Annotated in this window: 49 protein-coding genes (1 of these 49 only partly in view); 24 read left to right on the top strand and 25 right to left on the bottom strand. The window is 73.2% G+C overall.

Annotation, left to right across the window (positions count from 1 at the left end; all coding sequences use genetic code 11):
- Together rph and OG472_RS34365 are read right to left on the bottom strand one after the other, a co-directional pair.
- Positions 1-1,180: the 5' end (the start) of a rifamycin-inactivating phosphotransferase gene (gene rph, locus OG472_RS34360; protein ID WP_405832774.1), read on the bottom strand. 1,427 nt of this gene lie to the left of the window's left edge; 1,180 of the gene's 2,607 nt are visible here — the first part of the coding sequence; it begins with the start codon at positions 1,178-1,180; the stop codon falls past the left edge of the window.
- Between the two features lie 150 nt (positions 1,181-1,330).
- Positions 1,331-1,813: an Lrp/AsnC family transcriptional regulator gene (locus OG472_RS34365; RefSeq protein WP_401604722.1), complete on the bottom strand. Its 483-nt coding sequence runs from the start codon at positions 1,811-1,813 to the stop codon at positions 1,331-1,333.
- 136 nt (positions 1,814-1,949) lie between these two features.
- Here OG472_RS34365 and OG472_RS34370 point away from each other — a divergent pair, with 136 nt between their 5' ends.
- Together OG472_RS34370 and OG472_RS34375 are read left to right on the top strand one after the other, a co-directional pair.
- The gene (locus tag OG472_RS34370) at positions 1,950-2,939 is read left to right on the top strand and encodes a DMT family transporter (RefSeq protein ID WP_401604724.1); all 990 of its coding nucleotides are present in this window, start codon (positions 1,950-1,952) and stop codon (positions 2,937-2,939) included.
- Positions 2,932-4,146: an aromatic amino acid transaminase gene (locus tag OG472_RS34375; RefSeq protein WP_405832777.1), complete on the top strand. Its 1,215-nt coding sequence runs from the start codon at positions 2,932-2,934 to the stop codon at positions 4,144-4,146. The genes OG472_RS34370 and OG472_RS34375 overlap by 8 nt, the downstream gene beginning before the upstream one ends.
- Positions 4,147-4,222: 76 nt before the next feature.
- Here OG472_RS34375 and OG472_RS34380 read toward each other — a convergent pair whose 3' ends face one another.
- Positions 4,223-6,772: a discoidin domain-containing protein gene (locus tag OG472_RS34380; RefSeq protein ID WP_405832778.1), complete on the bottom strand. Its 2,550-nt coding sequence runs from the start codon at positions 6,770-6,772 to the stop codon at positions 4,223-4,225.
- A gap of 488 nt (positions 6,773-7,260) precedes the next feature.
- Between OG472_RS34380 and OG472_RS34385 the strand changes: the two genes are divergently transcribed.
- Together OG472_RS34385 and OG472_RS34390 are read left to right on the top strand one after the other, a co-directional pair.
- Positions 7,261-8,382 (top strand): molybdopterin-dependent oxidoreductase, encoded by a 1,122-nt coding sequence (locus OG472_RS34385; RefSeq protein ID WP_405832780.1) that lies wholly within the window; start codon positions 7,261-7,263, stop codon positions 8,380-8,382.
- Positions 8,383-8,539: 157 nt separating this feature from the next.
- Positions 8,540-10,606 (top strand): SpoIIE family protein phosphatase, encoded by a 2,067-nt coding sequence (locus tag OG472_RS34390; protein ID WP_405832781.1) that lies wholly within the window; start codon positions 8,540-8,542, stop codon positions 10,604-10,606.
- Between the two features lie 30 nt (positions 10,607-10,636).
- Here the strand turns inward: OG472_RS34390 and OG472_RS34395 are convergent, their stop codons facing one another.
- Both OG472_RS34395 and OG472_RS34400 read right to left on the bottom strand, forming a co-directional pair.
- Positions 10,637-13,426, bottom strand: coding sequence for a SpoIIE family protein phosphatase (locus OG472_RS34395; protein ID WP_401604734.1), 2,790 nt, complete (start codon positions 13,424-13,426; stop codon positions 10,637-10,639).
- The gene (locus tag OG472_RS34400) at positions 13,423-14,418 is read right to left on the bottom strand and encodes a GlxA family transcriptional regulator (protein ID WP_405832783.1); all 996 of its coding nucleotides are present in this window, start codon (positions 14,416-14,418) and stop codon (positions 13,423-13,425) included. The genes OG472_RS34395 and OG472_RS34400 overlap by 4 nt, the downstream gene beginning before the upstream one ends.
- A gap of 105 nt (positions 14,419-14,523) precedes the next feature.
- Between OG472_RS34400 and OG472_RS34405 the strand changes: the two genes are divergently transcribed.
- Positions 14,524-15,102, top strand: a complete 579-nt coding sequence (locus OG472_RS34405; protein WP_405832785.1) for a cysteine hydrolase family protein — start codon at positions 14,524-14,526, stop codon at positions 15,100-15,102.
- Between the two features lie 251 nt (positions 15,103-15,353).
- Here OG472_RS34405 and OG472_RS34410 read toward each other — a convergent pair whose 3' ends face one another.
- The gene (locus OG472_RS34410; protein WP_405832787.1) at positions 15,354-16,502 is read right to left on the bottom strand and encodes a glycerate kinase; all 1,149 of its coding nucleotides are present in this window, start codon (positions 16,500-16,502) and stop codon (positions 15,354-15,356) included.
- A gap of 143 nt (positions 16,503-16,645) precedes the next feature.
- On the opposite strand from OG472_RS34410, the gene OG472_RS34415 reads away from it, so the two are divergent.
- The 3 genes from OG472_RS34415 to OG472_RS34425 are packed head-to-tail and all read left to right on the top strand — an operon-like array spanning position 16,646 to position 17,868.
- Entirely contained in the window at positions 16,646-16,885 is a 240-nt protein-coding gene (locus tag OG472_RS34415) for a hypothetical protein (RefSeq protein WP_405832789.1), read from the top strand.
- A gap of 18 nt (positions 16,886-16,903) precedes the next feature.
- On the top strand, positions 16,904-17,404 hold the full coding sequence (locus OG472_RS34420) for an NUDIX domain-containing protein (protein ID WP_401604744.1): 501 nt from the start codon (positions 16,904-16,906) through the stop codon (positions 17,402-17,404).
- Positions 17,405-17,439: 35 nt separating this feature from the next.
- Positions 17,440-17,868, top strand: coding sequence for a hypothetical protein (locus OG472_RS34425; RefSeq protein WP_383571598.1), 429 nt, complete (start codon positions 17,440-17,442; stop codon positions 17,866-17,868).
- A 15-nt stretch (positions 17,869-17,883) separates the two neighbouring features.
- Here OG472_RS34425 and OG472_RS34430 read toward each other — a convergent pair whose 3' ends face one another.
- The 12 genes from OG472_RS34430 to OG472_RS34485 all read right to left on the bottom strand — a co-directional run bounded on the left by OG472_RS34430 (position 17,884) and on the right by OG472_RS34485 (position 31,656).
- Positions 17,884-18,279, bottom strand: coding sequence for an SHOCT domain-containing protein (locus OG472_RS34430; protein WP_401604747.1), 396 nt, complete (start codon positions 18,277-18,279; stop codon positions 17,884-17,886).
- Between the two features lie 118 nt (positions 18,280-18,397).
- Positions 18,398-18,922, bottom strand: a complete 525-nt coding sequence (locus OG472_RS34435; protein ID WP_401604748.1) for a methylated-DNA--[protein]-cysteine S-methyltransferase — start codon at positions 18,920-18,922, stop codon at positions 18,398-18,400.
- 12 nt (positions 18,923-18,934) lie between these two features.
- Positions 18,935-20,419: an AlkA N-terminal domain-containing protein gene (locus OG472_RS34440; RefSeq protein WP_401604750.1), complete on the bottom strand. Its 1,485-nt coding sequence runs from the start codon at positions 20,417-20,419 to the stop codon at positions 18,935-18,937.
- Between the two features lie 228 nt (positions 20,420-20,647).
- The gene (gene pssA, locus OG472_RS34445; RefSeq protein ID WP_351302610.1) at positions 20,648-21,508 is read right to left on the bottom strand and encodes a CDP-diacylglycerol--serine O-phosphatidyltransferase; all 861 of its coding nucleotides are present in this window, start codon (positions 21,506-21,508) and stop codon (positions 20,648-20,650) included.
- Complete coding sequence (locus OG472_RS34450) at positions 21,495-22,151, bottom strand: phosphatidylserine decarboxylase (RefSeq protein ID WP_030010161.1); 657 nt, start codon at positions 22,149-22,151, stop codon at positions 21,495-21,497. The genes pssA and OG472_RS34450 overlap by 14 nt, the downstream gene beginning before the upstream one ends.
- Before the next feature lie 186 nt (positions 22,152-22,337).
- Positions 22,338-23,543 carry an acyl-CoA dehydrogenase family protein gene (locus tag OG472_RS34455; protein ID WP_327412601.1) on the bottom strand — a complete coding sequence of 402 codons (1,206 nt, stop codon included), beginning with the start codon at positions 23,541-23,543 and terminating at the stop codon, positions 22,338-22,340.
- 2 nt (positions 23,544-23,545) lie between these two features.
- Positions 23,546-24,058 carry a MaoC family dehydratase gene (locus OG472_RS34460; protein WP_030715386.1) on the bottom strand — a complete coding sequence of 171 codons (513 nt, stop codon included), beginning with the start codon at positions 24,056-24,058 and terminating at the stop codon, positions 23,546-23,548.
- A gap of 5 nt (positions 24,059-24,063) precedes the next feature.
- On the bottom strand, positions 24,064-25,038 hold the full coding sequence (locus tag OG472_RS34465) for a CoA ester lyase (protein ID WP_361762038.1): 975 nt from the start codon (positions 25,036-25,038) through the stop codon (positions 24,064-24,066).
- On the bottom strand, positions 25,035-27,113 hold the full coding sequence (locus OG472_RS34470) for a protein meaA (protein WP_401604756.1): 2,079 nt from the start codon (positions 27,111-27,113) through the stop codon (positions 25,035-25,037). The genes OG472_RS34465 and OG472_RS34470 overlap by 4 nt, the downstream gene beginning before the upstream one ends.
- A gap of 31 nt (positions 27,114-27,144) precedes the next feature.
- Positions 27,145-28,482 carry a crotonyl-CoA carboxylase/reductase gene (ccrA, locus tag OG472_RS34475; RefSeq protein WP_401604759.1) on the bottom strand — a complete coding sequence of 446 codons (1,338 nt, stop codon included), beginning with the start codon at positions 28,480-28,482 and terminating at the stop codon, positions 27,145-27,147.
- A 401-nt stretch (positions 28,483-28,883) separates the two neighbouring features.
- Positions 28,884-29,696, bottom strand: coding sequence for a TetR family transcriptional regulator (locus OG472_RS34480; protein ID WP_401604761.1), 813 nt, complete (start codon positions 29,694-29,696; stop codon positions 28,884-28,886).
- A gap of 163 nt (positions 29,697-29,859) precedes the next feature.
- Positions 29,860-31,656: a 3-hydroxyacyl-CoA dehydrogenase family protein gene (locus OG472_RS34485; protein WP_405832794.1), complete on the bottom strand. Its 1,797-nt coding sequence runs from the start codon at positions 31,654-31,656 to the stop codon at positions 29,860-29,862.
- Between the two features lie 429 nt (positions 31,657-32,085).
- Between OG472_RS34485 and OG472_RS34490 the strand changes: the two genes are divergently transcribed.
- The gene (locus OG472_RS34490) at positions 32,086-32,637 is read left to right on the top strand and encodes an adenylosuccinate lyase (protein WP_383571572.1); all 552 of its coding nucleotides are present in this window, start codon (positions 32,086-32,088) and stop codon (positions 32,635-32,637) included.
- A 43-nt stretch (positions 32,638-32,680) separates the two neighbouring features.
- Here OG472_RS34490 and OG472_RS34495 read toward each other — a convergent pair whose 3' ends face one another.
- Complete coding sequence (locus tag OG472_RS34495) at positions 32,681-34,246, bottom strand: alpha/beta hydrolase (protein WP_401604765.1); 1,566 nt, start codon at positions 34,244-34,246, stop codon at positions 32,681-32,683.
- Between the two features lie 112 nt (positions 34,247-34,358).
- On the bottom strand, positions 34,359-35,390 hold the full coding sequence (locus OG472_RS34500) for an Rv2578c family radical SAM protein (RefSeq protein WP_405942371.1): 1,032 nt from the start codon (positions 35,388-35,390) through the stop codon (positions 34,359-34,361).
- A 112-nt stretch (positions 35,391-35,502) separates the two neighbouring features.
- Here OG472_RS34500 and OG472_RS34505 point away from each other — a divergent pair, with 112 nt between their 5' ends.
- The 6 genes from OG472_RS34505 to OG472_RS34530 all read left to right on the top strand — a co-directional run bounded on the left by OG472_RS34505 (position 35,503) and on the right by OG472_RS34530 (position 42,523).
- On the top strand, positions 35,503-36,330 hold the full coding sequence (locus tag OG472_RS34505; RefSeq protein WP_405832797.1) for a hypothetical protein: 828 nt from the start codon (positions 35,503-35,505) through the stop codon (positions 36,328-36,330).
- A gap of 75 nt (positions 36,331-36,405) precedes the next feature.
- Entirely contained in the window at positions 36,406-36,849 is a 444-nt protein-coding gene (locus OG472_RS34510) for an SRPBCC family protein (RefSeq protein ID WP_405832798.1), read from the top strand.
- A gap of 74 nt (positions 36,850-36,923) precedes the next feature.
- Positions 36,924-38,165 (top strand): DUF6236 family protein, encoded by a 1,242-nt coding sequence (locus tag OG472_RS34515; RefSeq protein WP_405832799.1) that lies wholly within the window; start codon positions 36,924-36,926, stop codon positions 38,163-38,165.
- 114 nt (positions 38,166-38,279) lie between these two features.
- Entirely contained in the window at positions 38,280-39,113 is an 834-nt protein-coding gene (locus tag OG472_RS34520) for a M55 family metallopeptidase (RefSeq protein ID WP_405832801.1), read from the top strand.
- A gap of 1 nt (position 39,114) precedes the next feature.
- A complete protein-coding gene (locus tag OG472_RS34525; protein WP_405832802.1) occupies positions 39,115-40,476 on the top strand; it encodes a M20/M25/M40 family metallo-hydrolase in 1,362 nt (453 codons plus the stop codon).
- 13 nt (positions 40,477-40,489) lie between these two features.
- The gene (locus OG472_RS34530; protein ID WP_405832803.1) at positions 40,490-42,523 is read left to right on the top strand and encodes a prolyl oligopeptidase family serine peptidase; all 2,034 of its coding nucleotides are present in this window, start codon (positions 40,490-40,492) and stop codon (positions 42,521-42,523) included.
- A 204-nt stretch (positions 42,524-42,727) separates the two neighbouring features.
- On the opposite strand, the gene OG472_RS34535 is transcribed toward OG472_RS34530, so the two are convergent.
- Positions 42,728-43,489, bottom strand: a complete 762-nt coding sequence (locus tag OG472_RS34535) for a hypothetical protein (protein WP_405832805.1) — start codon at positions 43,487-43,489, stop codon at positions 42,728-42,730.
- A 34-nt stretch (positions 43,490-43,523) separates the two neighbouring features.
- On the opposite strand from OG472_RS34535, the gene OG472_RS34540 reads away from it, so the two are divergent.
- The 3 genes from OG472_RS34540 to OG472_RS34550 all read left to right on the top strand — a co-directional run bounded on the left by OG472_RS34540 (position 43,524) and on the right by OG472_RS34550 (position 47,089).
- Entirely contained in the window at positions 43,524-44,102 is a 579-nt protein-coding gene (locus OG472_RS34540; protein ID WP_405832806.1) for a GNAT family N-acetyltransferase, read from the top strand.
- Between the two features lie 4 nt (positions 44,103-44,106).
- Complete coding sequence (locus OG472_RS34545; protein ID WP_405832807.1) at positions 44,107-45,006, top strand: arginase family protein; 900 nt, start codon at positions 44,107-44,109, stop codon at positions 45,004-45,006.
- A gap of 88 nt (positions 45,007-45,094) precedes the next feature.
- The gene (locus tag OG472_RS34550) at positions 45,095-47,089 is read left to right on the top strand and encodes a DUF5107 domain-containing protein (RefSeq protein WP_405832809.1); all 1,995 of its coding nucleotides are present in this window, start codon (positions 45,095-45,097) and stop codon (positions 47,087-47,089) included.
- 98 nt (positions 47,090-47,187) lie between these two features.
- On the opposite strand, the gene OG472_RS34555 is transcribed toward OG472_RS34550, so the two are convergent.
- A complete protein-coding gene (locus OG472_RS34555; RefSeq protein ID WP_405832810.1) occupies positions 47,188-48,006 on the bottom strand; it encodes a methyltransferase domain-containing protein in 819 nt (272 codons plus the stop codon).
- A 188-nt stretch (positions 48,007-48,194) separates the two neighbouring features.
- Here OG472_RS34555 and OG472_RS34560 point away from each other — a divergent pair, with 188 nt between their 5' ends.
- The 4 genes from OG472_RS34560 (at position 48,195) to OG472_RS34575 (ending at position 51,723) form a co-directional block, all read left to right on the top strand.
- Positions 48,195-48,767: a TIGR03086 family metal-binding protein gene (locus tag OG472_RS34560; RefSeq protein WP_405832812.1), complete on the top strand. Its 573-nt coding sequence runs from the start codon at positions 48,195-48,197 to the stop codon at positions 48,765-48,767.
- Between the two features lie 115 nt (positions 48,768-48,882).
- Positions 48,883-50,109, top strand: a complete 1,227-nt coding sequence (locus tag OG472_RS34565; RefSeq protein ID WP_405832813.1) for an aminotransferase class I/II-fold pyridoxal phosphate-dependent enzyme — start codon at positions 48,883-48,885, stop codon at positions 50,107-50,109.
- A 79-nt stretch (positions 50,110-50,188) separates the two neighbouring features.
- A complete protein-coding gene (locus tag OG472_RS34570) occupies positions 50,189-51,427 on the top strand; it encodes an MBL fold metallo-hydrolase (protein ID WP_405832815.1) in 1,239 nt (412 codons plus the stop codon).
- Complete coding sequence (locus OG472_RS34575; RefSeq protein WP_405832816.1) at positions 51,424-51,723, top strand: hypothetical protein; 300 nt, start codon at positions 51,424-51,426, stop codon at positions 51,721-51,723. The genes OG472_RS34570 and OG472_RS34575 overlap by 4 nt, the downstream gene beginning before the upstream one ends.
- A gap of 40 nt (positions 51,724-51,763) precedes the next feature.
- Here the strand turns inward: OG472_RS34575 and OG472_RS34580 are convergent, their stop codons facing one another.
- From OG472_RS34580 to OG472_RS34590, 3 genes are all read right to left on the bottom strand, one after another.
- Positions 51,764-52,222 carry a MarR family winged helix-turn-helix transcriptional regulator gene (locus tag OG472_RS34580; RefSeq protein ID WP_405832818.1) on the bottom strand — a complete coding sequence of 153 codons (459 nt, stop codon included), beginning with the start codon at positions 52,220-52,222 and terminating at the stop codon, positions 51,764-51,766.
- Between the two features lie 117 nt (positions 52,223-52,339).
- Positions 52,340-52,978 (bottom strand): DedA family protein, encoded by a 639-nt coding sequence (locus OG472_RS34585; RefSeq protein WP_383571511.1) that lies wholly within the window; start codon positions 52,976-52,978, stop codon positions 52,340-52,342.
- On the bottom strand, positions 52,975-53,751 hold the full coding sequence (locus tag OG472_RS34590) for an MBL fold metallo-hydrolase (protein WP_401604813.1): 777 nt from the start codon (positions 53,749-53,751) through the stop codon (positions 52,975-52,977). Before OG472_RS34590 ends, OG472_RS34585 begins: the two co-directional genes overlap by 4 nt.
- Positions 53,752-53,869: 118 nt before the next feature.
- Here OG472_RS34590 and OG472_RS34595 point away from each other — a divergent pair, with 118 nt between their 5' ends.
- Together OG472_RS34595 and OG472_RS34600 are read left to right on the top strand one after the other, a co-directional pair.
- Positions 53,870-54,274, top strand: coding sequence for a hypothetical protein (locus OG472_RS34595; protein ID WP_383571505.1), 405 nt, complete (start codon positions 53,870-53,872; stop codon positions 54,272-54,274).
- Between the two features lie 147 nt (positions 54,275-54,421).
- Entirely contained in the window at positions 54,422-56,572 is a 2,151-nt protein-coding gene (locus OG472_RS34600) for a phage holin family protein (protein WP_405832820.1), read from the top strand.
- Positions 56,573-56,602 lie beyond the last annotated feature (30 nt).

Raw genomic sequence — 56,602 nt, forward strand, 5'->3', positions numbered from 1 at the left:
CCAGCGGATCGCCCCTCCCCATGAGGTCCAGGAGGCCGGCGCGGCCCGCGGGCGAGGCCAGGCGCCGGGTGACGTCGACGAACAGCCTCCCGCCGGCCTCGTGCATCGGCGCCATGGCCGTCAGCTGCCACAGGGAGTACCCCAGGGGCTTCATGGGGTCGGTCATCATCTGCTGGTGGCCGACGGAGACGTAGACGTGATTCTCCTGGTCACCGGCCTCGGGAACGGGGAACAGCGTCGTGATCGGCCGGCTCTGGACGATCTGGAAGCCGTCGTCGGCCAGGCACCATTCGATGTCCTGCGGGCGGCCGAAGTGCGCTTCGATCCGCCGCCCGAGCTGCACGAGCCGCACGACCTGCGCATCCGTCAGCGCCGGCTGCTCCTGCTCCTGCGCGTCGATCGCCACTTCCCGCGTACCGCCGGCCGGCAGGGCGTGAACGGCGCGCCGTTTGGCGGCGATCGACCTGGCGACGACCTCGCCGTGGCGCACCTTGAAGCCGTCCGGGTTCACCAGGCCGGAGACCAGGGCCTCACCGAGGCCGAAGCCGGCGTCCACGGTGGCGACCTTCCGGTTGCCCGTGACGGGGTCGGCCGTGAACAGGACGCCGGACGCCTGCGGGAAGACCATCCGCTGCACGACCACGGCCATGTGGACCGCACGGTGGTCGATGCCGCCCCGCCGGCGGTAGGTCACGGCCCGCTCGGTGAACAGCGATGCCCAGCACCGGCTGATGTGCCGAAGGACCGCCGACGCTCCCACGACGTTCAGGTACGTGTCCTGCTGGCCGGCGAAGGAGGCCGTCGGCAGGTCCTCCGCCGTCGCACTGGACCGGACGGCGCAGGCGGCCTGCCCGCCGAGCCGGGCGAGTGCGCGGGTGATCGCCGCCGCGAGATCGCCCGGGACGGGGATCCCCTCGATGGTCCGACGGATCTGTGCGCTGAGCGTGCGGATCGACTCCCGGTCGTCGGGGTCCACGCGCGACAGCTGATCGAGCCGATCGCCGATCGACGGCACGTCCGCCATGATCCGCCGGAAGGCGTCCGTCGTCACGCAGAAGCCGGCCGGCACGCGGACGCCTTCGATCCGCGACAGCGCGCCCAGGTGCGCGGCCTTGCCGCCCACGACCGCGACCTGTGTCCCGTCGACTTCCCGAAGGTCCCGCACGTACTGCTCGATCATCGCGATGCCTCCGCAGACTGTGGTCTCGGCCGATGATTCTGCGCCGTGACCCGGGTCTTGCGGCAAGCCACCCGGCGCGCTATAAGTTGAAAGTGGCAAGGAGAGCGCTCTCCTTGCCTTTTCCATGTGCCCGGCCGGGCGATGCATCCGTCACGGCGATCGCCTCGACGCGCCCGGGGTGGGCCGGGGGTAGGTCCTGGACTGTTTGACGCTGCCGTACGCGAAGCTCGACTCGATCGAGGCGATTCCGGGGATGGCGTGGATGCGGTGGCGCACCAGGGCCTCGTAGGCCTCCAGGTCCTCGATGACGACGCGGAGCAGGTAGTCGCTGCTGCCCGCCATCAGGTAGCAGTCCTGGATGTGCTCGATGACGGCGACGTGCTCCTCGAAGAGCCGCACCGCCTCCGCCGTGTGGCGTTCCAGGCGGATCCGCACGAAGACGGTGACCGGGAGTCCGAAGGCCACCTGGTCGACCATGGCCGTGTAGCCGCGGATCAGGCCCGCCTCCTCCAGCCGCCGGACCCGGCGCAGGCAGGGCGACGGGGAGAGCCGGACGCGGTCGGCCAGGTCCTGGTTGGACAGGCGCCCGTCGGCCTGCAATTCCCGGATGATCTGCAGATCGACTGCGTCCACGGCCACTCCTTGGCAGATTCTGCCCCAAACGTATGTCCGAGAGGCAGAACTGGCAATCGGCTGCCCCGGCCGAAGCCCTAGCGTTGCCCTGGAACGGACCGGACCGGTCCGAGTCCCAGAGGCTGGAGCAATTCCCTTGGTCGCGACGCACACCACCCGGGCGACCGTGCCTCCCGATGCGGCGGGCCCGCGGGCCGGACACCCCGGCCGGCGCGGGCTCACCCCGCGGCTCTCCCCGCAGGCCGAGGGCCTGCTGGCGCTGCTGGTGACCGTGGCGATCTGGGCGGCGTTCGCGCTCAGCGCCCGCGCCCTGAGCGCCTCCTCCCTGCTGCCGGCCGACGCGGCTCTGCTGCGCTTCGGCGTTCCCCTCGTCGTGCTCTTCCCCGCCCTGTGGCGGCGCCGCCGCCGCATCGCCGCGGTACGGCCGGGCCCCGCAGCCAAGATCATCTGCGGTGCCGGGGTGCCCTTCTTCCTCGCGGCGATGCACGGCGGCGCCCTGACCTCCGCCGCCTTCGTCGGCTCGATCGTCCCCGGGATGGTCCCGCTCTTCGTCTCCGCGATCATGATCCGCCGCGGGCACGGGGTGCCCCGCGGGACGCAGACGGCCGGACTCGCGCTGATCGCGGCCGGCGTCGCCGCGCTCGTCTGGCGCTACGTCGTCCCGGTGGACACCGACGTGCTCGCCGGCTCCGGCATCCTCCTGGTCGCCAGCGGACTGTGGGCCCTCTACACGGTGGGCCTGCGCGAGGTGGACCTCGATCCCGTCGGATCGATCGGACTGCTGTGCCTGCCCTCCTTCGCCGTGATCGCGGTCCTGGCCTTGACCGGGGTGCTCCCGACGGGCATCGCGCACGCGGCGGGCAGTGACATCGCGCTGTTCCTCGTGGTGCAGGGGCTCGGCGTCGGGCTGTGCGCCGGCCTGCTCTACGCCTTCGCCATCCGCCGGCTCGGCGCCGAGCGCAGCTCCGTCGTCGGCAGCCTCAGCCCCGTCGCCGTCGTCCTGCTCGCCATCCCCCTGCTCGGCGAGACACCCACCCTCGCCGTGCTCGTCGGCGTCCCCCTCATCACCGCCGGCGTCGTCCTCGCCAACCGCCGCCCCAGACCCGAGGTTCCCGCAGATGCTTGAGCTCCTCCCCCCGCCGCCCACCGATCCGCTGTGGGACCTGACCTACGAGTTCGGCAGCGACGAGCGGCCCGAACGGCTGAACCTCGTCCTCGGGGTCTACCGGGACCAGACGGGAACCACGCCCGTCATGGCCGCCGTGCGCGAGGCCGAGATGCGCCTGGCGGAGCGCTCCGAGTCCAAGGAGTACCGCGGGCTCTCCGGGAACGCCGCCTTCAACCGCTCCCTGCTGGACCTGGTGCTGGGTCCGGACGGGCCGGCCGACCGGGCCGCGGCCGTCCAGACCGTCGCCGGCTCCGGCGCGCTGCGGCTGCTGGCCGATCTGGTCTGCCGGACCCGCCCGGGCACCACGGTGTGGATCAGCGATCCCGCCTACGTCAACCACCGGCCCATCCTGGAGGCCGCCGGGCTGAACGTCCGTACGTACGGCTGGCGCGACGCCGAGGGCGGCTTCGACACGGCCGGCGTCCTGCGGGAGCTGCGGGAGGCCCGGCGGGACGACGTGGTGCTGCTCCAGGGGTGCTGCCACAACCCCACGGGCGTGGACCCGCTGCTGGACGACTGGGAGGCCCTGGCCGAATCGGCCGCCCGCGGCGGCTGGGTGCCCTTCGTGGACCTCGCCTACCACGGGCTCGGCGACGGCCTGGAGGCCGACCTGCTGGCCACGCGGATGCTGGCGGCGCGCGTGCCGGAGATGCTGATCGCCGTCAGCTGCTCCAAGAACTTCGGCCTCTACAGCGACCGCGTCGGCTGCGCCATCGTGCTCGGGTCCTCGGCCCAGGCCGTGCGGCACGCCGAGACGGCCCTGCAGAACGCCGCCCGGACGCTGTACTCGATGCCGCCCGAGCACGGCGCGGCGGTCGTCACCACGATCCTGGAGGACCAGGGGCTGCGGGCCGCCTGGCGCGCGGAACTGGACGTCATGCGGAGCCGGATCATGGCCAACCGGGCCGATCTGACCGCCCACCTGAGCGCCCTGGGCTGTGCCGAGCAGGCGCGCTCCCTCGCCCGGCAGAAGGGGATGTTCTCGATGCTGCCGCTCACCGCGCCGCAGATGCTCCAGCTGCGCAGGGAGTACGCGGTCTACGGCACGACCTCCGGGCGGATCAACATCGCGGGCATCCCGGCGCACCGCATCCCCTGCCTCGCCCGGGGCATCGCGGGAGTCCTCGGCACGGCCGACACGCTCCGGGCCGTGCAGACGGCGTAGCCGGGGAGGAGCGGTGCCCGGCCGGAACGACGGCCGGACACCGCTGGGCCCCAGGGTCACTCGGGGCCGCTCGGGGTCAGGAGACGGTGAGGAACTCGGCGATGCTCGGGACCCCCTGGGCGTCGAGGGCGAAGAGCATGTAGTTGCCCGGCAGGACCACGCCGGTGTCGGCGGGAACGGACACCGTGTAGGAGTTCGTTCCGGCGGCCGTGGACACCAGGGGCACCCGGCGCTGGTCGTTGTCGGTGGAGTGGGTCGCGGCCGCGGCCCGCATCAGGACGAAAGACGCCACCGGGCCCTCGGTGCTCACCGTGAGCGAGCTGCCGGGGGCCGTCCTGGAGGGCACGCCACCGGAGATGACGGGACGCGGCTTCGGCGTGCCGTCCGCGTTCAGCAGGTACGGCGGTGTGAAGACCGCCCCGTCGGCGTGGTTGGTGGCGCAGTCACCGCACAGGCCCCCGCCCCCGGAGAAGATCCGCCCGTCCGGCAGCAGGTTGGCCACGCTGTGGTAGTTGCGCGGCACGGCCATCGAGGCGAGCGGGGTGAAGGCTCCGGTCGCCGGGTCCCACAGCTCGGGCGTCAGCACCGAGGTCGCGTCGCTGAACGGCACCGGATAGGCCTGCCCGCCGAAGACGGCCACCTTGCCGTCGGGCAGGACGACGCTGTTGCTGAAGGCGCGGGCGTGCTCCATGTCCCCGGTGCGGGCGGCCTGCGCCTGGCTGCCCGAGACGCTCACCGTGTAGGCGCGCCGGGTGGCCGGGCTGTTCTGGTAGGCGGGGGAGCCGCCCAGGGTGAGCAGCTTGCCGATGTCGTAGGAGACGGCGTTGCCGGTCATGGCGTCCTGGCTGTCGGCCCGGGTGCCGGCGGCGGTGATGCCGCCCTGGCCCGTGGTCGAGATCCAGTTCATCTGCTTGCTCGGACCCAGCTGCAGCACCTTGCCGCCCGAAGTGGCGTACAGCCACATGTGGTTGTCGGCCCGGTAGGGGCCGGCCGGGTCGGCCGTCAGCGCCGGGACGGCGGAGACGCCCGGGAGCTTGCGCCAGGTACGGGTGTCCGGCGACCAGGCCTCACCGGCCTTGTCGCCCGCAGCCCCGCTCCAGGAGCCGCCCAGGACGAAGGCCTCGCCGGTGGAGAGCAGCGTCATGGCCTGGTAGCCGCGGGCGATGTTCATGCTGGTGGTGGCGGACCAGGCGTCGGTGGCCGGGTCGTAGATGCTCGCCTTCTCCGCGTTGCTGCCCCCGGTGACCAGCACCCGGCCGTCGGCCAGCATGGCGATGCCCGGACAGAACATGTCGTGGCCGGTGTTGTCGATGCGGCGCTGGGTGACCTTGCCGGTCTTCAGGTCCAGGATCGCGGTCTGGGTGTAGCCGTTGCTGCCGCCGAAGCGGTCGACCGCGTACGCCGACCAGGCCAGCAGCTTGCCGCCGGGCAGGGCGGCGGTGGCCACGGGCACCAGCGGGAACCCGGTGATCCGGCCCCAGGAGCCGTGGACGGCCGGGCTGGCCGGCCCGCTCAGGCGTATCTCGGCGGCCGAGGTCCACGGGCCGCGGGCGCCGGCCTCGCTCGTCACGGTCAGACGTACGTAGCGGGCGTGCTCGGCCCGGGTGAAGGTGGCGGTCTTGACGGTGTCGTCGTCCCGCCAGGTGCCCGAGGCCACCGGCGCGGCGAAGGTGAAGCCGTCGGTGCTGGTCTGGACGCTGTACGCGCCCGCCCGCCCGTTGGCCCCGCCCGCGCGCGGATGGTAGACGAGCGCGGAGACGACCGACGTGCGGTGCATGTCGATGGTGAGGGTGTGCGGCAGGGGGGTCGCGGTGCCGCTCCACTTGCTGTGCCAGATGGTGTTGGTGTCGCCGTCGAGCACGTTGGCCGCGCGGCCGTTCTCGCCGCTGGTCTCCTCGTCGCTCGCGGCGGCAGTCCATCCGGTCCGGGACAGGTCGACGGTGGCCGCCGGGGTGCCCGGGTCGCCCAGTACGTCGATCTCGGCGGCGGAGCTCCAGGGCCCGCGGCCACCGGCCTCGGTGAGCGCCGTGAGGCGCAGGAACCGGGCTCCCTGCGGGGCGAAGCCCAGCGTCTTGGTGCCGGCGTCGTCGGCGAGGGTGCCCGTGGCGACGGGGGTTCCCCAGGCCCGTCCGTCCGTGCTGAGGCTGATGCCGTACTCGCCGATGCGCCCGTTGGGCCCGTTCGCGCGGGGGCGGTAGACGAGTGCGGAGACGACCGAGGTCTGCCGCATGTCGATGGTGAGGGTGTGCGGCAGGGGAGTGGCCGTGCCGCTCCACTTGCTGTGCCAGATGGTGTTGGTGTTGCCGTCGAGCACGTTGGCCGCGCGGCCGTTCTCGCCGGCGGTCTCCTCGTCGCTCGCGGTGGCCGTCCATCCGGTCCGGTCGAGGACGGGAGCCGTGGGCTCCATCGCGTTCGCCGGCGCGATGCCGTGGTGCGGCGACTGCTTCGCGGTCTGCTGGTCCTGCGGGACGGGCATGGGCCGGGGGGCCGGGGCCCGGCCGGCCGCCGTGCTGGAGACCCCGAGCCACGGGGTCAGGCCGATCAGCAGCGAGCCGAGGCCGAAGGCTATGAGCAGGTGGGAACGGCGTAACAGGCGTGGAAAGGCGAGGGAGCGCCTGGACTGCAATCTGACCTCCTGGGGCGACGGGATGTGCCCCAGAGAACATAGGTCAGATCAATCGCAACTCTCCTGAAAAGAGGGAGAGTTGGCGTGAAGCGGCATTGCCGGTGGAATGTGCGCCATCGTGCGTGGGATGTGCGGAGGACGCAAAAAAGGCGCACGAAAGGTGCACGAAGAGAGCGTGGAGAGGGCGCGGACGAAAGGCGCGCGGAAGGTGCGCGGACAAGACAGTCCCCGGCAGTTCCGTCGAATCCATGAGCCATCCGCCGTCGCCGATGGCTCCCCTGGTCGACAGATGCTGCCGGGGGCCTGGCCAGAGCCTGGACAAGGGTCACGCGGGCCTGAGGACGTCTCCAGAGGGAGGTGCGGCTCTATCCGGTTATCCGGTGTATTGATGAGTTTCCTCTCTATTCATCCGTAGTCAAGACCTTGCCGGAAGTACGCTGAAGTAAATCCGCGTCGCGCTCGGAACAAGCCCGACGGAAGGTGTCGCGATGACCGCATGGCCGGTTTCACGAGATGCGCGCGGGCCCGGTGCCACGGTCTGGGAGCCCGAGACCGTGACGGCCGACCCGTACAACGCCCAGACCCCTTCGGCCGCACTGGCCGAGCCGGTCACGCCCGTGGGGGCCTTCTTCGTACGCGACCACTTCGGCATCCCGCGCACCGACCCCGCCCGGTGGCGGCTCCGGTTCGACGGGGCCGCCGCCGCTCCCTTCACCCTCGGCCACGCGGAACTGCTCGCGATGGAACACCGGGAGCTCGACGTCGTCGTGGAGTGCGCGGGCAACGGCCGCGGCCTGATGAGACCGCCCCCGCCCGGACTGCCGTGGAGCCAGCAGGCGGTGGGCTGCGCGCACTTCGCCGGCGTGCCCTTCCATGCCCTCGCCGAACGGGCCGGGATCGATCCGGCGGCCGTGGAGATCGTCTTCACCGGAGCCGACTCCGGCACCGTGCACGGCCGCCCGACGTCCTTCGAGCGCAGCCTCCCGCTCGCCGTGGCCCTCCACCCGGACACCCTCCTCGCCACCCGCATGAACGGCGAACCGCTGGCGCCCGAGCACGGGGCGCCGGTCCGCCTGGTGGTCCCCGGCCGGTACGCCGTCGCCGACGTGAAGTGGCTCGTCGGGGCGCGCGCCGTGACGCACGCGTTCACCGGCGCCTTCCAGACCGAGGAGTACCTCTACGTCGCCTCGCGCGGCACCCCCGAGGGGCCCGTCACGACCGTGCGGGTCAAGTCGGTCATCACCGAGCCCGAGCCGGACACGGCCGTGCGCCGCGGCCACGAGACCCTGGTCCGCGGCCGCGCCTGGTCGGGCGGCGGGGTCCCCGTACGGAGCGTCGAGGTGCGGGCCGCGTACGAGGGCGACGACCCGGACGGCGACGGCGACGGCGACGCGGGCCGGGGCTGGCGGCCGGCCGTGCTGGAACCGCCGGCGGGCCCGTACGGCTGGAGCGGCTGGTCGTACCGGTGGACGCCGCAGCGCCCCGGACCGTACCGGCTGCTGTCCCGCGCGACCGACGCCCACGGCGACACCCAGCCGGCGCAGGCCCCGTGGAACGCCCGCGGCTACGGCTGCAACCCCGTGGCCTGCGTCGAGGTGGTCGTCGTATGAGCCGGGGGGTCCGGACCGGTGCGGACCGGCCGCCGGTCGCCCCGCACCCGCGGACCTGCGCCCCTGCCGACCGCCTCCACCGGACACAGAGCCCCGCGCCCATGCCTCGGATAGGGTGAATCGGTAGGAATCAGCCCCCCGGGGTGAGGTCGGTGCATTGGACACTTACCAGTCGACGAGCGAGGTGCCGGACCAGCCGGCGGCGGCTGTCGGGTACGCGGGCGTGCTCCGCGAGCTGCTGCCGATCGCCCTCTGGCGCGAGGACGCCGACGGTCGCATCGTCGAGTGGTCGCTGGCCGCCCAGGACCTGCTCGGACACCGGCCCGAGGACATCATCGGCCGACCCGGCGCCGCCGTCCTCGTCCCCGAGGCCAACCGGGAGCTCGCCGACCAGCTGACCCGGCGCGTCCAGGCCGGCGAGACCGTCGTCGGCACCCTGCCCGTGCGCCACCGCGACGGCCACCGCGTCCCCATGGAGATGTGGATCGTGCCCGCCGTGGACCCGCAGGGCCGCACGGGCGCCCTGCTCATCGCCGTGGAGACCTCCGAGGTCCTCCACATGCGGGACTCGCTCGCCGCCCTGCAGAGCCTCTTCACCCAGTCGCCCATCGGCCTCGCCACCCTCGGCCCCGACCTGCGCTTCCTGCGGGTCAACGACGCGCTGGCCCGGATGAACGGCGTCCCCGCCGCCGAACACCTGGGCAAACGGCTCACCGAGGTGGTGCCCGGGGTCAACGCCGTCGCCCTGGAGGCGACCATGCGGCAGGTCCTCGACCGGGGCACCGCCGTCGTCGACGTCCGCCGCACCGGGCGGACCCCCGCCGATCCCGAGCGCGACCGGACCTGGTCCTGCTCGTACGCCCCGCTCCTCGACGGCTCCGGCCGGGCCCTCGGGGTGATCGCCTCCCTCATCGACATCACCGACGGCCAGCAGGCGCAGGCCGAGGCCGAACGGGCCCGGCGCCGGTTCGCGCTGCTGGCGGAGGCCGGCACCCGCATCGGCACGACCCTGGACCTGCACCAGACCGCCCAGGAGATCGTGGACGTGCTGGTGCCGCAGCTCGCCGACTCGGCCGACGTACAGCTGCTCGAAGCGGTGCTGGGCCCCGACGAGGGCGCGGCGCCCGCCGCCTCCACCCGTGGTGTCCTGCGCCGCCTGGCGGCCCGCTTCCCCGACCCGACCGCCCCCACCGCGAAACTCACCCCCGGCCAGACCTTCCAGATCCCCGTGGGCACCCACTACGAGCAGATCGTCGCGGAGGGGCGGCCCATGAACCTCTACGTCTCCGACATCCCGGCACTGATCACGTCCCCGCGCGCCGACGCCCTGCGCGCCTACCTCGCCACCCTGGGCTCGGCGCGGCTGGTCCCGCTCGTCGCGCGCGGCACGGTGCTCGGCGCGGTCACCGTGACGCGCACGCGCGACCGGGAGCCCTTCGACGAGCAGGACTGCGTACTCGTCGACGAGCTGGTCGCCCGCGCGGCCCTCAACATCGACAACGCCCGGATGTACACCCGCCAGCGGCAGGCGGCCCTGACCCTCCAGCGCAGCCTCACCAACAGCGCGCTGCCCGAGGTCCCCGGCCTCGCCCTGACCGGGCGCTACCTGCCCGCCAGCGACCACGACGTCGGCGGGGACTGGTTCGACGTCATCCCCCTGCCCGGCGGCCGGACCGGGCTGGTCATCGGCGACGTCATGGGCCACGGGATCCACGCGGCGGCCGTCATGGGGCAGCTGCGCACGGCGGTACGGACCCTCGCGCGCCACGACGTGTCCCCGGCACGGATGCTCGGCTCGCTCGACGCCGTGGTGGCCGACCTGGGGGAGGACGAGATGGCGACCTGCGTCTACGCCGTGTACGACCCGGCGTCGGGCGGCTGCGTCGTCGCCCGCGCCGGGCATCCGCCGCCGGCCGTGGTCGCCACCGACGGGACCGTCTCCTTCCTCGACGGACCGCCCGGCACCCCGCTGGGCACCGGCGGGCAGGACTTCCGCACCGAGGAGGTGCGGCTGCCCGCGGGGAGCCTGCTCGTGCTCTACACCGACGGCCTCATCGAGGCCCGGGACCGGGACCTCGACCAGGGCATGGACCAGCTGGCACAGGCCCTGCGCCGGGTGGAGCAGCCGCTGGAGGAGCTGTGCGACGGGATCCTGCGGTCGCTGCTGCCGTGCGCCCAGGAGGACGACGTGGCGGTGCTGCTGGCCCGGACCCGCCCGGCGTAACGGGAGGGGTACCCGCGCCGCCCGGCGCGGTCACCAGGCCATGTCCTCCAGCGCGTCCAGGTCCGGCGGCCCCGGTTCCTGCGGCTCCCCGTCCCCGGTCAGGGGCAGCTCGGCCCAGATGACCTTGCCGCGCTCGGTGTAGCGGGTGCCCCACCGGTCGGCGTACTGGGCGACGAGGAAAAGCCCGCGCCCGCCCTCGTCGGTGGTGGCCGCGTACCGCAGGTGCGGGGAGGTGCTGCTGCCGTCGGAGACCTCGCAGACGAGGGTGCGGTCGCGCAGCAGCCGCACCCGGATGGGCGCACTGCCGTACCGGATGGCGTTGGTGATCAGCTCGCTGAGGATCAGCTCGGTCGTGAAGGAGATCTCCTCCAGCCCCCAGGCGGCGAGCTGCGCGGAGCCCGCGTTGCGCACCCGCGAGACGGCCGCCGGTTCGCCGGGCACCTCCCACTCGGCGATCCGGTCGGCCTCCACCCGCCGGGTGTCGGCGATCAGCAGGGCGATGTCGTCGCTCGGCACCGGGAACAGCATCACGGCGAGTACGTCCGCACAGGCCTGCTCCGGGCTGCGGCCGGGCCGCGACAGCGTCTCGCCGAGCAGACGCAGGCCGGTGTCGAAGTCCCGGTCGCGGTCCTCCACCAGGCCGTCGGTGAACAGCGCGAGGCGGCTCCCCTCGGGCAGCGTGAACTCGACGGCCTCGAAGGGCATGCCCCCCACGCCGAGCGGGAGCCCGGTCGGCAGCTCGGGGAACTCCACCTGTCCGTCGGGTCGGATCAGCGCGGGCCCGGGGTGCCCGGCGCTGGCCATCGTGCACCGCCCGGAGACCGGGTCGTAGACCGCGTAGAGACAGGTGGCACCGGTGACCGCGGCGGGCTCGGGCACCCCCTCCGGGTCGTCCCCGTCCTCGTCTGCGCCGCCCCCGGTCTCGTTCTGGTCGATCCGGTGGATCAGCTCGTCCAGGTGTCCGAGCAGCTCGTCGGGCGGCAGGTCCAGGGTGGAGAAGTTGTGCACGGCGGTCCGCAGCCGGCCCATGGTGGCCGCCGCGTGCACCCCGTGCCCGACGACGTCGCCGACGACCAGGGCCACCCGGGTGCCGGGCAGCGGGATCACGTCGAACCAGTCCCCGCCCACCCCCGCCTTCGCGGGCAGGTAACGGAAGGCCACCTCCACGGCGTTCTGCTCGGGCAGCACCCGGGGCAGCAGGCTGCGCTGGAGGGTCACGGCCATCGCGTGCTCGCGGGTGAAGCGGCGGGCGTTGTCGATGGAGACGGCCGCGCGCGCACCCAGCTCCTCCGCGAAGGACAGGTCCTCCTCGTCGAAGGCCTCCGGGGTGTCGGCCCGCCAGAAGTTGGCCATGCCCAGGACCACGCCCCGCGCCTGGAGCGGTACGGAGATCAGCGAGTGCAGTCCGTAGCCGAGGGCCTCGCGGGTCCCGGCCTCGTCCTGGGCCCGCCAGCCCATGGCCGCGTTCAGGTCGGCCGCGAGCACCGCGTGTCCGGCGTCCAGGGCCGCCGCCATCGGGGCCGTGGGCACGACGAACCGGATGACGTCGCCGACCGGCTGGAGCGGCGAGTCGGCGCGGACCCCGGTGATGGCCGCCCGGCGCATCTCGGAGTAGGTGCCGGACGTCAGGGAGGGCTCGTCCCCCCGCAGCACCGGATCCAGCAGCTCCACGGTGACGAAGTCCGCGAAGCGCGGGACCGCGACCTCCGACAGCTCCTCGGCGGTCCGCACCACGTCCAGGGTGGTTCCGATCCGCACTCCGGCGTCGTACAGCAGCTGCAGCCGGCTGCGGGCCACCTCGGCCCGGCCGGACACGGCGGCGAGCTCGGTGGAGTCGCGCAGGGTCACGACGCTGCCCGTGGACATGCCCCGGTACTGCTTGGTGGGCCGTACGTTGACCGCGAGCAGCCGGTCGCCCGCCAGGTGCACCTGGTCCGTCACGGTGCGGCCGGAGACGAGCAGCTCGGTGGTGCGCGGGTCGAGACCGAGGTCGGCGACGGCGCGCCCCTCGGAGTCCGGCGTCAGGTCGAGGAGCCGCCGGGCCTCGTCGTTGGCGAGGACGAGCCGGTGGTCCGCGCCGATGATGAGCACGCCTTCGCGCACGGCGTGCAGCACGGCCTCGTGGTGCTCGTTCATCCGGGTCATCTCGGCGGGGCCCAGACCGCGCGTCTGGCGCCGCAGCCGGCCGCTGACCAGGGCGGCGCCCGCGGTGCCGAGCGCCAGGCCGCCCGCGGCGGCGCCGAGGAGCAGCGGGAGCTGGCCCTCGACCACCATGGAGACGTTCTCCACCTCTATTCCGGTGCCGACCAGGCCGACGACGACGCCGTCGGCGTTGCGTACGGGGACCACGGCCCGGACGGCGTCGCTCGGCTCGCCCGTGAAGGTCTCCGTGAAGGACTTTCCGGCGAGGGCGCGGCTGAGGTCGCCGGTGGCGCGCCGGCCGATCAGCTCGGGGAGCGGGTCGGTGTAGCGGATCCCGTCGGTGTTCATCACGGCGATGAAGTCGACGCCCGATGCCCGGCGGGCGGCCTCGGCCAGCGGCTGGAGCGTGGCGGTCGGATTCTGCGACACCAGGGCCGCCGCGAGACCGGGGGAGTGGGCGAAGCCCTCGGCGACCGCGAGCGAGCGGTGGCGGGCGTCGCGCTCGCTGTCGTACCGGGCCTGGATCACCAGGGCCCCCGCGGCAGCGGTGATCAGCAGCAGCACGATCACGGCCTGGAGGGCGAAGACCTGACCGGCGACGCTGTGTGCCCCGAGGGACAGGCGTGCCCGCAGGCGCGAGCCCCACCCGGTCGGCTGGCGACCATTACGTCCGGTCATGAGCCCTTTCTAACACTGTCCGGAGGGTTTGGAGCGGCTGCGGGGGCGGCGGCGGCCGCACGATACGCGCGGGGGCCCAGGCCGACGTACGAGGTGAAGTGCTGGCGGAAGGTGACCTCGCTTGCGAAACCGGCCCGCCGGGCCACTTCCGGCACCGGATGGTCGGTGCGCTCCAGCAGCTTGCGCGCCGCGTCCAGCCGGTGTCCCAGGAGCCAGCGGTGCGGGGAGGTGCCGGTGGCCGCGGCGAAGTGCCGGGCGAAGGAGCGCGGGGACATGCCGGCCCAGCGGGCCATGGTGGCCACGGACAGCGGCTCGTGCAGGGAGCGCAGGGCCCGCTCCCGTACGGCGGCCAGCGCCTCGGCGGTCCGGTCCGCGGCCGGCACGGGCCGGTCCAGGTACTGGGCGTGGCCCCCGGTGCGGAAGGGGCCCGTCACCATCGAGCGGGCGATGGCGGCGGCCGCCTCGGCGCCGTGCGCCTCCCGGACCAGGTGCAGGCAGAGGTCGATCCCGGAGGCCACCCCTGCGGAGGTCCACAGCCCGCCGTCCTCGACGTAGAGCGGGGCGTCCTCGACCACGACCCCCGGGTAGCGGGCGGCGAGCTGCGGCGCCAGCCACCAGTGGGTGACCGCCCGGCGGCCCTCCAGCAGTCCGGCCTCCGCCAGGACGAACGCTCCGGCGCACAGGGCGGCGATCGGCACGCCCCGGGCGTGCACCTCCCGCAGGGCCGCGAGGACGGGCCCGGGCGTCGGATCGGACGGCTCGGCCAGGGCCGGTACGACGACCAGGTCGGCCGAGGCCAGCCAGTCGAGCCCCCGGTCGGGGGCCAGGGTCAGCCCGCCGGGCAGCGGGATCGGACCGGGCTCCGCGGCGCACCGGCGCAGCTCGAACCCCGGCACCCCGACATCGCTGCGGTCGGGGCCCCAGACCTCGGTGATGACGGCGAGGTCGAAGCTGCGGATACCGGGCTGGACGACGATGGCGACGCGGCGCATCGGGCCAGTGTGCCAGGGGGCATGACTGCCAGACTGGCAGGATCCCATCGGTACGGGGCCTCGCGGGCGCTGTCGGGCCCGCGGCCCGGCCGACAGCATGGAGCCATGACAACGACCGCGATCGAGATCGCCCCCAACAGTGCCCTGCTGGTCATCGACGTGCAGAAGGGCTTCGACGAGGAGTCCTTCTGGGGGCCCCGCAACAACCCGGCCGCCGAGGACAACATCGCGGCCCTGATGGACGCCTGGCAGGCCGCCGGCCGGCCGGTGGTCCTCGTCCGGCACGCCTCCGTGCAGCCCGGCTCCGTCCTCGCCGCCGACCACCCCGGGTACGCCTTCAAGGACCTGGTCGAGAAGCGGAGCGAGGGGGCCCTGGTGGTCACCAAGACGGTGAACTCGGCCTTCTACGGCACCCCGGACCTGGCCGACTGGCTGACGGCCCAGGGCATCGGGCAGCTGGTGGTGGTCGGCATCCAGACCAACATGTGCGTCGAGACCACCGCCCGGATGGCGGGGAACCTGGGCTACGACGTACTCGTCCCGCTCGACGCCACCCACACCTTCGACCTCGCCGGGCCGGCGGGCCTGAGCCTGACGGCGGACGAACTCGCCACCGCCACCGCGGTGAACCTCCAGGGCGGCTGCTTCGCCCGCGTGGTCACCACGGCCGACCTCCTGCGATAGCCCCGCCGCCGGCCCATTTCAGCCTCACGCCGGGCAGATCCAGCCTCGCCGGCGTTTGAGGCGCGGGGTCTGGGGCGGAGCCCCAGGGAACCCGGCTCCGCCGGGCACCGGGCTTCGTCCGGGGGACCCCACTCAAACGCCGGAGGGGCTGGGTCTGGCCCGGCGAAGCTCAAATGGGCCGGCGGGGCCGGAAAGGGTGAGGGCCCCGCCCCGGGGCAAGGGGGTCGGGGCCCTCGGAGGAGGCGGGAGCGTCAGAGAACGTCGGCGGCGATGTTGGCCGCGACCCGCTCCAGCAGGGGACCCGCGTTCGGGATGGACTTCGCCGGGTCGGGCTCCAGGTCCGTGAGCGGGTACGCCTTGCGGATGCCGGCCGCCTCCAGGGCCTCCTGGGTCAGCAGCAGCCGGCCGCAGACCGCCACGACCGGCTTGCCCGCCGCGCGCGCCGCGGCCGCGACGCCCGCCGGGGCCTTGCCGTGCAGGGTCTGCTCGTCCAGCGAGCCCTCACCGGTGATGACGAGCGTGGCCCGCTCCAGGGCCGGGGCGAAGCCCAGCACCTCCAGCATCAGCTCGATGCCGGGACGGAACGTGGCACCGAGCAGCAGGGCGCCGTAGCCGATGCCGCCAGCGCCACCCGCACCCGGGAGCACCGCGCACTCGGCGGCCTTCGCGCCGATCGACTTCTCCAGCACCACCGCGAAGTGCGCGAGCGCCGCGTCGAGCGTCGCCACGTCCTCGGGCGAGGCGCCCTTCTGCGGGCCGTAGACCGCCGGCGCACCCTTCGGGCCGGTCAGCGGGTTGTCCACGTCGCTCGCGAGGACGAATTCCACGTCCGCGAAGCGCGGGTCGACACCGGACAGGTCGGCCGAGGCCAGGTCGGCCAGCGCGCCGCCGCCCGGACCGACCGGTTCGCCGTTCGCATCCAGGAACACGGCGCCCAGCGCGGCCAGCATGCCGGCGCCGCCGTCGGTGGTGGCACTGCCGCCCACACCGAAGACGATCGAGCGTGCGCCCGCGTCCAGCGCAGCCTTCAGCAGCTCGCCCGAGCCGTACGTGGTCGCGGTCAGCGGGGCGAAGGTGCCCGCCGGCAGCAGCTGCAGCCCGGAGGCCTCCGCCATCTCGACCACCGCGGTGCCCTCGCGCAGCGCGAAGGCGGCCGTGACCTGGTCGCCGAGGGGTCCGGTGACCCGTACCTCCCGGCGCTCGAAACCGGCGGCCACCGCGGCCGCGACCGTACCGTCGCCGCCGTCCGCGACGGGGAGGGTCTCGATCTCCACGCCCGGTACGGCCGAGCGAAGACCGGCCGTCACCCGCTCCGCGACCTGAACGGCCGTGAGCGAGCCCTTGAATTTGTCCGCGGCGATGAGCACGCGCGCGGCCTCAGTTACTGCTCCGTCCGTCACCTTGCTATTCCCTTGCTATCGAACAGTGCAGTCGCGCCGCCATGAGCTTATCCGGAGGATCCTCCTATGCCCATGAGTGGCCTGGGCCACACCCGGCACGCCATGCCCCTAAATGCGGATATACGCCCGCATAGTGTGGCCGCATGAGCGCCGAATCACTGGAACAGCCACGTACGGACACCCCGGGCGGGGACTCCGGCGGCCCCGTGGACGGCGCACCGGACCACTCCGTCGCCACCATCGGCGTGTCGCCGTGCCGGCCGTCGTCGCGTGGGCGGCCCTCGCTCTCCGAACAGGGGCCCGACCGCCACCCGCGGCTGCGGCGCGTCGCCGGGTCCAAGGGTCAAGACCGCGGGGGCGGGCCTGGCGGCTCCGGGGCGTGATCTCGGTAGGGTGGCGGCGTGACCACCACGGATGACTTCGCCACGTACATCGCGAGCCTGCCCAAGGTGCTGGCCGGCGCGGCCGCCCTCTACCGGGACGCCGAGGGCAGGGTCCTGCTCGTCGAGCCCAACTACCGCGAGGGATGGACCCTGCCGGGCGGCACCATCGAGTCGGACGCGGGCGAGTCGCCGCGCACCGCCGCCCGCCGCGAGAGCGCCGAGGAGATCGGCCTCGACCTCCCGCTCGGCCGGCTGCTCGCCGTGGACTGGTCCCTCGGCGCCGACCGCCCGCCGCTGGTCGCCTACGTCTACGACGGCGGTGTGCTCGACGCCGGACAGCTCGCCTCCATCAAGCTGCAGGAGGAGGAGCTGATCTCCTGGCGGCTGGTCGAGCCCGCCGAACTCACCGCCCACCTCCCCGGATCGCTCGGCCGGCGCACCGAAGAGGCGTACCGGGTCCTGCAGTCGGGCGAGGGCACGGTGGAACTGGAGAACGGCCGCCGACCGGCCGTTTCGTAACACGAGGCTTACTTCGAGCAGGACAGAATCAGCTGATGATCACGATGTACGCCTGGCCCAGTACTGCCGACGGGCCCGACGCCCTTCCCATGGTCCACTTCACCACCGACCAGCAGTCCGCCGGTGAGGTGACCCCGGACGGGATGCCGGTCTGGATGTTCGACACGGCGATCCGCGAGGGCGGCTGGGCCAGGTTCACCGACTTCGACGGCTGGTCCGTGCCCGCCACCGAGTGGCGGGCACTGTACCGGCGTGAGGACGACCTGCTCGCCGTCAGCGGCCCCGGCTCCTGCGAGGGCTGGTACGAGGGAAACCTGGGGGCCGACGCCGAATGGGTGGCGGCGGCCGCCGCCCAGCAGAGCGTGGTCCTGCTCGCCGCCCCCGTCCAGCACCCCTCGCTCTACAGCTACGCCGTGGAGGCGGGCGCGGCCTTCGCCCTGCTGGTCCCGCTCCTCGTCGTCTGACCCCGCAGGGGGCGGTCAGGCCAGGAGCTTGGCCTTGGCGCGGTCGAACTCCTCCTGGGTGATGTCGCCCTTGTCCTTGAGGGCGGACAGCTTGTGCAGCTGGTCGGCCGCGCCGGCGCCGCCGGACGGTCCCGCCGCCTGCTGGACGTACTCCCGGAAGGCCGCCTCGTTCTCCTGCACCTGCTTGATGTCCCGCTCGCCCATGCTCCTGCCGCGGGCGATGAGGTAGACGAACACGCCGAGGAACGGCAGCAGGAGCACGAAGATCAGCCATCCCGCCTTCGCCCAGCCGCTGAGGCTGTGGTCACGGAACAGGTCCGTGATGACCTTGAAGAGCAGGAAGAACCACATGATCCACAGGAACAGCCACAACATCGTCCAGAAGATGTTGAGAAGTGGGTAGTCGTCCATGCCCGGCTCCGATCTTGTAGCGGTCCCTACCTTCATACGCCCGCTGGAACGGGTACGCATGCGGAGCAACGCATCGGGATGAACGGGACCGGCGTCGGGACCGGCGCCGGTCCGGGGCCTAGAGCAGCTGGTCCTGGAGCGGCTGCCCGGACTCGAAGGCCAGCAGCCGCACCTTCCGGTCGAGCCCGCCGCCGTAGCCGGTCATGCCGCCCGAGGCGCCGATCACCCGGTGGCACGGCACGATGATGCCGACCGGGTTCTTGCCGTTGGCCAGACCCACCGCGCGCGAGGCGTTCGGCTTGCCCAGCTTCGCCGCGAGCTCCCCGTACGACCAGGTCTCGCCGTACGGGATCCGTACCAGCTGGTCCCAGACGCTGCGCTGGAAATCGGTGCCCTCCAGACGGAGCGGCAGGTCGAACTCGGTGAGCTCCCCGTCGAAGTACGCGGCCAGCTGGCGCTCCACTTCGGGGAAGGGCTCCTCGGTGGCGGCGACCCGCTCCCCGAACGACTCCTCGGCCGGCCGGTGGCGCTGCCCCGTCATGTAGAGGCCGCTGAGGACGCCGTCCGTGGCGACCAGGGTGAGCGGGCCGTAGGGGCTGTCGACGACGGCGTGCTGCTTTCCGCTGTTCACGGTGGTTCGCATGGTGTGTGCTCCTCAGGCGGGCAGGTGGTTGATCGGGTGGGCGTCGGTGGCCCACAGGTACTGGACGGCGTACGCGCGCCACGGCCGCCAGGCGGCCGCGCGGGCGGTCAGCGCGGAAGGGCCGGCCGGCAGCCCGAGCCCCTGCGCCGCCCGCCGCACCCCCAGATCGGACGGCAGGAACGCGTCCGGGTCGCCGAGCGCCCGCATCGCGATGATCTCGGTGGTCCACGGGCCGAACCCGGGCAGCGCCGAGAGCTGCGCCCGCGCCTCCTCCCAGTCACTGTCGAAGCCGAGCGGCAGCGAGCCGTCCGCGAGCTCCGAGACCAGGGTGGTCAGCGTGGTGCGGCGGCTGCGCGGCAGGGCCAGGGACTCCGGGTCCAGCGCGGCGAGCGCCTGCGGGGAGGGGAAGAGGTGCGTCAGTCCGCCGAGGGGGTCCTCGACGCGCTCGCCGTGCGCGGTCACCAGGCGGGCCGCGTGCGTGCGCGCCGCCGCGGTGGACACCTGCTGGCCCAGGACCGCCCGTACGGCGAACTCCTGCGCGTCGACCGTACGGGGGACCCGGCGCCCGGGGGCCTTGTCCACGAGCGGGGCCAGCAGCGGATCGGAGCGCAGCTGCTCGTCGACGGCCTCCGGGTCGGCGTCCAGGTCGAGCATCCAGCGGCAGCGGCTGATGGCGATGGTGAGGTCGCGCAGGTCGGTCAGGGCGAGGCGGCAGCCGATGTGGTCGGGCTGCGGGGTCAGGGCGACGACACCGGTGCCGTGGGGGAGGCGCAGGGTGCGGCGGTAGGCGCCGTCGCGCCACTCCTCGACGCCGGGGACCGCGGTCGCGGCGAGGTGCCCGAACAGGTTGTCGGGGTTCAGGGGGGCCCGGAACGGCAGCCGCAGGCTGATCGTCCCCGGGATCCGGGGCGGGTCGTTCTTGTGGCGGCCGGCCTTCAGGGCGCGCTCCCGCAGCTCGCTCGGGGACAGGGCGAAGACCTCGCGGACGGTGTCGTTGAAGGTGCGGATGGAGGAGAACCCGGCCGCGAAGGCCACGTCGCCCATGGGCAGCTCGGAGGTCTCGATGAGCAGCCGGGCGGTCTGCGCGCGCTGGGCCCTCGCCAGGGCGAGCGGACCGGCCCCGAGCTCGGCGTTGAGCTGCCGTTCCACCTGGCGGGTGGAGTACCCGAGCCTCGTCGCGAGCCCCGGCACGCCCTCCCGGTCGACGACCCCGTCCTGGATCAGCCGCATCGCGCGTGCGACGGCGTCGGCCCGTGCGTTCCACTCCGGCGAGCCGGGGCTGGTGTCGGGCCGACACCGCTTGCACGCCCGGAACCCGGCCTGCTGGCAGGCGGCGGCGCTGGGCAGGAAGGTCATGTTCTCGACCTTCGGCGGTACGGCGGGGCAGCTGGGCCGGCAGTAGATCCGGGTGGTCAGCACAGCGGTGAAGAACCAGCCGTCGAAGCGGGCGTCCTTCGACTGCACGGCCCTCACGCAACGCTCTGTATCGGTGTGCATGACTCCAGGATCCGGGGTGCGGATGCCTCCGGCTGGCGGTTTTCCGACATCAAGCCTACGGCGGCGAAGGGGCTCCGCCCCCGAGCCCCGCGCCTCGAACGCCGGCAGGGCTGGAAAATCCAGCCCGCCCGGGGTGCCGGGGGCGGGGGCCCGCAGAGGGGCGGCGGGCCAACGCAAGAGGGCCCCTGGATGCCATCGGCATCCAGGGGCCCTCTTTCACAGCTGAGCTCAGCGCAGCGTCGCGGCTCGGGCTTCCCGCCTGTTGTGGCGGAACGTGTTCGCCCGGCGGGTCGTCGCGAACAGCGGAATGGTCGCCGCCATCGCGATCTGCAGGGCGCAGCCGGTCTGGAGCAGGAGCTGCCCGCCCGGGGCGTCGAACGCCCAGGCCGCCAGCAGCCCCATCGCGCCGATGATCCAGCAGAGCATCGCCACGGCGAGGACGCCCCGCGGCTTGGGGTACTCGACCCGGCTCACCATCAGCCAGGCCACCCCGATGATCGCCAGCAGGGTCGGGATGAACGGCAGCTCCAGCAGCACGATCGAGACGACCGTCAGCGCGCCGAAGGGGCTCGGCATGCCCTGGAACATGCCGTCCTTCATCGTCACGCAGCTGAATCTCGCGAGTCGCAGCACCACGGCGAGCAGCACCACGATCGCGGCCAGCGCCGACATCTTCTGGTGCGCGTCCACGGCGACCATGCCGTAGACGAGCACGAAGTAGGCCGGGGCCAGGCCGAAGCTGATCAGATCGGACAGGTTGTCCAGCTCGGCACCCATCGGCGAGCTGCGCAGCTTGCGGGCCACGATGCCGTCGAAGAGGTCGAAGACCGCGGCGAGCAGCATCAGTATCACTGCCGTCGCGGCGCTGTTACGGGCCATGCCCGACTCGCCACTGCCGGTGAGGTGCGGGATGAGGATCCCGGTGGTGGTGAAGTACACCGCCATGAATCCGCACGTCGCGTTGCCGAGGGTGAGGGTGTCCGCTATCGACAGCCGCAGCGAGAGCGGCATGTCGTCCTCGGCGGACTCCTCCTCGGCAGGTTCGGGCACCCAGCCGGCGGCCGGAGTCTCAGGGTCAGTCACGGTCAATTCGTGTCACCCCCGCGGTGGTGGCCTGACCGACCTCGACCGCGACCTCGACGCCCTCGGGGAGGTAGATGTCGACGCGGGAGCCGAAGCGGATCAGACCGATGCGTTCGCCCTGCTCCACCTTGGTGCCGGCCGGCAGGTACGGGACGATGCGACGGGCGACGGCGCCGGCGATCTGCACCATCTCGATGTCGCCGAGCTCGGTGTCGAAGTGCCAGACAACGCGCTCGTTGTTCTCGCTCTCCTTGTTGAACGCCGGGACGAATCCGCCGGGGATGTGCTCCACGGACGTCACCGTGCCCGCGAGGGGCGCGCGGTTGACGTGGACGTTCAGCGGGCTCATGAAGATCGCGACCCGGGTCCGTCCGTCCTTCCACGGCATGATGCTCTGCACCACACCGTCGGCGGGGGAGATGACACGGCCCTGAGCGATCTCACGCTCGGGGTCGCGGAAGAACCACAGCATGCCCGCGGCGAGTGCGGTGGCGGGCACGGCCGCCGCGGCCCAGCGTCCGGACTTGCGGGCCCGGGTGAGGCTGAGCGCCGCGGTGGCGACGGTCGGCAGAAGCCACGGCGATGCTCCGCGCGCGAGGCGTACGCCAAGGAGGCTGTCGCGAGGTGCAGAGGTTTGGCTGTGGGGCATGGATGACCTTCGTAGCGGGTGATTGCCGCGCCGCAAACAGGGGGACGGGACGGCGGCTTTACTGGAATGCTATCGGTTGCACGCAACAACTGGGCAAGCCAGAAGCCGAGTCGATGACCGTCGGCCAGTGACTGGTTGTGACCCTTTCGCGACGAACCCATGGATGATTCGCCGCAAAAGGGACTTTCAGCCCTGGAGTCGGTACTCCTCGAGCAGGCGTCGCCCGATGATCATTTTCTGGATCTCGGCGGTACCTTCACCGATCAGCAGCATCGGAGCTTCCCGGTAGAGACGCTCGATCTCGTACTCCTTCGAGAACCCGTATCCGCCGTGAATGCGGAAGGCGTCCTCGACCACCTCCTTGCAGTACTCGGAGGCGAGGTACTTCGCCATCCCTGCTTCGAGGTCGTTTCGTTCCCCGGAGTCCTTTTTGCGTGCTGCATTCACCATCATCGCATGGGCGGCTTCGACCTTGGTAGCCATCTCGGCCAGCTTGAACTGGATGGCCTGGTGTTCGGCGATCGCCTTGCCGAAAGTGTGACGTTGCTGGGCATAGGAGACACCCAGCTCGAAAGCACGCTGAGCGACGCCACAGCCACGCGCCGCCACGTTCACGCGGCCGACCTCGACCCCGTCCATCATTTGGTAAAACCCTCGGCCCGTCTGGCCTCCGAGGACCCGATTGGCCGGAATGCGCAGTCCGTCCATGATGAGCTCGGTCGTGTCGACGCCCTTGTAGCCCATCTTGTCGATCTTGCCCGGGATGGTCAGACCGGGACGGACCTCACCGAAGCCCGGCTCCTTCTCGACGAGGAAGGTCGTCATCGACTTGTGGGGCGCAGTGCCCTCGGGGTGGCCTTCGTCACTTCGGACGAGAACGGCCACCAGGGTGGAGCTGCCACCGTTCGTCAGCCACATCTTCTGGCCGTTCAGGACGTACTCGTCGCCGTCCTTCACCGCCTTCGAGGAGATGGCCGACACATCGGAGCCCAGCGCCGGCTCGGACATCGAGAACGCGCCGCGCACCTCGCCCAGCGCCATCCGGGGGAGGAAGTAGTCCTTCTGCTCCTGCGTGCCGTGCTGCTTGAGCATGTACGCCACGATGAAGTGCGTGTTGATGATGCCCGAGACGGACATCCACCCCCGCGCGATCTCCTCGACGCACAGGGCGTAGGTGAGAAGCGACTCACCCAGGCCGCCGTACTCCTCCGGGATCATCAGCCCGAAGAGGCCGAGCTCCTTGAGACCGTCGACGATCTGCTGCGGGTACTCGTCGCGGTGCTCCAGCTCGGTCGCGACCGGGATGATCTCCTTGTCGACGAACTCCCGGACGGTCTTCAGGATCTCCCGCTGGACGTCCGTGAGCCCGGCGGTCTGGGCGAGTCGGGCCATGGCTACTTCTCCTGGGTCTTCAGCTGGGGGCGGCCGGGCTGCTCGCCGCCCCGCTCCTTGATGTACGTCTCGGTCGGGACCATCACCTTGCGCCGGAAGACGCAGACGAGGGTGCCGTCCTGCTTGTAGCCCTTGGTCTCGACGTAGACGATGCCGCGGTCGTTCTTCGACTTCGACGGGGTCTTGTCGAGGACCGTGGTCTCGCCGTAGATGGTGTCGCCGTGGAAGGTCGGCGCCACGTGCCGCAGGGACTCGATCTCCAGGTTGGCGATGGCCTTCCCGGAGACGTCCGGCACGGACATGCCGAGCAGCAGCGAGTAGATGTAGTTGCCCACGACCACGTTCTTGCCGAAGTCGGTGGTGTTCTCGGCGTAATTGCTGTCCATGTGGAGCGGGTGGTGGTTCATGGTCAGCAGACAGAAGAGGTGGTCGTCGTACTCCGTGACCGTCTTCCCGGGCCAGTGCTTGTAGACCGCCCCGACCTCGAACTCTTCGTACGTGCGTCCGAACTGCATCGGGATCAGGCCTCCGGGATCTCGAACTTGGTGGTGCGCTCCATGCCGGCCGCCCGGCCCTTGCCTGCGATGACCAGGGCCATCTTGCGGCTGGCCTCGTCGATCATCTCGTCGCCGAGCATCGCGGAGCCCTTCTTGCCGCCGGCCTCCGAGGTGCACCAGTCGTACGCGTCGAGGATCAGCTCGGCGTGGTCGTAGTCCTCCTGCGAGGGGGAGAAGACCTCGTTGGCCGCGTCGACCTGGCCCGGGTGCAGCACCCACTTGCCGTCGAAGCCCAGCGCCGCCGCCCGGCCCGCCACCTCGCGGTAGGCGTCCACGTCACGGATCTGGAGGAAGGGGCCGTCGATCGCCTGCAGGTTGTGCATGCGGGCCGCCATCAGGATCCGCATCAGGATGTAGTGGTAGGCGTCCGCGCCGTAGCCGGGCGGCTGCATGCCCACGACCAGCGACTTCATGTTGATGGAGGCCATGAAGTCGGCCGGGCCGAAGATGATGGTCTCCAGGCGGGGCGAGGCGGCGGCGATCTCGTCGACGTTCACCAGGCCCTTGGCGTTCTCGATCTGCGCCTCGATGCCGATCTTGCCGACCTCGAAGCCCATGGTCTTCTCGATCTGCGTCAGCAGCAGGTCCAGGGCCACGACCTGCTGGGCGTCCTGGACCTTCGGCAGCATGATGCAGTCGAGGTTCTGGCCGGCGCCCTCGACCACCGTGATGACGTCGCGGTACGTCCAGTGCGTGGTCCAGTCGTTGACGCGCACGACCCGGGTCTTGCCCGTCCAGTCGCCGTTGTTCAGCGCGTCCACGATCGTGTGGCGGGCGCCTTCCTTGGCGAGCGGCGCGCAGGCGTCCTCCAGGTCCAGGAAGACCTGGTCGGCCGGCAGGCCCTGGGCCTTCTCGAGGAACCGCGGGTTCGAGCCGGGCACCGCGAGGCAGGAGCGGCGCGGGCGGAGACGGTTCACCGGGTGGACAGGCGTGGTCATGCGGGGACCTCCGTGCTTGCAAGGTGTGCGGTGTCGTGAAGGGGGTCGAGCTTGTTCGCTTTGCGGATCTCGTCGACGATACGTCCGATGATCTCCGTGATGCCGAAGTCCTTCGGGGTGAAGACGGCGGCGACTCCGGCCGCCTTGAGCGCCACGGCATCCGCGTTCGGAATGATGCCGCCGACGATGACCGGGATGTCACCCGCCCCCGCCACACGGAGCCGTTCCAGGACGTCCGGGACGAGAGCGCTGTGCGAGCCGGACAGGATGGACAGTCCCACGCAGTGCACGTCCTCGGCCAGCGCCGCGGAGGAGATCTCCTCCGGCGTCAGCCTGATGCCCTGGTAGACCACCTCGAAGCCCGCGTCGCGGGCCCGGACGGCGATCTGCTCGGCGCCGTTGGAGTGCCCGTCCAGGCCCGGCTTGCCGACCAGCAGGCGCAGTCGGCCCGAGCCGAGCTCGTCGGCCGTACGGGCGACCTTCTCGCGGACCTCGTGCATCGGGGTGCCGGGCTCGGCGGTGACCGCGACCGGGGCCGAGGAGACCCCGGTCGGGGCGCGGAACTCGCCGAACACCTCGCGCAGCGCGCTCGACCACTCGCCCGTGGTGACACCGGCCCGGGCGCACTCCAGGGTGGCCTCCATCAGGTTCTCGGTGCCGGCCGCGGCCTCCTTCAGGCGCTCCAGGGCCTGCTGGGTGGTGGGGAAGACGAAGGGATCGCCGTTCCCCTGCCGGTCCGAGGACTCCTGACGCTCTGCCCGCCAGCGGACGATGCGCTCGACGGTGAGCGCCTCCGTTGCCGGGTCGACCGTCATGATGGCGCCGTCCAGGTCGGAGGTGAGCGGGTTCTCCTCGGTCTGCTGGAAGCAGTTGACACCGACGATCTTGTCCTCGCCGGCCTCGATCCGCGCCCGCCGCTCGGCGTGCGAGGAGACCAGCTCGCCCTTCAGGTACCCGGACTCGACGGCGGCCATGGCGCCGCCCATCTCCTGGATCCGGTCGATCTCGGCCAGGCAGTCGGCGACCAGGGAGTCGACTTTGGCCTCGATGACGTGGGATCCGGCGAAGATGTCCTCGTACTCCAGCAGGTCGCTCTCGTGGGCGAGGACCTGCTGGATGCGCAGCGACCACTGCTGGTCCCAGGGCCGGGGCAGGCCCAGCGCCTCGTTCCAGGCGGGCAGCTGCACGGCGCGGGCGCGGGCGTCCTTCGAGAGGGTGACCGCGAGCATCTCCAGCACGATGCGCTGGACGTTGTTCTCCGGCTGCGCCTCGGTCAGACCGAGCGAGTTGACCTGGACGCCGTACCGGAAGCGGCGCTGCTTGTCGTTCTCGATGCCGTAGCGCTCACGGGTGACCTTGTCCCAGATGCGCCCGAAGGCGCGCATCTTGCACATCTCCTCGATGAAGCGGACGCCCGCGTTCACGAAGAAGGAGATGCGGGCGACGACCTCGCCGAAGCGCTCCTCGGGCACCTGGCCCGAGTCGCGCACCGAGTCGAGGACCGCGATCGCCGTGGACATCGCGTACGAGATCTCCTGGACCGGGGTGGCCCCGGCCTCCTGCAGGTGGTAGCTGCAGATGTTGATCGGGTTCCACTTCGGGATGTGGTTGACCGTGTACGCGATCATGTCCGTCGTCAGGCGGAGGGACGGCCCGGGCGGGAAGACGTGCGTCCCGCGCGAGAGGTACTCCTTGACGATGTCGTTCTGGGTGGTGCCCTGGAGCTGGGAGACGTCGGCCCCCTGCTCCTCGGCGGCCACCTGGTAGAGCGCCAGCAGCCACATGGCGGTGGCGTTGATCGTCATCGAGGTGTTCATCTGCTCCAGGGGTATGTCCTGGAACAGCCGCCGCATGTCGCCCAGATGGGAGACCGGGACCCCGACCCGGCCCACCTCGCCGCGGGCGAGGATGTGGTCGGGGTCGTAGCCGGTCTGCGTCGGAAGGTCGAACGCGACCGACAGGCCGGTCTGGCCCTTGGCGAGGTTGCGGCGGTACAGCTCGTTGGACGCCTCGGCCGTGGAGTGGCCGGCGTACGTCCGCATGAGCCACGGACGGTCCTTCTGGCGCTCTGTCATCTCAGGCGATCCTTATGGCCTTTGAGCCGACTCAGACGTTGCGGAAGCGGTTGATCGCGTCGAGGTGCCGGGCGCGCATCTCGTGGTCGCGGACGCCGAGGCCCTCCTCGGGGGCGAGCGCGAGGACGCCGACCTTGCCCTGGTGGAGGTTGCGGTGGACGTCGTAGGCGGCCTGGCCGGTCTCCTCCAGGGAGTAGACCTTCGACAGGGTGGGGTGGATCTTGCCCTTGGCGACCAGGCGGTTGGCCTCCCAGGCCTCGCGGTAGTTCGCGAAGTGCGAGCCGACGATCCGCTTGAGGGACATCCACAGGTAGCGGTTGTCGTACTCGTGGTTGTAGCCCGAGGTCGAGGCGCAGGTGACGATGGTGCCGCCCTTGCGGGTGACGTAGACCGAGGCGCCGAAGGTCTCGCGGCCCGGGTGCTCGAAGACGATGTCCACGTCCTCGCCGCCGGTCAGCTCGCGGATGCGCTTGCCGAAGCGCTTCCACTCCTTCGGGTCCTGGGTGTGCTCGTCCTTCCAGAACTTGTAGCCCTCGGCGTTGCGGTCGATGACCGCCTCGGCGCCCATCGCGCGGCAGATGGCCGCCTTCTCGGGGCTGGAGACCACACAGATCGGGTTGGCGCCGCCGGCGAGGGCGAACTGGGTGGCGTACGAGCCGAGCCCGCCGCTCGCGCCCCAGATCAGGACGTTGTCGCCCTGCTTCATGCCGGCGCCGTTGCGGGAGACCAGCTGGCGGTACGCGGTGGAGTTGACCAGGCCGGGGGAGGCGGCCTCCTCCCAGCTGAGGTGGTCCGGCTTCGGCATCAGCTGGTTCGACTTGACCAGGGCGATCTCCGCCAGGCCGCCGAAGTTCGTCTCGAAGCCCCAGATGCGCTGCTCGGGGTCGAGCATCGTGTCGTTGTGGCCGTCGGAGGACTCCAGCTCGACCGAGAGGCAGTGCGCGACGACCTCGTCGCCCGGCTTCCAGGCGTTGACGCCGGGGCCGGTGCGCAGCACGACGCCCGCGAGGTCGGAGCCGATGATGTGGTACGGGAGGTCGTGGCGCTTGGTCAGCTCGGACAGGCGCCCGTAGCGCTCCAGGAAGCTGAAGGTGGAGACCGGCTCGAAGATCGAGGTCCACACGGAGTTGTAGTTGACCGACGAGGCCATGACGGCGACGAGGGCCTCGCCCGGACCCAGCTCCGGCACCGGGACGTTGTCCAGGTGGATGGACTTGCGCGGGTCCTTCTCGCGCGTCGTCAGCCCCGCGAACATCTCCGTCTCGTCCTTGTGCACGGTGATCGCGCGGTAGGAGTCGGGCAGCGGCAGGGCTGCGAAGTCTGCGGCGGTGGCGGACTGCGACTGAATCGCGTCCAGGATGTCCTTCACGGTAGAGCCTCCGGCTAGCGCTGATGAGGGTGCGCTGAGGTAACGGGGTGCGTGGTGCAGGTGTGGTGTGCCGTCGGTCCGGCTGGTGCGGTGGTGCTGGGCGACGCCCGTGGTGAGGCGTGCGGTGCCTGGTGACGCAGGCAATCCGGGGCGCGTTCCGTGCGGTGTGGGCACGGGTCGCGGGGACATCCGGACGAGATTCAACGTATGGCACCCCGTGTCACCCGGCAAGGCACCGCGTGCCAAAACTTTCTCTCATTTGCCGATTGACCTGCACCGATGAGCGATGATCGATCAGAGTTACCGGCGAGTAGGGGCAAGCCGGACATACTCCGGACACAAAAAAGCGGCCGCCCCCGAAACGGGGGCGGCCGCTGTGACGAGAGTCGCCTCAGGCGTCGCTACTTGTTGCGCAGTGCCTCTTCGATGGTCCGCATGACCTCGTCCAGCGGAGCGTCCGTGCGGGCCACCGCGACGAGCACCTCGCCCTCCGTGCGGACCGCCGCGGGGGCGGCCGGCGTGGTGCTCAGGGTGCGGCCCGCGCCGATCCCCGAGCCGAAGGTCTTCCGGACGATCGAGAAGGCGTGGTCCAGCTGCGCCTCCACGTCCCCCTGGCCGCCGGCCCGCAGCCAGCGCCGCAGCACGTGGTTGTGGGCGGTGACCACCGCCGAGGCGGCCACCTCGGCCAGCAGCGGGTCGTCGTTGCCGTCGTGGTGGTCGTGCTCGTCGAAGTGGGCCAGCAGGTAGCGGGTGAACAGCCGCTCGTACCGGGCCACCGAGGCGATCTCCCGCTCGCGCAGGGCCGGCACCTCGCGGGTCAGCCGGTAGCGCTCCACCGACACCGCGGGGGAGGCGGCGTACATCTTCATGACTTCCTTGATCCCGCGGCACACCGTGTCGAGCGGGTGCTCGTGCGCCGGGGCCACGTCGAGGACGGCCTCGGCGCGGGTCAGGGTGTCGTCGTGGTCCGGGAAGATCGCCTCTTCCTTGGACCGGAAGTGCCGGAAGAAGGTCCGGCGCGCCACCCCGGCGGTCGCGGCGATCTCGTCGACCGTCGTCGCCTCGTACCCCTTGGTCGCGAAGAGCTCCATGGCCGCGGCGGCGAGCTCACGGCGCATCTTGAGCCGCTGGGCGGCCGCCTTGGTGCCGGCCGGGCTCTCCGGGGTGTCGGAGGCCGTGGCGGCGCGGGGCGAGGTCTTGGCGGGCTGGGACATAGAGCGAAAGTACTTCATTCGCGCAGGGGAGCGCGCCTGCGGGGGGTAGGAGAGGGGTGGATGCGGGGGAGAGCCCGCACTGGGCTCGGGAGGGTCAGTCCGCCGTGAGGGTCCGGCGGACCCGAGCAGCCCTCCCCACGCATCCGGCTCAGGGCCCGCGGGCTTACCGACGGGCGTACTCACGGAAACCGCGGCCGGTCTTCCGGCCCAGGCACCCGGCCGCCACCAGGTGCTCCAGCAGCGGGGACGGGGCCAGGCCGGGGTCGCGGAACTCCTTGTGGAGGACCTTCTCGATGGCCAGCGAGACGTCGAGGCCGACCACGTCGAGGAGCTCGAACGGCCCCATCGGGTAGCCGCCGCCCAGCTTCATCGCCGCGTCGATCTGGTCGATGCCGGCGTAGTGCTGCTCGACCATCTTGATCGCGTTGTTCAGGTACGGGAACAGCAGCGCGTTCACGATGAAGCCGGCCCGGTCCCCGCAGTCCACCGGGTGCTTGCGCACCTTCACGCAGATCTCGCGGACCGTGGCGTGCACGTCGTCGGCGGTCAGGACGGTCCGGACCACCTCGACCAGCTTCATCGCCGGCGCCGGGTTGAAGAAGTGCATGCCGATCACGTCCTGCGGGCGCGAGGTCACGCGGGCCACCGCGATCACCGGCAGCGAGGAGGTGGTGGTGGCCAGCACCGCACCCGGCTTGCAGACCTTGTCCAGGGTGGCGAACAGCTCCTGCTTGACCGCCAGGTCCTCGGCGACGGCCTCCACGGCCAGGTCCACCTCGGCGAAGGCGTCCAGCGAACCGGCCGGGGTGATCCGGTCCAGGGTCTGGTCCGCGGCCTCCTGCGTCAGCCGGCCCTTGGACACCGCACGGCCCAAGGACTTGCCGATGGCAGCCTTCGCCGCGTCCGCCTTCTCCTGGCTGCGGGCGGCCAGCACCACGTCGTACCCGGCCTGGGCGAAGACCTGGGCGATGCCGCTCGCCATGGTGCCGGAGCCGGCCACGCCGACCGAGCTGACCGGACGGCCCGCACCGAGCAGGGACCCGTCCAGCGGGGTCTGGAGGTCGCGGACGACGGTGGAGCTGCCGGCCGCCTCGTACGTGTAGAAGCCGCGGCCGGACTTCTGCCCGGTCAGGCCCGCGGCGGCGAGCTGCCCGAGGATCGGGGCCGGGGCGTGCAGCCGGTCGCCGGAGGAGGCGTACATGGCCTCCAGGACGGTACGGGCGGTGTCCACGCCGATCAGGTCGAGCAGCGCGAGCGGACCCATGGGCAGACCGCAGCCGAGCCGCATCGCCGCGTCGATGTCCTCGCGGGAGGCGTACTTCGCCTCGTACATGGCGGCGGCCTGGTTGAGGTAGCCGAAGAGCAGGCCGTCGGCGACGAAACCGGGCCGGTCGCCGACCGCGACGGGCTCCTTGCCGAGGTCGCGGGCCAGCTCGGTGACCGCCTCCACGGCCGGCGGGGCGGTGAGGACGCAGGAGACGATCTCGACCAGCTTCATCGCCGGGGCCGGGTTGAAGAAGTGCAGGCCCAGCACGCGCTCGGGGCGCTGGGACTCGGCGGCCAGCCGGGTCACCGACAGGGCGTTGGTGCCCGTGGCCAGGATGGTGTCGGGGCGGACGATCGCGTCGAGCTCGCGGAACACCTGCTGCTTGACCTCGTACGACTCGGGCACGACCTCGATCACGAGGTCGGCCTCGGCGGCGGCGGCCAGGTCGGTGAAGGTGCGGAAGCGGGCGAGGACGTCCGCCCGCTCCTGCTCGGTGAGGCGGTCCCGGGTGACGGAGCGCGCGGTGGCCGAGGCGAGGGCGGCCGCGGCCCGGCGGGCGGCGGTCTCGCTGACGTCGATGCCGATGACCTCGCGGCCGGCCCGTGCGAGGACCTCGGCGATGCCGGTGCCCATCGTGCCGAGTCCGACGACGGCGATGGTCTGGAGGGTGGGGTGACTGGACTGACGGTCCATCGAGGGACTCCAGTGGAAGAGGGTGACGACTGAGGGACGCGCGGTGCACAGCGCGCGGGTGCCGAACGGAATGCCGTGCGGAGGGTCGTACGGAATGCCGTGCGGTGAAGAACCCCGGGGCAGAGGGCCCAGGGGGAGGGAACCCGGCGGGAGAGCCTGAGGGAAGGCAGCCCGGAGGGTGGAAGCGGCGGAACCCTGTCCCGGGGTCACACCGTGCGAGAACGAACCGACCGGCACGAGGCGGCTGCGTCACCAGGCCGCCCTCGTACGTGTTGTAAGGACAGTAACTCGCCGGTAACTCGTGCGCCAGAGCGCGGAGATGTGACCTGTACCGCCCAAATGTACCGATCATCGATCATCGATCAACCGGACTCCGCCGATCTCCCTGAACCCGGCGTGGCGGCCCCCGCGTCGGCCTAGGGTGGCCGCGTGAACGACGTGCTGGAGCGCCTGCGGGCGGAGGCGGGGGACTCCCCCGAGTACGAGGTGCTGCTCACGGCCGGTCCCGACGGCCTGGCGGCCTCCCTGGCCTCCGCCGGGCTGCCCCTGTGGGCCCGCGAACTGGCCGCGTACCGGCTGGGCCTCGCGGGAGACCGCCGGGCCTTCGAATCCCTCGTCCTGCTCCTCAACCACCGGGACCCGCCCCGCTGCGCGGCCGCCGCCGAGGCGCTGGCCGTCCTGGACGACCCGCGCACCGCCCGCGCGGCGGCGGCCCTCGCCACCAACGGCCTGCGCACGGCCTACGCACTCCAGCCCGTCCGGCTGCTCACCGCCCTGCGCGCCCCCGAGTCCGTACCGGCCCTGCTGACCACCCTGTCCCGGCTGCTGTCCCCGAACGACCCGTACTGGCGGGTGGCCCTGGCCTGTGTGGAGGGGCTCGGCGCCCTCGCCGACCCCCGCGCGCGCGAACTCCTCACCCGCGCCCAGTCCCACCCCCGGCTCGCGGTGGCGGCCACGGCCGCCCTGCGTGCGCTCGCCTGACGGGACCGGAGCCGGCCGGCCCACCGGCCGGCCGGCGGGCCGCTCAGCCCCGGAAGCCGAGCAGCCCGTGCAGGGCCGCGCCGCCCGCCGAGGGCGGGACCGCACGGGTCGCCGCGGCCGGCTTCGGAGCCGCCTGGGCGGGGCAGGTGGCGTCCGCGGCCTGTCCCGTCCTCAGGTACGCCGAGACCTTCTCGTCCAGGCACTTGTTGCCGCTCAGGGCGATCCCGTGGTTGCCGCCGCCCTCCTCCACCACCAGGGCCGAGCCCTTCAGCTTGTCCCGCATGCTGAGCGCGCCACCGAACGGGGTCGCCGCGTCCTCCGTCGCCTGGAGGAGGAGCGCGGGCGGCAGATCGGCGTTGGTCACGTCCGGGGCCTGCAGCGCTTCCGTCGGCCAGAACGCGCACGGGGCGTTGTACCAGGCGTTGTTCCAGGTCATGAACGGCGCCTCGGCGTGCGTGCGCCACATGTCCGTGCGCCACTGGTTCCAGTCCCTCGGCCAGGCCGAGTCCCGGCACTGCACCGCCGTGTAGACGCTGTAGCCGTTGCCCGCGGAGGGCTCCACCGCGCCGAACCGCTCGTACGCCGCCACCAGCGGCTTCGGGTCCTGCTTCACCGCGTACGCGGCGAAGGCCTCGGCGAGGTTCGGCCAGTAGCCGTTGTAGTAGCCGCCCGGCATGAAGGTGTCCTCCAGCTCGGCCGCGCCCACCTTGCCGCCCGCCGGCGTCTGCCCCACCGCCTCGCGCATCGCGTACCAGCGCTCCTCGACCGCCGCCGCGTCGGTGCCGAGCCCGTACGTCGCGTCGTGCGCGGCCACCCAGGCCAGGAACGCCTTGTGGCGGGCGTCGAAGGCCCGGTCCTGGGCCAGGTTGTCCTCGTACCAGACCCCGCCCGGGTCGACCACGGAGTCCAGGACGAGCCGGTGCACCCGGCCCGGGTGGAGCTTGGCGTACACCGCGCCCAGGTAGGTCCCGTACGAGTAGCCGAAGTAGCTGATCCGCTGCGCGCCGAGGGCGGCGCGCAGCAGGTCGATGTCCTGCGCGGCCGACACGGTGCCGACGTACGGCAGCACGTCCGCGTGCTTGGTCCCGCAGGACTCGGCGAAGGACCGCACGCGCTCCAGGTTGGCCTGCTCGGTCGCCGCGTCGCGGGGCACGGAGTCCGGCCGGACGGGGGCGAAGTGGCCGGCCCCGCAGTCGAGCGCGGGCTCGCTCTTGCCGACGCCCCGGGGGTCGAAGCCGATCACGTCGTACTGCGCGGCCACGTCCTTGGGCAGGGCGGAGGCGATGAATCCGGCCAGGCTGCGGCCGCTGCCGCCCGGCCCGCCCGGGTTGACCAGCAGCGGGCCCTGGGAGGTGGCGGCGGTGTGGGGGACCCGGGTCAGGGCGAGGGAGATCTGGCGTCCGGCGGGCCGGGCGTGGTCGAGGGGGACCTTGAGGGAGGCGCACTGCAGGGTGGGATAGCGCGGGGTCGCGCAGCCCGTCCACCGCAGCGCGGCGGCCTGCTCCGCCGCGGGGGCCGCCGGGGCCGCGGTGACCGGGCTCGCGAGGGCGGCGGCGACGGTGGCGATCGACAGCAGTACGGCGGCGCGCTTCTTCAAGGGGTGCAGCATGGGGCCTCCCAGCCGAGGGTTCTGGGCGGAATCGTCCCGGAAACCATGCCTGGAAGGCGGGATTTGGCTGCTCATTGGCCCGATGTGATGAGCCTTCAGGGGCCGTCCGAGGTCACAGCAGGGTGAGCTGCGTGGCCCCGGCGGGAGCCTCCGCGGCCGGACGTTCGGGTGTCACGACCCGGCGGGACCCGCCGCGCCGGGACGGCCCGATGCCGAATTCGGCTGCGAGTTCGTGGACTTGGCGGGTGATCTGGCGCTGGTACCAGGTGGGGGCGTACGAGCCGCCCGCGTACATCCGCTCGTACCGCTCCACGAGGTGCGGATGGTGCTCGCCCAGCCACGCCGTGAACCACTCGCGGGCGCCGGGGCGCAGATGGAGTACCAGGGGTGTCACGGAGGTCGCCCCGGACTCGGCGATGGCGCGGACGGTGGCCCGCAGCTGCTCCGGGCGGTCCCCGAGGAAGGGGATCACCGGGGCCATCAGCACCCCGCACTCGATGCCGGCGTCCGTGAGGGTCCGTACGGCGCCCAGCCGGGCGGCGGGGGAGGGCGTGCCGGGCTCGACGGTCCGCCAGAGCGAGGTGTCGGTGAAGCCGACGGAGACGGAGATCCCGACCTCGGTGAGCTCGGCGGCCTCCTGGAGGAGGGGGAGGTCGCGCAGGATCAGCGTGCCCTTGGTGAGGATGGAGAAGGGGTTGGCGCGGTCGCGCAGCGCCTCGATGATGCCGGGCATCAGCCGGTAGCGGCCCTCGGCGCGCTGGTAGCAGTCGACGTTGGTGCCCATGGCGATGTGCGCGCCGCTCCAGCGGGGCGAGCCGAGCTCGCGGCGCAGCAGCTCGGGGGCGTTGGTCTTGACGACGATCTGCGAGTCGAAGCCGAGTCCGGTGTCGAGGTCGAGGTAGCTGTGCGTCTTGCGGGCGAAGCAGTACACACAGGCGTGGCTGCAGCCCCGGTAGGGGTTGACGGTCCATTCGAACGGCATCCGCGAGGCGCCGGGCACCCGGTTGACGATCGACCGGGCCCGCACCTCGTGGAAGGTGATCCCGCGGAATTCGGGGGTGTCGAAGGTCCGGGTCACGACGGCGTCGGCCCCGAAGTGCGCGGCGGGACCCGCGGTGCCCTCGGTCAGGTTCTCCCAGCGCATGTGCGCCTCCCTCGGTAGCTCTGGGCCCGAGAATAGAACAAATGTTCCCATGATCGTGTGGGCTGGAAAACTCGCTGGTCAGCCGGGTGCGCGGCGTGTGAGGCTCCGCTCCATGGCGGGATACAGACTGACGGCGTGCCTCCCCGGCGAGGCGGGCGAGCACTTGGACGAGGCGGTCGGCGAGGCTCTGGCGCCCTTCTGGACCGACCAGGACCGGGATGTCTCTCAGGACCTGCGGATCTGGGACCACTGGCGGATCTCCGGCGGTGCGGAAGGCGTCGGGTTCCGGATCCGGCCCGGGTGCGAGGACGATCCCCGGATCGTCCGCGACCGGCCGGGGTGGGCCGGCACCGTCGAGCCGGCCCTGCCGGGGTGGTGCGCGGGCGGCCCGCGCGGGCTGCTCGTGGTGCACGGGACCTCCGAGCGGACCGCCGAACTGGCCGGAGCCGCCTGGGACCACTGGCAGGAGGTGCTCCGGGAGCACCCGCGGACCCGGCCGTGGGAGGACTTCCGTCCGAACCCTTTGGGAAGGGAGCGGTCCGACTACGAAGCCGCGTGCATCGCGGCCCATGCCGAGTACCTCGCGCAGACTCCGGTCGCCCCCTTCCGGGAGTGGGCCGCCGCACTGCCCGCCGATCCGGCCGTCGACGGGTTCGAGTCGGTCCTGCGCGCCATCGAGGACCCGCTCGGAACCATCGGCACGTACAGCAGGGAGGCGTACGTCTCGTACGGCGGCAGCTGGGCCGCCGCGTGTGAGAACCTCCTGACCCTCGACGGCTGGTGGTGCGAGCGGGGCCGCGCCCCCCTGCACGGCGCCTGCGGCGACCCCGCCGCCTGCCCGCACACCCCGCCGTCGGTGCGGGATGCGCAAGCGGCGGCGGCCCACCTCGCCGGGCTGCCCGCCGACACCCTGCTCGTGTCCGTCCGCTGTCACGTGTGACCCGGATTTGGGCCCCCGCCCCGGAGGTGGTTGGCTTCGCCGTGACGAGCGGACACAACTGCTGGAGGAACAGGTATGGCGCAGGTCGAGGCCACCACGGAGCGCATCATCGAAGCCGACGCGGAGACGGTCTTCGACACGCTGGCCGACTACAGCGGAACCCGGAGCAAGCTGCTGCCCGAGCACTTCAGCGAGTACGAGGTGCGCGAGGGCGGCGACGGCGAGGGCACCCTCGTGCACTGGAAGCTCCAGGCCACCAGCAAGCGCGTACGCGACTGCCTGCTCGAGGTCACCGAGCCCACCGACGGACAGCTCGTGGAGAAGGACCGCAACTCCTCCATGGTCACCACCTGGGTGGTCACCCCGGCCGGCGAGGGCAGGTCCAAGGCCGTCGTCACCACCGTCTGGAACGGCGCCGGCGGCATCGGCGGCTTCTTCGAGCGCACCTTCGCGCCCAAGGGCCTCGGCCGCATTTACGACAGCGTGCTGGAGAAGCTGGCCGCCGAAGTCGAGGCCTGAGCCGCGGTGTTGACGGTGAGGCCGGGCCGGCGGCCTCACCGGATCGGGTGAACTGATCGACCTGGGGGGGGCCGATGCTTCAGCAGAGCGGGCTGTACTACCCGTACATCCACTTCCGTGACGACAGCTGGCTGAAGGCCGCCGCGCTCTACTGGCCCCGGCTGGGCCGGGTCGTCCCGGCCGGCTATCCCGTCATGGACTCGCGGACGGTCGGACGGCTGACCGAGGCGCTCGACTTCGTACACGACGTCGACCCGGCCGCGGCGGCCCGGACCGTGGCCGACGACTTCCTCGACGTCCTCACCGCCGATCCGGGCATCCTGGACGCGCTGCGGGCCAGGCATGCCGACTACGAAGAACTGCGCGGCCCCTCGGGCGCGTTCGATGCCCACTCGAACCGGTTCCGGGACCGCCGGGCCTCGGTGCTCCGGGACCCGGCCCCCCTGCGTGACCGGCCGTTCGGACTCGCCGGCGTCTACCAGGGCGAGGTCGACCCCCGTCTGCGCGCGGCACTGCTCGACGGCGGGCTCGCCGTCGCCACGCGCTCCGCGGACTTCCGCGAGGTGGCCGACGCCGGGTTCCTCGCCATGTCCCCGGAACTCGCCTGGGTCTACAAGTGCGCGCTCACCGAGCAGCTCGCAGGCCTCGGCGGCTACGCGCCGACCACGGACCGCACCGCCTCCCACACCGCCTCCCAGGGCTGGGACCCGGAGCGCATCGAGCGGGCCCTGCTGGGCCGCCCGGCGCAGGCGTTAGCCGGCGGGCTCGGGCAGGACCTCACGGGCGCCGTGGGCATGCTCGCCGTCCGCATCGTGCTCCCCGCCGACCTCCACCACGTGGACGTAGAGAAGATCATCGCTCTGCGCACCGAGCACGGGGCGGCCTTCGAACGCTTCGGCCGGGCGGTCACCGACACGGCCGCGTCCCTGAAGGAGGACCTGGCGGAGATCCGGCTGCCGGAAGCGGCCCGCCGGTACGTCGTCCAGGAAGTCGACCAGCGCTTCAGGACCCCGCTGGCCGAGCTGGAGGAGGCGATGAGGTCGCTGAACATCGACACGACCTTCAGCGCCGCCAACATGTCCTTCACGGTGCCCCCGGCGGTCGGCCTGCTGGCCGGTCAGTTCGCCGGACACCCGCTGGTGGCGACCTCCCTCGGCGCGGCCTTCGCCCTCGTGGGCGTCGCCCGCTCCGCGCACCGGGAGAAGCAGGCCGCGCTGGCCGCCGAGCCGGCGGCGTACCTGCTGAAGGTCCAGCGGGAACTCGCCCCCCGAACGCTGCTCGGGAGGGTCGCGGACCGCGTACGGGCCCGCGGCTGAGCCGTGCAGCCGAAGGGTCCGGGCGGGCCCCGCGGGGCCTGGCGTGGCCCCACCGCCGCCGGGGGCACGGGCGGTTAGTGTGGGGCCCTGCGCATCCGACCGCACGGGGGCCCGATGAAGATCCTCATCTCCGCCGACATGGAAGGCGCCACCGGCGTCACCTGGCCCGCCGACGTGCTGCCCGGCACCCCGCAGTGGGAGCGCTGCCGGTCGATGTTCACCTCCGACGTCAACGCGGCTGTACTCGGCTTCTACGACGGCGGCGCCGACCAGGTCGTCGTCAACGAGGCGCACTGGACCATGCGCAACCTGCTGCTGGAGCGGCTCGACGCCCGCGCGGAGATGCTCACCGGCCGCCACAAGACCCTCTCCATGGTCGAGGGCGTCCAGCGCGGCGACGTCGACGGCATCGCCTTCGTCGGCTACCACACGGGCGCCGGCGCCGAGGGCGTCCTCGCCCACACCTACCTCGCCAACTCCATCACCGGGGTCTGGGTCAACGAGGTGCGCGCCAGCGAGGGGCTGCTCAACGCACACGTCGTCGCCGAGTACGGCGTCCCCGTCGTCCTCGTCACCGGCGACGACCTGACCTGTGTCGATGCCGCCGGCTACGCCCCGGACGCGGTGACCGTCGCAGTCAAGGACCACGTCTCGCGCTACGCCGCCGTCTGCCGGACCCCCGCCCGCACCGCCGCCGACATCCGGGCCGCGGCCAAGGAGGCGGCCGCCCTGGCCGTGAGGTACGAGCCGGCCGGCGCCGGCCCGTTCACCGTGGAGCTGGAGTTCGACGCCGAGCACCTGGCCATGGCCGCGACGGTGGTCCCGGGCGTGGAGCGGTGCGGGGAGCGCAGGGTCGCCTACACCAGCGAGACGATGTACGAGGGGATCCGCGCCTTCAAGGCGGTCACGACGGTCGTCTCGGCGGCCGTGGAGGAGCAGTATGGCTGACATGCACGCAATCAATGACGGGGCACCCGCCGAGGCCGGCGGCGCCGTTGACGAAGTGGCCCTCGACGAGGCCGTCGAGTTCACCTCGGGCCTCATCCGGATCGACACCAGCAACCGGGGCGGCGGCGACTGCCGCGAGCGCCCCGCCGCCGAATACGTCGCCGAGCGGCTCGCCGCGGCGGGCGTGGAACCGGTCCTGCTGGAGCGCACCCCGGGCCGCACCAACGTCGTCGCCCGGATCGAGGGCACCGATCCCACCGCCGAGGCCCTCCTTGTCCACGGCCACCTCGACGTCGTGCCCGCCGAGGCCGCCGACTGGACCGTGGACCCCTTCTCCGGAGAGATCCGTGACGCAGTGGTGTGGGGGCGCGGCGCCGTCGACATGAAGAACATGGACGCGATGGTGCTGGCCGTCGTACGGGCCTGGGCGCGCGCCGGAGTGAAGCCGCGGCGGGACATCGTGATCGCCTACACCGCCGACGAGGAGGACAGCGCGGTCGACGGGTCGGGCTTCCTCGCTGACCGGCACCCGCACCTGTTCGAGGGCTGTACGGAGGGCATCAGCGAGTCCGGCGCCTTCACCGTGCACACCGGCCCCGGCGGCCGGGCCCTCTACCCGATCGCCGCCGGCGAACGGGGCACGGCCTGGCTGAAGCTGACCGCGCGCGGCACCGCGGGGCACGGCTCCAAGCCCAACAAGGCCAACGCGGTCAGCCGCCTCGCCGCCGCCGTGGCACGGATCGGCGAGTACGAGTGGCCGGTCCGGCTCACCGACACCGTGACCGCCTGCATCACCGAACTCGCCGCCCTGCAGGACCTGTCGGTCGACCCGCGCCGGCCCGGCTTCGACCTCGACACGGTCCTCGGGAAGCTCGGCCCGGCCGCCGCCCTGCTGGAGGCTACCGTGCGCAACAGCGCCAACCCGACGATGCTGAGCGCCGGTTACAAGCTCAACGTGGTCCCCGAACACGCCACCGCCTACGTCGACGGACGGACCGTTCCGGGCGGCGAAGCCGAGTTCACCGCCACCCTGAACGAGCTGACCGGCCCCGACGTGCACTGGGAGTTCCACCACCGGGAAGTTTCCCTCCAAGCCCCGGTGGACGGGCGGACGTTCGGGATCCTGCGCGAGTCCGTCGAGCGGTTCGACCCGGACGGGCACGTGGTGCCCTTCTGCATGGCGGGCGGCACCGACGCCAAGCAGTTCTCCCGCCTCGGCATCACCGGCTACGGCTTCTCCCCGCTGAAGCTGCCGCCCGGCTTCGACTACTGGGCCCTCTTCCACGGCGTGGACGAGCGGGTCCCCGTCGAAGCCCTGCACTTCGGCGTCCGCGTCCTCGACCGCGCGCTGCGGTCCCTGTGAGCGGGGCCCGGTGATGGCGGCGCCGACCCGGCCCTACGGAAGCTGGCCCTCGCCCATCGAGGCCGCTCTCGCCGCCGCGCTCGACGGACGGCCCGCGTACGTCGGCACGGTCGGCCCCGAGGTGTGGTGGACCGAGCCCCGGCCGCGCGAGGGCGGACGCCGCACCCTGGTCCGCCGCCGACTCGCCGACGGCGGAGCCGAGTTCACCGAGCTGCCCGCCCCGTGGAACGTGCGCAGCAGGGTCACCGAGTACGGCGGGCTGCCCTGGGCCGGAGCGGAACGGCCCGCCGGCGGACCGCTGCTGGTCTTCGTCCACTTCGCCGACCAGCGGCTGTACGCGTACGAGCCCGACGCGCCCGGCGCCCCGGCGCCGCGGCCCCTCACCCCCCTGTCCGGGACCGGCCGCGGACTGCGCTGGGCTGATCCGGTGCTGCGCGGCGGCGAGGTCTGGTGCGTGCTGGAGGAGTTCACCGGGCCCGCGCCGACCGACGTGCGCCGGGTGCTGGCCGCCGTACCGCTCGACGGATCGGCGGCGGAAGACCGCACGGCAGTAAGGGAGTTGACGGACGGCCGGCACCGGTTCACCACCGGCCCCCGGCTCTCCCCGGACGGCCGGCGCGCGGCCTGGCTGGTGTGGGACCACCCCCGGATGCCCTGGGACGGCACCGAACTGCAGCTGGCCGAGGTCACCGCGGACGGACGGCTGACCGGGGTCCGGACCGTGCTCGGCGGCCCCGAGGAATCCGTGGCCCAGGTGGACTGGACGGCCGGCGGAACCCTCCTCGCGGTGAGCGACCGCGGCGGCTGGTGGAACCCGTACCGGGTGGACCCGGAGACGGGCGCGGCCGTCAACCTGTGCCCCAGGGAAGAGGAGTTCGGCGGCCCGCTGTGGAAGCCCGGGCTGCGCTGGCTCGCCCCCCTGCCCGACGGCGCCACCGGGGCCGACCGGGCCGGGGGAGGGCTCGTCGCCGTCCTGCACGGCCAGGGTTCCCCGGTGCTCGGCATTCTGGACGCCGACAGCGGCGACCTCGTCGACGCGGCCGGGCCCTGGACGGCCTGGCAGCCGACGCTCGCCGTGCACGGCACCCGCGTCTACGGGGTCGCGGCCAGCCCGCGCAGCGCGTACGAGGTCGTCGAGCTGGACACCGCGACCGGGCACGCGCGGGTGATCGGCGCGCAGGGCGCGGACCCGGTGGACCCGGCCTACTACCCGGAGCCGCAGAGCCGCACCTTCCTCGGCTCCGACAACCGCCAGATCCATGCGCACGTCTACCCGCCGCACCACCCCGCCTGCCGGGCACCCGCCGACGAGCTGCCGCCGTACGTGGTGTGGGCGCACGGCGGCCCCACCGATCACGTGCCGCCCGTACTCGACCTGCACATCGCGTACTTCACCTCGCGCGGCATCGGCGTGGTCGAGGTCAACTACGGCGGGTCCACCGGCTACGGCCGCGCCTACCGGGAGCGGCTGCGCGGGCAGTGGGGCGTGGTCGACGTGGAGGACTGCGCGGCGGTGGCCCGGGCCCTGGCCGCCGAGGGCACCGCCGACCCCGCACGCCTCGCCATCCGCGGGGGCAGTGCGGGCGGCTGGACGGCGGCGGCGTCGCTGGCCGCCACCGACCTGTACGCCTGCGCCGCGATCATCTACCCGGTACTGGACCTGCTGGGCTTCGCGGAGGAGACCCACGACCTGGAGTCCCGCTACGTCGAGAGCCTGGCCGGCCCGCCGCAGACCCTCACCGTGCTCTGCCGCGAGCGCTCCCCGGTGGCCCGCGCCGACCGGATCACGGCGCCGTTCGTCCTGCTCCAGGGCCTGGACGACGCGGTCTGCCCGCCGGCCCAGGCGGAGCGCTTCCTGGCCGCCCTGCGGGGCCGGCCGGTGCCGCCCGCGCCGGTACCGCATGCATACGTGGCCTTCGCGGGCGAGGGCCACGGCTTCCGCCGGGCGGACACCATGATCCGGGCACTGGAGGCCGAACTGTCGCTGTACGCCCAGGTCTTCGGCATCGACCGGACCGACGTCCCCCGGCTGCCGCTGGAGGCCTGAGCTGCCGGTCGGGCGGGGATTTGCGGCGGGCCCGGGCCCGGGCGCGGTCCGCACGCTCCACCGGACGGAGCCGGATCGCTGCCGGACGAAGCCGGACGGCAGGGCGCCCGGGGCGATGCCCGCGACCGCCGCGATGACGGCCGAGGAGCAGCCGCAGGCGGGCGAGGGCACGCGCGCCGGGGGCGAAGCCGTGGGCCCGCCGCCCTATGCGGCCCTGCTGCGCAGGTAGTGGGTCCGCCCGCTCGTGCGCAGCCAGACCCGCAGCGGGCCGATGGCGGTGAAACCGCTGCGCACCGCGCCGTCCAGGTCCGCCCCGCCCTCGTAGCCGACGACGTCCAGGTCCGGCCAGCGGGCGGCGACCGCGGCGAGGGAGCCCGCCCAGGCCGCGTCGGCCGAGGCGCCGTCACGGGCGAACAGGTTGGAGAGGCCCACCACACCGCCGCCGGTGCTCGCGACCGCCCCGGCGACGATCCGGCCCCCGGCGTCCCCCGCGGCGCGGCCCGCGAGGAAGGCGATGCCCTCGCGGAGCAGGGACGGCCGGAACAGCCCGGTGCACTCCTCGCCGTCCCAGGCGGCCTCCCAGGCCGCCAGTTCGCCGGCGCCGGTCACCTCGGACCACTCCAGGCCAGACGAGGCCGCCCCTGGAGCCCCGGCCGGCCGGTGGATCCACTGCGCCTCGAACAGCACCTCGAACCCGTCCCCGGCCAGGTCCAGGCAGGCGAAGCTGTCCTTGACCGAGCAGCCGGGGGAGTCCGTGTCGATCCACTGGAGGACGGACTGCGCCGGGACGTCCGCGTCCAGGGTCACCGCATCGGGATACAACGGCGGGGTCCGGCTCGTGCTGAGCCACAGGTGCTCGCCCTCGTACTGCGGCGACAGGCCGTGCGCCGCGCACACCGCGTCGCACCACACGGCGTTGTTCAGCGCGGCCAGGCGCAGCCTCGTGCTCGTCTCGTCCTTGATCACGCCGGTGATGGTGCCACAGGCCTAGCCTGGGGCGATGACCTTTTCGACCTACCTCCGGGAGGGCGAGCGCGTGGCCCTGCGCCCCTTCCGGCTCGCCGACGGGCCCGAGTTCACCGTACGCGCACACGAGAGCCGCGAGCTCCACCACCCGTGGCTGGCGCCGCCCGCCACCATCGAGGAGTACGAGCCCTACGCGGCCCGGCTGATCGACGGCGAGGGCCGCGCCGGGTTCCTCGTCTGCGAGCGGGAGACCGGGGCCATCGCCGGCTTCGTCAACGTCAACAACATCGTGCGCGGGGCCTTCCAGTGCGGGGCCCTCGGCTACGGGGCCTTCGCGCACGCCGCCGGACGGGGCCTGTTCCGCGAAGCCCTCGGGCTGGTCCTCGCCCACGCCTTCGCCCCCGAGCCCGCCGGCGGCCTCGGACTGCACCGCCTGGAGGCCAACATCCAGCCGGGCAACACCGCCTCGATCGCCCTCGTGCGGGGCGCCGGCTTCCGGCTGGAAGGACTCTCCCCCGACTTCCTGTACGTCGACGGGGCCTGGCGCGACCACGAGCGCTGGGCGGTCACCGCCGAAATGCCGTCCCCCGAGGGGGCCCATCGCACAGGATGAGGGCATGCGAACCCTCGTGCTCCTCGACGCCCCGTCCAACCTCGGCCTGCGCCCGCCCGCACCCGGCACCGTACCCGGCGTGTACAAACTCGCCGGGGCGCTGCGCGAACAGGGCCTCCTCGCCCGCCTCGGCGCACGCGAGGGCGGGGTGGTGGTCCCACCGCGCTACGACCGCGGAGGCTGGCGGGAGGGCGACGGCGTGTTCCACGCCGAAGCCCTCGCCGGGTACACCGTCACGCTCGCCGACCGGATCGAACGCCACCTGCGCGCCGGAGAGTTCCCCGTCGTCCTCGGCGGCGACTGCTCGATCCAGCTGGGCGCCGCCCTCGCCATGCGCCGGATCGGCCGGTACGGACTGGCCGCGATCGACGGCTCCGCCGACTTCCGCCACCCCGGCAACGAGACGGTGAACGGGCCCGTCGGCGCGGCCGGCGGCGAGGAACTCGCCCTCTCCACCGGGCGCGGCCAGGCCGATCTCGCCGACCTGGAAGGGCGCGCCCCCTACCTGCGGGACCAGGACGTACGGCTCTTCGGCCTGCGGGACGGGGACCCGGACCTCGCGGAGCTGCGCGCGGCCGGGATCTCCGCGGCCACCGTCGGGGAGATCCGCGAGCGCGGGGCCGGACCGGTGGCGCGGGCGGCGCTGGAAGGGCTGCACCCGCCGGACACCGCGGGGTTCTGGGTGCACCTGGACGCCGACGTACTGGACCCGGCCGTCATGCCGGCCGTGGACAGCCCCGACCCCGGCGGGCTGATCCCCGACGAACTCGCCGAACTGCTCGGCGTGCTGGTGCGTTCGCCGCGCTGCGTCGGGATCAACGTCACCGTCTACGACCCGGACCTCGACCCGGACGGGCGTGCGGGCGCACTGCTGGCCGACCTGGTCGCGGGTGCCTTCAGGTGATCCCCGGCGCAGGCCTTTGCGTAATCCTGACCGGTGGTCATCCGCGGAACCCCTGTGCACCGGCCGCCGCGGCGTGTTCCATTTCCCCATGGCCACCACCGTCCGCCGCGCCGCACTGACCTTCCCCGCAGCCCCGTTGGGCGCCGAGAACCCCCTGCCCGCCCTGCGCGCACCCGACGTCGTGCAGGCCCTGGACGGCCTTCCCCAGCCACCGCCGGGAGGCGCCCCCGGGCGTGACGGGCTGCCGCGCGACATGGCACGGCAGATCGGGTACGAGCCGCTGCGGTCCCTGCTGCCCGTCCGGATCCGGGACGGGTACCGGCGGGAGCGGTCGGAGCGGGAGTTCGAGTCGATCGTCATCGAGAACGAGCACCTGAGGGTCACCGTGCTCCCGGAGCTGGGCGGGCGCGTCCACTCGCTCGTGCACCTGCCGACGGGACGCGAACTGCTCTACCGCAACCCGGTGTTCCAGCCCGCCAACTTCGCGCTGAACGGGGCCTGGTTCTCCGGCGGCATCGAGTGGAACATCGGCGCGACCGGCCACACCGCCCTCTCCTGCGCCCCGCTGCACGCCGCACTCGTCCCCGCCCCGGACGGGGGCGTGATGGTCCGGCTGTGGGAGTGGGAGCGCCTGCGCGACCTGCCCTTCCAAGTGGACCTGTGGCTGCCCGCGGAGTCGGAGTTCCTCTACGTCGGCGTCCGCGTGCGCAACCCGCACGAGCGGCCCGCACCCGTGTACTGGTGGTCCAACATCGCCGTCCCCGAGGACGAGGGCACCCGCGTGCTCGCCCCCGCCGACGAGGCCTGGCACTTCGGGTACGAGCGCGCGCTGCGGCGCATCCCCGTACCGGAGTGGGAGGGCGCGGACCGCACGTACCCGCTGCGCAGCACGTACCCGGCCGACTACTTCTACGAGGTCGAGCCCGGGGCCAGACCCTGGATCGCCTCGCTGGACGCGGCCGGGCAGGGGCTCGCGCAGACCTCCACCGGGCGGCTGCGCGGGCGCAAGCTGTTCGTCTGGGGCGCGGGCGGCGGAGGCCGGCGCTGGCAGGAGTGGCTCACCGAACCGGGCACGGGCGGCTATGCGGAGATCCAGGCCGGGCTGGCCCGCACCCAGCTGGAGCACGTACGGCTGGAGGGCGGCGGGGAGTTCAGCTGGCTGGAGGCGTACGGGCCGCTGGCCGCGGAACCCGCCGCGGTGCACGGGGCCGACTGGGCGGCGGCGCGCGGCGCGGCCGAGCACGCGCTGGCGCGGGCGCTCCCGGCGGAGCGGGTGGAGGCCGCGTACAAGGCGTGGCGCGGGTGCGCCGACACCGAACCGGGCGAACGGCTCGCGGAGGGCTCCGGCTGGGGCGCGCTGGAGGTGATGTGCGGGGGCTTCAAACTGCCGGGCACCCCCTTCGCGGAGTCCACCCTCGGCGAGGAACAGGCCCCGTGGCTGGAGCTGTGGCGCACCGGCGTCCTCCCCGCCCCCCGGCGGGTGGTCCCGCCGGGCCCGAGCCTGGTCGCCCCGCACTGGCGGGACATGCTGGAGACGGCCCCGGCGGATCCGCTGACCGAGTACCACCTGGGCGTGGCCCAGTGGCACGCCGGGGACGTGGCGCAGGCCGTACGGAGCTGGGAGCGCGGGCTGGCGCTGGCGCCCTCGCGCTGGCCGCTGCTGAGGTGCCTGGCGGTGGCGGACGCGCTGGCCGGGGATCCGGCGCGGGCCGCCGACGGGTACGCGGCGGCCTTCGAGGACCTGGCGGGGGAGAGCCGCGGCGGCGAGGCGTGGGCCCCGGCGGAGGCAGCGCTGGGCTGCGAGGCGATGACGGCCCTGCTGGCCGCCGGCCGCCTCTCGGAGGCCCGCCGCGTCTGGGACCGGCTCCGGCCGGCCCTGCGGGAACAGGGCCGCTTCCGGCTCCTCGCCGCGCGGCTGCTGGCGGCGGAGGGCCATGTGGCCGCGGCGCGGCGGGTCTTCGAGGACGGCTTCGAAATCCCGGACCTCCGGGAGGGCGAGGAAACCCTGTCCGAGGCCTGGTCCGCCCTCACCGACCACCCACTGCCGCCCCGCTACGACTTCCGCATGCGGCCGCCGGGCTAACGGTCCGGGCGCAGCCCCGGTCTTTCCGCCCCGCCGGCGTTTGAGGCGCGGGTCCGGGGCAGAGCCCCGGGAAGCGGCGTCGCGCGGGGCTTCGGAGCTCAGGCCCGGCAGAGGATTTCGCCGTTCAGGACCGAGAACCAGGCGTCGGGCTCCGCGCCCCACGCGCGCCAGGCCTCCGCGGCAGCGGCCAGGTCTGGGCCGGTCGCGTGGCCGCCGCCGGTGGCGATGGCGGCGTACGAGGAGGCCGTCGTCCGGTCCGCCCACAGCGCCGACCACCACGCGGCCTCCTCCGGGGTGGCGAAGCACCAGGCCGTCGCCGACGAGGTCACGTCCGTGAAGCCGGCCTCCCGGGCCCACGCCCGCAGCCGGCGGCCCGCGTCCGGCTCGCCGCCGTTCGCGCGGGCGACCCGCCGGTACAGGCTCAGCCATTCGTCCAGGCCCGGCGTCGCCGGGTACCAGGTCATCGCCGCGTAGTCGGCGTCGCGCACGGCCACGATCCCGCCCGGCCGGCACACCCGCCGCATCTCGCGCAGCGCCTGCACCGGGTCGCCGACGTGCTGCAGCACCTGGTGGGCGTGGACCACGTCGAAGGAGTCGTCCGGGAAGTCCAGCGCGTGGACGTCCGCTGTGCCGAACTCGATGCCGCTCACCCCGCGCTCCGCCGCGTGCGCCCGGGCCTGTTCGACCACGTCCTGTGCCGCGTCGACCGCGGTGACCCGGCCGCCCGGCGCGACCAGCTCCGCCAGGTCCGCGGTGATGGTGCCCGGGCCGCAGCCGACGTCCAGTACGGACATCCCCGGGCGCAGCTCGCCGATCAGGTACGCGGCGGAGTTCTCGGCGGTGCGCCAGCGGTGTGAGCGCAGGACCGACTCGTGGTGGCCGTGGGTGTAGACGGCGGTTTCCTTGGCGGCGTTCATGGCCGGACCTCCTCGTCGAAGCGTGGGACCCACCGTAGAGGATCAGTTCGTCATCTGAGATATGCGTTTTGACATGTGGACACCAGCCTTGTGTGCCAAGGGGGTTGGGTAGGTCGGTGGCAGGGGAATGCAGGTGCGAGGAGAGTGGCTCCTGGGGGTCGTGCCCATGGCGGAGGACGGTGAGGGGAATGCCGGAGACGCTGCTCGAACAGCACGCCGAGGCGCTGCGGCTCTTCGGGGAACGGGTGCGGGCCGTCAGGGACGACCAGTGGGACGCGCCGACCCCGTGCACGGACTGGAACGTCCGGGAGCTGGTCAACCACGTCACCGGCGAGCAGCTCTGGATCCCGCCGCTGGTCGCCGAGGGCCGCACCGTCGAGGAGCTCGGCGACGCGTTCTCCGGCGACCTGCTGGGCGACGACCCGGTCGCGGCCTGGGACGGGGCCTCGGCCGCCGCGCACGCCGCCTTCGCCGCCTCCGGCGCGCTGGAGCGGACCGTGCGGCTCTCGTACGGGCCCGCGCTCGGGTCGGCGTACTGCTCGGAGCTGACCGCCGACTGCGTCGTGCACACCTGGGACCTCTCCCGGGCCATCGGCGCCGACGACCGGCTGCCGGACGGCCTCGTCGAGTTCTCCATCAAGGAGGTCATGCCGTACGCCGACGGACTCGCGGCTAGCGGCATGTACGCGGCGCCGCTGGAGGTGCCGGCGGGTGCGAACGCACAGACCAGGCTGCTCGGGCTGGTGGGGAGGAAGGGCTGACGCCCGGCACCGGCAGTCAGGTAACGGGCGTAAGGGGCTAAATAATCGTATAAAGGTCAGGATCAGGGTCGGGGCCACCGGAGCGTGGCAGGACGAGCGTGGAAGGCGGCAGACGGTGGCGGGGACGCAGCGCACGGCGACGGAGGGCCGCGGCCCGGTCCGGTACGGCCCGCCCGCACCCCAGCCCGGCCTGCCCGTGCTGCCCGAACTGATCTCCGTCCTCGCCGCGGCCGCCGGGCGCGCCGCCCCCGAGCCCCCGGGCGGCGGGGCGGCCGTACGCGAGGCCGCCTGCCGGCACTGGGGGCGGCGCGGGCTCGCCACCTCCCCCGAGAACGTCGCCGCCGGACCCGGCGCCCCGGCCCTGCTCCTCGCCCTGCTCGGGGCGTACGGGGGCGATGTGATGCTGCCCCGGCCCTGTCCCGCCTGGTGGACCCCGCAGGTCCGGCTGCTGGGACGGCGGGCCTACCACGTGCCGACCCCGGCCGAGTGCGGCGGCGTACCCGACCCCTACGCACTACTGGAGACCGTACGGCGGGTGCGCGCCGAGGGCGGCGACCCGCGCGTGCTGCTGCTGTCGGTCGCCGACGATCCCACCGCGACCGTGCCACCGCCCGAGATGCTGCGCGAGGCCTGCGAGGCCGCCGAGTCCGCCGGGCTGTTCGTCGTCAGCGACGAGAGCTGGCGCGACACCGTCCACCGGCCCCACTCCACCCTCGTCCTGAGCCCCGCCGAGATGCTCCCCGAACAGGCGGCCGTCCTCGTCGACCTGTCCGGTGCGCTGCTGCCCGCCGGCTGGCCCGCCGCCGTGGTCCGCTTCCCCGGCACCGCGCGCGGGACCTGGCTGCGCGCCCGCACCCTCGACGTCCTCACCGCCACCGGCGCGATGGTCGCCGGACCCGTGGCCGGCGCCGCCGCGCACGCCCTCGACGAGCCCGACGCCGTCACCGGGCGCGCCTACGCGGCAGCCGCCCTGCACGGCGTCGTGGCCTCCGCCGCGCACCGCGAGCTCCTCGCGGCCGGGGCGCTGGCCCGGCCCCCGCAGGCCGGCCGGCACCTCTACGCCGACCTCACCCCGCTGCGCGCCGGACTCGCCCGGCACGGGGTCGGCGACGCCATGGAACTGGAGGACTGGCTCGGCGGCCGGCTCGGTGCGCCGACGCCCGGCGGGCAGCGCTTCGCGGACGAACTGGGGGCGCTGCGCGTCAGGTTGTCCACCGGGCCGCTGCTGGGCGCGACCCCGGAGGAGCGGCTGGCCGCGCTCACCGCCCGCGATCCGCTCGCGCTCCCGCACGTGCGGAGCTCCCTCGACCTGCTCGGATCGGTCCTGGCCGGCCTGGCCTGACCTCACGACGCGCCCCTGTGCACCCCCGACCCGACTGCCCCGACCCGACTGCCCCGACCCGGTGAACGGAGACTGCCCGATGAGGGACCGGACGGACGCCGCCCCCGCCGCCCCTGCCCCGGCCTCCGCCTCCGCGTCCACGGCGCCGGCCCCGCCCGCCGCCGCCCAGCGGCCCGCGCCCCGGCCGGCACCGGCGCCGCCGACACCAGCGCCACCACCTGCACCGCCGGAGCCCGAGCGCCCGTCCGCCCCGCGCCCGCTCGGCGCACACCGTCGGTGGCCCGGCTCCTTCGCGGACCGGCTGACCGCCCCGCTCCCCGGCGTCCGCGCCTTCGCCCGGCTCGCGCGGGAGGGCGCCTTCCGGCCCGGTCCCGAAGGGCTGCGCGGCATCCCGGACCTGCCCTACGAGCCCGCCCCGCTGCCCGCCGCGCCCCCCGGCACGGTCTCCGTCACCTGGGCCGGGCACGCCAGCTGGGTGCTGCGGACCGGCGGACTGACCGTGCTGACCGACCCCGTCTGGTCCCGGCGGATCCTCGGCACCCCGGCCCGGATGACCCCCGTCGGGGTGCGCTGGGAGGACCTGCCGCCGGTGGACGCGGTGGTGATCAGCCACAACCACTACGACCACCTCGACGCCCCCACGCTCAAGCGCCTGCCCCGGCACACGGCCCTCTTCGTCCCGGCCGGCCTCGCCGGCTGGTTCCGCCGCCGCGGCTTCACCCGGGTCACCGATCTCGACTGGTGGGAAGCGGCCGAACTGGACGGCGTACGCTTCGAGTTCGTCCCCGCGCACCACTGGTCCAAGCGGTCCCTGATCGACACCTGCCGGTCGCTGTGGGGCGGCTGGATCCTCACCGACACCCGGAGCCGGACGCCGAGGAAGGTCTACTTCGCGGGTGACACCGGCTACGGCCACTGGTTCGACGAGATCGGCCGCCGCCACCCCGGCATCGACCTCGCCCTGCTGCCGGTCGGCGCCTACGCCCCGCGCTGGTGGCTCGGCGACGTCCACGCCGACCCGGAGGAGGCCGTCCAGGCCTGCCTCGACCTGGGGGCCGTGCGGATGGCGCCCATGCACTGGGCCACGTTCGTGCTCTCCGCCGAACCGGTCATGGAACCCCTGCACCGCACCCGGGCCGCCTGGTCCCGCGCCGGGCTGCCCCGCGAGCACCTCTGGGACCTCCCCGTCGGTGCCTCCCGCACGCTGCCCGACCAGGAGGCCGCAGGAGATCGAGGGACGGGCCGCGCATGCCCGGCCGTGGAGGGGGGATACGGATCCCGAAGCCACTGGGTATCGGGAGGGGAAGAACCACGATGAAACGTGTTGTGTCACTGATCAGTTCCGCGGCTCTGGGCATCGGCCTCGCGGTCGCGGGAGCCACCCCGGCCGCCGCCGATCCGTACGACTGCCGCACCTGGTACAAGTCCAGCACCACCGCCGCGGGAACGTGCACCAACGGAACCGGAGAGTTCCGTGTCTACACCCGGTGCGACCGGCCCCTCGCACACGACTACACGGTGTACGACCCGACGTGGCGGCGCGTGGGCACCACGAGCACGGCGATCTGCCACAGCGGCGGCAAACCGTACGGCGCGGGCATCCAGGTCCACTAGGCCGTCTCCTTCGCCGAAGGCCCGATCCGCAGGACACCCCCTAGTGGTGCCAGGCCTGGCCGCCCGTGTTGTGGATGAAGCGCTGCAGCACCTTGAGGGTGGTCAGGTACTCCTCGTCCGAGATGCCGGCGTGCCGCTCGGCCCACAGCTCCTTCTGCAGGGCCGCGGCCTTTTCGAAGAACGCCCGGCCCTCGGAGGTGATCCCGAGGCGTCCCTCGGCGTCCTGGGTGATCCAGCCCCGGGCGATGGTCGTGTCGATCTCCTCGGACACCATCGTCCCTCCCACGGCGAGATAGCCCTGCAGGGTCTCGGTCACCTCCCTCCGGGTCTTCGCCTGCGGGGCCGGGGCCACCTGGGCCAGGACCCACCACTGCGGCTGGGTGGTGCCGATCCCGGCAAGTGCGCCGCGGGTGCGGGTGACGACCGCGTCGTAGGCGGCCCAGGTCCAGTAGCCGATGGGCTGCTGGATCAGTTCGGCGTCGTCGTGCGAGTACTCCATGGTGAATCCGCTCCGTTCGCTGTTCAAGACCGCCCGTCGAGCAAGAGCCTAGGAACTCAAGTGCACTTGATGTCCAGGGCCTGACGTCGGCGATCCCTCCCCCTTGGCGAGCGCCCCCTACGGCTCCTCCCGCCGGGCCCGCAGCCGGCGCCAGAGGGCCGGGCCCGCGCTGATCAGCAGGGTCAGGCCCACCGCCAGGGCCACGCCCTTCCACGGCTCCGTGAAGAGCGAACCGCCCAGGATGCCGATCAGGCCGTACGTCACCGCCCAGGCCAGGCAGGCCGGTGCGTCGCCGCGGGCGAAGCGGCGCAGCGGCATCTGCGCCAGCAGGCAGGCCAGCATCACCGGGATCCGGCCCGCCGGCACCAGCCGGGAGACCACCAGCACCATGACCCCGTGCTCGTCCAGCTTGGTCTGCGCCCGCTCCAGCCGCTCCGGCGTGGCCCGGCCGCGCAGCGCCGCCAGCCACCGCGAGCCGTTGCGCGACCGGACCCCGCGCTGCCCGAGCCAGTACAGCGCCAGGTCCCCGGTGAACGCGGCGAGCGCCGACACCGCCACCACCAGCAGCACCCCGTACGGCGGCGACTGGTGGTGGAACGCCACCACCGCCGCCGAACTCACCAGCGCGCCCGTCGGGATCACCGGCACCAGGGCGCCCAGCGCGACCAGCACGAACAACGCCGGGTACCCCACCGCCTGCTGGGTGGTCTCCGGCGGCACCTGGCCGGCCGCCGCCGTGAGTTCGCGCCAGGTCACGGCAGCCGCACCCGCTCGCCGTGCCCGGGTACCCGTACGGCCACCTTCGGTGCCAGCTGCCGGGCGCGCCGCTCGAACTCCTCGCCGGGCGCGTGGAATTCGTGCGGCCGCACCGCGTCCATCCCGACGGGCCAGTACGTCCCGTAGTGCACCGGCACCGCCGCCGCGGGCGCCAGCTGCGCCAGCGCCTGCGCCGCCCGCCCCGGGTCCAGGTGGCCCGGGCCCAGGTACGGGCCCCAGCCGCCCACCGGCAGCAGGGCCACGTCCACCGGCCCGACCTCCTCGGCCATCGTGTCGAACAGCCCGGTGTCCCCGGCGAAGTAGGTCCGGGCCGCGCCCTGGACCACGTACCCGAGCGCCGGCGCGAGGTGCGGCCCGAACGGCAGCCGCCGCCCGTCGTGCCGCGCGCTGACCGCCCGCACCCGTACGCCCTCCCGTACGGCGACCTCCTCGCCCGGCACCAGCTCCGTCACCCGCAGCCCCCGCAGCCCGGCCGCGCGCGCCAGCCCCGGCACCGCCCGGCGCGCCCCGCGCGGCACCAGCAGCCGGGTGCCGGGCGCGAGCCGCTCCAGCGACGGCAGGTGCAGATGATCGGCGTGCAGGTGCGACACCAGCACCACGTCCGCCACCGCCGCCTCGGGCGGCGGCACCGCCCCGCGCCGCCGGCGCAGGTGCGCGAGCCGCCGCGCGAACAGCGGGTCCGTCAGCAGCCGGACCCCGGAGTCCTCGACGGTGCACGTGGCATGGCCCCACCAGGTGATCTCCACCGGCACCGGCCCTCCCTCCCTCGCACCTCGTCCACGAGCCTAGATGCTGCCCCGCGGATCCGCCCGGAACCGGAAGTGCCGGGCCCCTCCTCTCCGGGGGCGGATCGGAGTAGGGTCCGGCGGCATGGAAGAGTTGCGCGTGGCCGCGATCGCCAGCCTGGCCCCGCTCGAAGACCTGGACGCCGACCCCTTCGCCGTGGACACCCGCGGCCAGCACGCCATGTGCGCGCGCTGGGCCGCCGACCGGGGCTACGTCGTCACGAAGCAGCTGCTCTTCTACGGGCTGCGCGCCGACCACTGCGGGCTCTGGTCCGACATCGACGCCGGGCAGGTCGACCTCTTCGTCGCCGCCAACCACCGGGTGCTGGCCCGTGCGCTGTGCTCCGTCGAGGAGTTCACCGCCGAGTGCGAGCGGCGCGGCGTACGGCTGGAGACCGCCGGGGACGACGAGCCGCAGTACACCTCCGCGATGAAGGCCGAGGTGCACCGCCGGCTGTCCATGCCGACCGCCGGATACGACGGCACCTGACCCGCCCCCGCCGGCCGGCCCCCGCCGTTCACCGGCCTGCACCGGCCGGCCCCCTCCGCACTCCGGTGCGCCCTCCGTGGCGCCCGGCCGGCCGAGCCCGGCTGTGCGAGCCTGGAAGGCGGGACGGGGCTCGCGGGAGGTGGCGGCGTGTGGCGGGGACGGTGGCGGACGACGGGCAGCGCCCTGGTGCGCGTGGTCCTCGTCTGGGCGGTGTCCACCCTCACCATGCTGGCCCTGGCCGGGATCCTGCCGGACTTCCGGCTCCAGTCCGACGACGGTGACAGCATCACGCAGATCGGGCTGACCGCCGCCTGGGGCGCAGGAGCCTTCGGTCTGCTGAGCGCGGTCGTCTGGCCCGTGCTCGTACGGGCCCTGCTGCTGGTCCCCGCCCTCGTCCTCGGGCTGCTCGTCTTCTTCCTGAACGGCTCGCTCCTGCTCATCGCGCTCAGCCTGATCCCCGCCTGGCGGGGCGAGGCGGCCCCCGAGACCGCGGTGGTCGTGGCCGCCGTGATGTCCGCGGTGGCCTCCGCGACCTCCACCGCACTCGCGGTGCGCGACGACGAGGCCTACCGGCGCCGCCTCTACCGGCTAGCCGACCGCCGCCGCCGCAGGCTGGGGGTACCTCCCAGCGGTAGCCGGGGGAGCAGGACGGGCGGGGCCGGGGCTGGCGCGGCCGCGCCCGGCCTGGTCTTCCTCCAGCTCGACGGGGTCGGGTACGAGGTGCTGCGTGGCGCGTGCGTCAGCGGGCTGATGCCCACCGTCGCCGACTGGCTGGACCGCAGCCACCGGATCACGCCCTGGCACACGGACTGGTCGAGCCAGACCGGCGCCAGCCAGCTCGGCATCCTGCACGGCTCCAACTTCGACGTGCCGGCCTTCCGCTGGTACGAGAAGGACACCGGCGAGGTGATGGTCTGCAACCGGCCCACCAGCGCCGCCGAACTGCAGCGGCGGGCCGTCGCGCGCACCGGGGACGGCGGACTGCTCACGCTCGACGGGGCCAGCCGGGGCAACCTGTTCAGCGGGGGCGCCGACCAACTGGCGCTCGTGCTCTCGGTCTCGGCCCGGCGGGGCCGGGCGAACCGGTCCCGGGCGGGCTACTTCGCCTACTTCTCCGATCCGGCCAACGCCGTCCGCACGGCCGTGTCCTTCGTCGCCGAGGTGGTCCGGGAGATCGGCCAGTCCCTGCGGGCGCGGATCCGCGGCGACCGTCCGCGGGTGGCGCGCGGCGGGCTGTACCCGCTGATCCGGGCCTTCGCGACCGTGGTCGAACGGGACGTGGTGGTCGCGGCGGTGATCGGCGACATGCTCGCCGGCCGCGCCGCGGTCTACGCCGACCTGGTCGCCTACGACGAGGTCGCGCACCACTCGGGCCCGCGCGGCAGAGACACCGACAGGGTGCTGGCGCGCCTCGACCGGAGCCTCGCGCTGATCGCCCGGGTCGCCGAGCACGCCCCGCGGGAGTACCGGATCGTGCTGCTCTCCGACCACGGCCAGAGCCCGGGCGAGACCTTCCTGGCCCGCTACGGGCTGACCCTGAAGGACCTCGTCAGGGCGGGCTGCGGGCTGCCGGTCTCCCGCCGGGCCGGCCGCACCCGCAGCGGGGCCGAGGCCCGGGCGGCCGTGCTCGCGGCCCTGCACCGGCCGGTGGAAGAGGGGGAGGAGGCCCGCCCCGGGCCGGGCTCCGACCCGGTGGTGCTCGCGTCGGGCAACCTCGCCCTGATCTCCTTCCCGGACGTCCCCGGCCGGGCCTCGCGCGAGCACGTCGAACGCGCGCACCCCGCCCTGCTGGCGACGCTGGCGAACCACCCGGGCGTGGGCTTCCTGCTGGTGGACGGGGTGCTGCTGGGCCCGGGCGGGGCGGTGGCCCGCCTCGACGTGCCCGGGGAGGCGGAGGAGCTGCTGTCCCCCTTCGGGCCCGGCGCGGCGCAGGCCGTCCGCCGGACCGACGCCTTCCCGCACGTGGCCGACATCATGGTGAATTCGGCGTACGACCCGGACACGGGCGCGGTGCACGCCTTCGAGGAGCAGATCGGCTCGCACGGCGGGCTGGGCGGGGAGCAGGGGCACCCGTTCCTGATGTGGCCCACGGAGCTGTCGGAGCCGGGGGAGGAACCGGTGGGCGCGGAGGCGGTGCACGGCGTACTGCGGTGCTGGCTCCGCGAGGCGGACGGCCCGCAGGTCCCGCTCGGCCTGCGGCCGGGGCGGCCGGGGCCGGTGGAAGATCCCCGGCCGGAAGCGGCCGACAGTGCAATCCTTCCTTCCGTCGAGGTGCCCACACCGGACGAAACTCGCTGATTTGGTACCGACCGTGCGGTGGCCGAGCAT

It is taken from the genome of Streptomyces sp. NBC_00207 (assembly GCF_045160965.1).
In the GTDB taxonomy this organism is placed as follows: domain Bacteria; phylum Actinomycetota; class Actinomycetes; order Streptomycetales; family Streptomycetaceae; genus Streptomyces.

Excerpts from the sequence above, each read along its gene's own strand:
- OG472_RS34450 (WP_030010161.1), bottom strand. The coding sequence starts at position 22,151 with ATGCCCCACAGCCAAACCTCTGCACCTCGCGACAGCCTCCTTGGCGTA.
- OG472_RS34530 (WP_405832803.1), top strand. The coding sequence starts at position 40,490 with ATGGCGGCGCCGACCCGGCCCTACGGAAGCTGGCCCTCGCCCATCGAG.
- OG472_RS34405 (WP_405832785.1), top strand. The coding sequence starts at position 14,524 with ATGACAACGACCGCGATCGAGATCGCCCCCAACAGTGCCCTGCTGGTC.
- OG472_RS34495 (WP_401604765.1), bottom strand. The coding sequence starts at position 34,246 with ATGCTGCACCCCTTGAAGAAGCGCGCCGCCGTACTGCTGTCGATCGCC.
- OG472_RS34505 (WP_405832797.1), top strand. The coding sequence starts at position 35,503 with ATGGCGGGATACAGACTGACGGCGTGCCTCCCCGGCGAGGCGGGCGAG.
- OG472_RS34570 (WP_405832815.1), top strand. The coding sequence starts at position 50,189 with ATGAGGGACCGGACGGACGCCGCCCCCGCCGCCCCTGCCCCGGCCTCC.
- OG472_RS34580 (WP_405832818.1), bottom strand. The coding sequence starts at position 52,222 with ATGGAGTACTCGCACGACGACGCCGAACTGATCCAGCAGCCCATCGGC.
- OG472_RS34510 (WP_405832798.1), top strand. The coding sequence starts at position 36,406 with ATGGCGCAGGTCGAGGCCACCACGGAGCGCATCATCGAAGCCGACGCG.
- OG472_RS34480 (WP_401604761.1), bottom strand. The coding sequence starts at position 29,696 with ATGTCCCAGCCCGCCAAGACCTCGCCCCGCGCCGCCACGGCCTCCGAC.
- OG472_RS34500 (WP_405942371.1), bottom strand. The coding sequence starts at position 35,390 with ATGCGCTGGGAGAACCTGACCGAGGGCACCGCGGGTCCCGCCGCGCAC.
- OG472_RS34400 (WP_405832783.1), bottom strand. The coding sequence starts at position 14,418 with ATGCGCCGCGTCGCCATCGTCGTCCAGCCCGGTATCCGCAGCTTCGAC.
- OG472_RS34485 (WP_405832794.1), bottom strand. The coding sequence starts at position 31,656 with ATGGACCGTCAGTCCAGTCACCCCACCCTCCAGACCATCGCCGTCGTC.
- OG472_RS34595 (WP_383571505.1), top strand. The coding sequence starts at position 53,870 with ATGGAAGAGTTGCGCGTGGCCGCGATCGCCAGCCTGGCCCCGCTCGAA.
- OG472_RS34375 (WP_405832777.1), top strand. The coding sequence starts at position 2,932 with ATGCTTGAGCTCCTCCCCCCGCCGCCCACCGATCCGCTGTGGGACCTG.
- OG472_RS34520 (WP_405832801.1), top strand. The coding sequence starts at position 38,280 with ATGAAGATCCTCATCTCCGCCGACATGGAAGGCGCCACCGGCGTCACC.
- OG472_RS34425 (WP_383571598.1), top strand. The coding sequence starts at position 17,440 with ATGATCACGATGTACGCCTGGCCCAGTACTGCCGACGGGCCCGACGCC.
- OG472_RS34465 (WP_361762038.1), bottom strand. The coding sequence starts at position 25,038 with ATGACCACGCCTGTCCACCCGGTGAACCGTCTCCGCCCGCGCCGCTCC.
- OG472_RS34440 (WP_401604750.1), bottom strand. The coding sequence starts at position 20,419 with ATGCACACCGATACAGAGCGTTGCGTGAGGGCCGTGCAGTCGAAGGAC.
- OG472_RS34525 (WP_405832802.1), top strand. The coding sequence starts at position 39,115 with ATGCACGCAATCAATGACGGGGCACCCGCCGAGGCCGGCGGCGCCGTT.
- OG472_RS34415 (WP_405832789.1), top strand. The coding sequence starts at position 16,646 with ATGAGCGCCGAATCACTGGAACAGCCACGTACGGACACCCCGGGCGGG.
- OG472_RS34385 (WP_405832780.1), top strand. The coding sequence starts at position 7,261 with ATGACCGCATGGCCGGTTTCACGAGATGCGCGCGGGCCCGGTGCCACG.
- OG472_RS34435 (WP_401604748.1), bottom strand. The coding sequence starts at position 18,922 with ATGCGAACCACCGTGAACAGCGGAAAGCAGCACGCCGTCGTCGACAGC.
- OG472_RS34515 (WP_405832799.1), top strand. The coding sequence starts at position 36,924 with ATGCTTCAGCAGAGCGGGCTGTACTACCCGTACATCCACTTCCGTGAC.
- OG472_RS34575 (WP_405832816.1), top strand. The coding sequence starts at position 51,424 with ATGAAACGTGTTGTGTCACTGATCAGTTCCGCGGCTCTGGGCATCGGC.
- OG472_RS34430 (WP_401604747.1), bottom strand. The coding sequence starts at position 18,279 with ATGGACGACTACCCACTTCTCAACATCTTCTGGACGATGTTGTGGCTG.
- OG472_RS34460 (WP_030715386.1), bottom strand. The coding sequence starts at position 24,058 with ATGCAGTTCGGACGCACGTACGAAGAGTTCGAGGTCGGGGCGGTCTAC.
- OG472_RS34540 (WP_405832806.1), top strand. The coding sequence starts at position 43,524 with ATGACCTTTTCGACCTACCTCCGGGAGGGCGAGCGCGTGGCCCTGCGC.
- OG472_RS34560 (WP_405832812.1), top strand. The coding sequence starts at position 48,195 with ATGCCGGAGACGCTGCTCGAACAGCACGCCGAGGCGCTGCGGCTCTTC.
- OG472_RS34550 (WP_405832809.1), top strand. The coding sequence starts at position 45,095 with ATGGCCACCACCGTCCGCCGCGCCGCACTGACCTTCCCCGCAGCCCCG.
- OG472_RS34455 (WP_327412601.1), bottom strand. The coding sequence starts at position 23,543 with ATGGCCCGACTCGCCCAGACCGCCGGGCTCACGGACGTCCAGCGGGAG.
- OG472_RS34470 (WP_401604756.1), bottom strand. The coding sequence starts at position 27,113 with ATGACAGAGCGCCAGAAGGACCGTCCGTGGCTCATGCGGACGTACGCC.
- OG472_RS34545 (WP_405832807.1), top strand. The coding sequence starts at position 44,107 with ATGCGAACCCTCGTGCTCCTCGACGCCCCGTCCAACCTCGGCCTGCGC.
- OG472_RS34555 (WP_405832810.1), bottom strand. The coding sequence starts at position 48,006 with ATGAACGCCGCCAAGGAAACCGCCGTCTACACCCACGGCCACCACGAG.
- OG472_RS34395 (WP_401604734.1), bottom strand. The coding sequence starts at position 13,426 with ATGACCGGACGTAATGGTCGCCAGCCGACCGGGTGGGGCTCGCGCCTG.